The following is a 55947-nucleotide window of genomic DNA, read 5'->3' as shown; positions in this document are numbered from 1 at the left end:
GCACGGTGGAATCGGTGAGGTCACGCTGCCAGCGGGAGATCGGCAGCTTGCCGGCCAGGTGGTCCATGATCGCGTTGGCGATGCCCAAGTTACCCTCGGAGTTCTCGAAGTCGATGGGATTGACCTTGTGCGGCATGGTGGAGGAGCCCACTTCGCCCTCCACGGCGCGCTGCTTGAAATAGCCCAGGGAGATGTAGCCCCACAGGTCCCGGTCGAAATCCAGCAGGATGGTGTTGAAACGCATCAGGGCGTGGAAGTATTCGGCGATCCAGTCGTGCGGCTCGATCTGGGTGGTGAAGGGGTTGAAGCTCAGCCCCAGGCCTTCCACGAAGCGGCGGGCGAACGCCGGCCAGTCCACCTCCGGGTAGGCGGCCAGGTGGGCGTTGTAGTTGCCCACCGCGCCGTTGATCTTGCCGAGGATCTCCACCGCCGCGAACTGGTCGCGCTGGCGTTTCAGGCGCGCCACCACGTTGGCCATTTCCTTGCCCACGGTGGTGGGCGAGGCGGACTGGCCGTGGGTGCGCGACAGCATGGGGGTGTCGGCCAGGCCGTGGGCCAGCTTGCGGATGCCGCCGATCACCTGGTCCAGTGTGGGCAGCAGCTGCTCGCGGGCTTCGCGCATCATCAGCGCGTAGGACAGGTTGTTGATGTCCTCGCTGGTGCAGGCGAAGTGCACGAATTCGCTCATGGCGTCCAGCTCTTCGTGCTCGGCCATGCGCTCCTTGATGAAGTATTCCACCGCCTTGACGTCGTGGTTGGTGGTGGCTTCGATTTCCTTGATCCGCTCGGCGTCCTTCTCTTCGAAGTCGCGGGTCACGCCGCGCAGGTGCCAGGCGGCCTTGCCGCTCATCAGCGGCACTTCCGGGATCGCCTTGTCATGGGCCAGTTGTTCCAGCCAGCTCACTTCCACATGGACCCGATAGCGAATCAGGCCGTATTCGCTGGTGATCGCGCGGAGGGATTCACACTTGCCGGCGTAGCGGCCGTCCACCGGGGAAATGGCGGTAAGGGAAGTAAAGCTGGACATGGGGCAACTCCTGAAGGGAATCCGATAGCGGCGCAATCATACAGCAAAATGGCGCCGCTCGCGTAGCGCCGGCGCGCGCCGGGAAGGCGCCCGGGAAAGGCGCGGATTTTAGTTAAAGTCGATTATCAGGTTATAGCTATAACTTACTGAATTTTATGCTTTCCAGGATTTCCAGTTGCTGCTTGCGCTGGAACAGCAAGCGCCATCGGCGTCCGCCCAGCTGGTGCCACAGAAAGGCGGCCCGCACGCCGGCCAGGAACAGGGCGCGAATACGGGCGGCGTTGTCCTCGTCCTGAAGGCGCGCCGGCTCGCCCTGCACGCGGATGCGAAACCGGAAGGTGCCCAGGGTATCCAGGTAGATGCCCGCCAGGCGATGACAAAAAGTGACATTGGTGGTGCCGCCCTGGAAATGCTGGCGCTGGCCCTCCAGGGCGATCAGCCGGTGGCGCAGGATACTGATCACGTCGCTGTTCTTGCGCAGCTTGGAGGACAAATGCAGCAACGCCAGCGAGTAGCTGAGCGGCCGCGCCGCCTGGCGGGTCTGCTCCCGGTTGAGGCTCTGGCGCAGCAGGCGCAGGCCGTTTCGGAACAGGGCGGGGCGCGGGTAGATGGTGTCGAAGTCGGTGGCCTCCATGGTCATCACCCCGTCGAGCAGGGCCTCCATGGCGGCGTGGTCGCAGTCGCCGCTGGTGGCGATCTGGTCGGCCAGGGTGGCGGCCTCGAACACCGCGGCCAGAGCCAGGGCTTGTTGCTGCTGCGAATTCATCGCGTCTCCTCGATGACGGCGCCGCCCAGACAGGCGTCGGCGTCGTAGAACACCACGGACTGGCCCGGCGTGACGGCCCGCTGGGGCTGGTCGAACACCACCCGCACGCGGCCCGCGCCGGCGTCTTCCACCCGGCAGGCCTGGTCCGGCTGCCGGTAGCGGGTCTTGGCGGTGAGCCGGGCGGGCAGCGCCGGCGGCGCGCCGGCGATCCAGTCCACCGGCCCGCTGGTCAGCTCGTCGCGGTAGAGCAGCGGGTGGTCCTGGCCCTGCACGGCGATCAGCACGTTGCGGTCCAGGTCCTTGCCGGCCACGTACCAGGGCGCGTCGCCGGCGTCGGCCAGGCCGCCGATGCCGAGGCCCTGGCGCTGGCCCAGGGTGTAGTACATCAGCCCGTCGTGGCGACCGATACGGTGGCCGGCGTCGTCCTCGATGTCGCCGGGCTGGGCGGGCAGGTAGGTTTCCAGGAAATCCTTGAAGCGCCGCTCGCCGATAAAGCAGATGCCGGTGGAGTCTTTCTTTTTATGGTTGGCGAAGCCGCGCTCGCCGGCCAGACGGCGTACCTCCGGTTTCTCCAGGTCGCCGAGCGGAAACAGGGTGCGGGCGAACTTGTCGCCGCCGACGGCGTGCAGGAAATAGGTCTGGTCCTTGTTGTCGTCCACCGCGCGCAGCAGCCGGGCGTGCTCACCGCTGTGATCCACTTGGGCATAGTGGCCGGTGGCGATGTAGTCCGCGCCCAGGGTCAGGGCGTGATCCAGAAAGGCGCGGAACTTGATCTCCTTATTACAGAGGATGTCCGGGTTGGGGGTGCGCCCGGCGCGGTATTCGGCCAGAAAGTGCTCGAACACCCGGTCCCAATATTCGGTGGCGAAATTGGCGGTGTGCAGCTCGATACCCAGTACGCCGGCCACCTGCATGGCGTCGAGCAGGTCGTCCCGGGCGGTGCAGTACTCGGTGCCGTCGTCCTCGTCCCAGTTCTTCATGAACAGGCCTTCCACCTGGTAGCCGGCGTCCAGCAGGCGGGCGGCGGCCACGGAGGAATCGACACCGCCGGACATGCCGACAATGACGCGGGTGCTTTCGGGCGCTTGTGTGTTCATGGGGCTCTCTATATGGGCGCTTTGACGCGAATCAACCGCGCTGCAGCGGCCAGGGGTGCTGGTAAATGGCGTCCAGCGGCAGGCGCCGGCCGCTTTGATAGTCTTCCACGCAGCGCGCCACCAGCGGGCTGCGGTGCTCGGCGCGGCGCTGCGCCAGCTCTTCGGGGGTCAGCCAGAGCGCTTCCAGAATGCCGGTGTCCAGTTTCTGGTGCGGGTCGTGCCCCCGGGGCTCGGCGATGAAACAGGTGCGGTAGTATACCCCGGCGCCTTTATAAGGCTGAAAAATGTACCAGCCGAGCAGGCCGGTGATCTCCACCCGCCAGGCGGTTTCCTCCAGGGTTTCCCGGTAGGCGGCCTGCATCAGGTCCTCGCCGAATTCGGCGTGGCCGGCGGGCTGGTTGATCACCGCTTCGCCGTTCTGGGTTTCGCGCACGAACAACAGGCGGCCTTCATGTTCCACCACGGTGGCGACTGTAATATGCGCTTGGAAGCTGTTCATCCGGTTCCTGATCCGTCTGTGGTTTGCTGCGGGCGCCGATGGTAGCGCACCCGGGCGCGCCGCGACAGCCGCGGGCGGTGCCTCAGCCACGAGGCCCGCGCGTACCCCGGGCCGGAGCCCGGCGCCGGCCTTTGCGCGCGGCCGGGCGGGGTGGCTTTTTGGGGGCGTGGATTTGCAGTTCACGCCATTCGCCGGGGGCCAGGCCGCTCAGGTCCCAGTCACCGATGCGCCAGCGTACCAGCCGCAGGGTGGGGTGGCCGATGGCGGCGGTCATGCGCCGGACCTGGCGGTTGCGACCTTCGTCTAGGGTGAGTTCCAGCCACTGGTCGGCTACCGTGAGCCGCGTGCGCACCGGCGGGTGCCGTGGCCACAGGGCCGGCGGCGGCACCGCTTCCACCGGTGCCGGACGGCAGGGACCGTCCTTCAGGGTGATGCCCTGACGCAGGCGCTGGAGGGCGTCTTCCGACGGCTCCCCCTCCACCTGCACCAGGTAGGTCTTGGCCTGGTGGAAGCGGGGGCTGGCGATGTGCGCCTGCAGGGCGCCGTCATCGGTCAGTAACAGCAGGCCCTCAGAGTCCCAGTCCAGCCGGCCGGCGGGGTAGACCCCCGGCACCGGAATGAAATCCTTCAGCGTGCGCCGTCCCCTTGGATCGGTGAACTGGGAGAGCACCTGAAAGGGTTTGTTAAACAAAATCAGTCTGGCCATGTCAAAAAACGCCTTAGTAGGCCCGTCAAGGCCAAGCAAGAATAACGGCTGAGTGCTATACTCGCCAGGCAACCGAATCCGACGGTTTTTTTCAGAGGGAGTAGTGTAGATGGGATACCAAAAGATCACGGTTCCGGCGGACGGTGACAAAATCACCGTTAATGCGGACCTATCCCTGAATGTCCCCAACCACCCGGTTATTCCGTACATTGAAGGGGACGGCATCGGCGTCGATATCACGCCGGTGATGATGAAAGTGGTTACCGCCGCTGTAGAAAAAGCCTACGGCACCAAACGTGGCATCACCTGGATGGAAGTCTACGCCGGTGAAAAAGCCACCAAGGTTTACGGCCCGGACACCTGGATGCCGGAAGAAACCCTGGAGGCCCTGCGGGAATACACCGTGGGCATCAAGGGCCCGCTGACCACCCCGGTGAGCGGCGGCATCCGGTCGTTGAACGTGGCCCTGCGCCAGGAGCTGGACCTGTACACCTGCATGCGTCCGGTGCGCTGGTTCGAGGGCGTGCCCAGCCCGGTACGTCACCCGGAGCTCACCGACATGGTGATCTTCCGCGAGAACTCCGAGGACATTTACGCCGGCATCGAGTGGGCGGCCGACAGCCCCGAAGCCACCAAGCTGATCCGCTTCCTGCGCGAGGAGATGGGTGTCACCCAGATCCGCTTCCCGGAAGGCTGCGGCATCGGCATCAAGCCGGTTTCCCGCGAGGGCAGCCAGCGCCTGGTGCGCAAGGCGATCCAGTTCGCCATCGACAATGACAAGGATTCGGTCACCCTGGTGCACAAAGGCAACATCATGAAGTACACCGAGGGTTCGTTTAAGAACTGGGGTTATGAGCTGGCGGTGGAGCGCTACGGCGCCGAGCCCCTGGACGGCGGCCCCTGGCACGTGATGAAGAACCCGCGTACCGGCAAGGACATCGTCATCAAGGACGTGATCGCCGACGCCTTCCTGCAGCAGATTCTGATGCGTCCCGCGGATTACAGCGTGATCGCCACTCTGAACCTGAACGGCGACTACATTTCCGACGCCCTGGCGGCGGAAGTGGGCGGCATCGGCATCGCGCCGGGCGCCAACATCGGCGGCTCGGTGGCCCTGTTCGAGGCCACCCACGGCACCGCGCCGAAGTACGCCGGCCAGGACAAGGTGAACCCGGGCTCGCTGATTCTCTCCGCGGAGATGATGCTGCGTCACATGGGCTGGAACGATGCCGCCGATCTGGTGATCACCGGCATGGAAGGCGCGATCGCCGCGAAGACCGTGACCTACGACTTCGAGCGTTTGATGCCCGACGCGACCCTGCTCAAGTGTTCTCAGTTCGGCGACGCCGTGATCGAGCACATGGGGGTCTGATCGGCCCCGGCCTTCGCGCGGTCTCGGCGTCAGCCGGAGACGGCGCTGTTTTCCCGGTCCCGTCGTCGTGGTTTCTGGCGGCGGGAAGTCGGGGACTCTCCGTCCTTGCCGTCTTGCCCGTTTTTGACCTCACCCGGTTTAAGATTGACCGCGTGGTAGCCTTTGCTGGCCTCGCGCAGCTCGTACTCCACGTTCTGGCCCGCGTACAGGGTTTTGTACCCTTCCTCCTGAATGTAGGAGTAATGCACGAAAAGGTCGTCACCGCCTTCATCGGGCCGCACGAAGCCGTAGCCCTTGGCGTTGTTAAACCATTTCACTGTTCCCGTTGCCATGGTCCTTCCCTCTGGCCGCTGGCTGTGATTGTTCTTATTTATCGCGGCTGCGATAGAATAGGCTGGTTTTTGATCAACTGTTCCCTAAGGCCGCGAGGGTGTCAACCCCCGGTGGGGATTGAAAAATACCCGGACACCCCTCATTTGTTCATTGCCCGCTGACGCCGGTGGGTATACAACCGTTAGAGATGGTTATGAAGAGGCAGCAACACCCGATATTTGTTCACATGAGCGACAGGCGCTCTACCGGCCACATCTGGGGCCCGGCGTCGGACCCTGGCAAGCCGGATGAGCCCGATCGTCATGGCGAGGCCACCGTTGAGGAAGCCAAGCCTCGACTCAAGCGCCCGCCGATGTACAAAGTATTGATGTTGAACGACGACTACACCCCCATGGATTTCGTCGTCGAGGTGCTGGAAGCCTTCTTTCGCATGGACCGCGAGCAAGCCACCCGGGTTATGCTGACGGTGCATACCCGGGGGAAGGCGGTGTGCGGGGTGTTTCCCCAGGACATCGCCGAAACCAAGGCCGCGCAAGTGGTCGACTACGCCCGTGAAAATCAGCATCCGCTGATGTGCCAGGTCGAAAAGGCCTGATAGTCTCCGGCAACGGAGCGGGCAACAAGCAGTGAGGTAGCCTATGCTCAGCAAAGAACTGGAACTGACTCTCAACGAGGCTTTCCACCACGCACGCAGCCACCGGCATGAATTCATGACCGTGGAACACCTGTTGCTGGCGCTGCTCGATAACGAGGCGGCGGTGGAAGTGTTGCGCGCCTGCGGCGCCGATATGGAAGAGCTGCGCGAGGCCCTGACTCAGTTCATCGATGACTCCACCCCGTTACTGCCGGAAGACGGTGAACGCGATACGCAGCCGACGCTGGGGTTCCAGCGCGTGCTGCAGCGCGCCGTGTTCAGCGTGCAGTCCTCGGGTAATAAGGAAGTCACCGGCGCCAACGTGCTGGTGGCGATCTTCAACGAACAGGAGAGCCAGGCGGTTTACCTGCTCAACAGCCAGGACGTGCACCGTCTGGACGTGGTCAATTTCATCGCCCACGGCATTTCCCAGGTGGAAGACAGTGACCCGGCCGCGGAACAGCGCGAGGAAATGGACGGCGGCGCCGAAGGCGCTCCGGCCAGCGCGCTGGAATCCTACGCCAGCAACCTCAACGAGCTGGCCCGCGCGGACCGTATCGACCCGCTGGTGGGCCGCGCGTTCGAGATTGAGCGGGCCGCGCAGATTCTTTGCCGGCGCCGCAAGAACAACCCCTTGCTGGTGGGCGAGCCCGGCGTTGGTAAGACCGCCATCGCCGAGGGTCTGGCGCGGATGATCGTGGAAGAGAAGGTGCCCGAGCCGCTGCTCGACGCCACCGTCTACTCCCTGGACCTGGGCGCGCTGCTGGCGGGCACCAAGTACCGGGGTGATTTCGAGAAGCGCTTGAAGAATCTGCTCTCGGAACTGCGCAAGCAGGACAACGCCATTCTGTTCATCGATGAGATCCACACCATCATCGGTGCCGGCGCGGCGTCCGGCGGCGTCATGGACGCTTCCAACCTGCTCAAGCCGATGCTGGCTTCCGGCGAGCTCAAGTGCATGGGCTCCACCACCTTCACCGAGTACCGCACCATCTTCGAGAAGGACCGGGCGCTGTCCCGCCGCTTCCAGAAGATCGACGTGGTGGAACCCTCGGTGGAAGACACCGTGGGCATCCTTAAAGGGCTCAAGAGCCGTTTCGAGGCGCACCACAACGTGGTCTACACCGACGCGGCCCTGAAGACGGCGGCGGAGCTGAGCGCGCGTTACATCAACGACCGCTTCCTGCCGGACAAGGCCATCGACGTGATCGACGAGGTCGGTGCCTGGCAGCGTTTGCGCCCGGAAGGCGAGCGCAAGGAAACCATCGATCAGGCGGACGTGGAAGCCATCGTGGCGAAAATCGCGCGGATTCCGCCCAAGCAGGTGTCCTCTTCCGATAAGGAAGTGCTGCAGAACCTGGAGCGGGATCTGAAGATGACCGTGTTCGGTCAGGAAGACGCCATCGACACCATTTCGGCGGCGATCAAACTGTCCCGTGCCGGTCTCAAGGCCGACCACAAGCCGATCGGCTCCTTTATGTTCGCCGGCCCCACCGGGGTGGGCAAAACCGAGGTCAGCCGTCAGCTGGCCCGCGCCCTGGGCGTGGAGCTGGTGCGCTTCGACATGTCCGAGTACATGGAGCGGCACACCGTCAGCCGGTTGATCGGCGCGCCCCCGGGCTACGTCGGCTTCGACCAGGGCGGTCTGCTCACCGAGGCGGTCACCAAGACGCCACACTGCGTGCTGCTGCTGGATGAAATCGAGAAGGCGCACCCGGAGGTGTTCAACATCCTGCTGCAGGTGATGGACAACGCCAGCCTGACCGATAACAACGGCCGCAAGGCGGACTTCCGCAACGTGATCGTGATCATGACCACCAACGCCGGCGCCGAAGTGCTCAATAAGCGCACCATCGGCTTCACCGAGCAGGACCAGTCCACGGACGGCATGGAAATGCTCAAGAAGGTGTTCTCGCCGGAGTTCCGCAACCGCCTGGACGGCATCATCCAGTTCAGCGCGCTCACCCCGGAAGTGATCCTGGGCGTGGTCGACAAGTTCCTGGTGGAGCTGCAGGCGCAGCTGGACGAGAAAGCGGTGGTGCTGGACGTGGACGACGGCGCGCGCCGCTGGCTCGCGGACAAGGGCTACGACAAGGACATGGGCGCCCGGCCCATGGCCCGCTTGATCCAGGAGCAGATCAAGAAGCCCCTGGCGGAGAAGCTGCTGTTCGGCGAATTGGCGGACCGCGGCGGCCAGGTACGCATTACCGCCGGCGACGATGGACTGGTGCTGACGGTGGATGCGTCCGAAGCGGAGGCGACCTGCTGAGGTCGCCCCTGAACGTAAAAAACCCGGCTTCGGCCGGGTTTTTTTTGCGGGCGCGTCGCTGGCGCCGGCGGCGGATTATTTCATCCGGAACGTGATGCGGCCCTTGCTCAGGTCATAGGGCGACATCTCCACCTTGACCCGGTCACCGGTCAGGATGCGGATATAGAATTTGCGCATCTTCCCGGAAATATGGGCGGTGATAATGTGGTCATTGTCCAGCTTCACGCGGAACATGGTGTTCGGAAGGGTTTCCAGAACCACCCCTTCCAATTCAATCTGCTCTTCTTTCGCCATCCAGTAAAATTCCGATCTTCGGCTTCAGAGGGAGCGCAATTGTGCCGTAAATGGACTTATCGTGCAAAGGCTATTGACGGTTATCCACCGTCCGAGGTGTGCAGCCGCCAGCGTCCGTCACGCAGCAGCTCCAGCGGCTGGTACTGGCTCTTGTAGCTCATCTTCTGGCACTGGCGGATCCAGTAGCCCAGATAGAGATAGGGCAGCCCCAGACGGTGGCTGGCCTGAATCTGCCAGAGCAGGGCGTTGACACCCAGGCCGCGGGCTTCCTGGTCCGGATCGAAAAAGGTGTAGACCGCCGACAGACCGTCGTCCAGGTGGTCGGTGACCGCCACCGCCAGCAGCGTGTCGTCCGCGTCACGGAAACAGTGGAAGCGGGTGTCGGCCCAGTCGCAGGTGAGAAAGCCGGTGAACTGCTCCTCGGAGGGCGGAAACATGTCGCCGTCACCGTGGCGCTGGTCGATATAGCGGGCGTAGAGGCGGTAGATTTCCCGGGTGTAGCGCGCCGGTTCCTCGCTGACGGTAAGGTCGCTGTTGCGCTTGATCAGCCGGCGGTGGCGGCGGCGGGGCCGGAAATCCGCCACCCGTACCCGGGCCGGAATGCAGGCCTGGCAGCCCTCGCAGTGGGGCCGGTAGAGATAGTCGCCGCTGCGGCGGAATCCGAGGCGCGACAATTCGCTGTAGAGCCTGGCATCCAGGGGCGTCTGCGGATCGACGAAAAGCGTGGCCGCCTGCCGGCCCTCCAGGTAACTACAGGGGTGGGCGGGGGTGCGGAAAAAACGCAGTTCGGACAAATCGCTCATGGCGTCATTCTAGCCCAGCGGCGGCCTCCGGGAATACCGCTTCGGCGCTTTCCTCGCGGCCGCGCCTTGGCTAGTCTGTAGCCGGTTTGTATCCACATAATGACAATCAAAACAACGTCGGTGGCGGTTTGGGGGCTGTGTTGGCCTCCGCCGGGCACCGGCACGGGAGAGCCCATGAACAGCAACAACAACCCGCCGGCGCCGCTCTGGACGCCGGACGCCGACCGCGTGGCCAACAGCCGCCTGACCCACTACATGGACTGGCTGAAGGCCGAGAAAGGGCTGAGCTTCAGCGATTACCCGCAACTCTGGGACTGGTCGGTGGACCAGTTGGAGAGCTTCTACGCGTCGCTCTGGGAATACTTCGATATTCGCCATTCGCAGCCCTATACCCGGGTGCTGGACGGCCACGCCATGCCCGGCGCCAAATGGTTCGAGGGTGCCCGCCTGAATCTCGCCGAGCAGGTGTTCCGCTTTCATATCGGCGACCCGGGGCGCCCGGCCATTGAATCCCGTTCCGAGCTGCGCGGCCGCCAGACCCTCACCTGGGGCGAGCTGCACCGGCAGATCGCCGCCACCGCCGCCAGCCTGCGCGGCCTGGGCGTGGGCCCCGGCGACCGGGTGGTGGCCTACCTGCCCAATATTCCGGAAACGGTGGTGGCGTTCCTGGCCTGCGCCAGCATCGGCGCGGTCTGGTCCAGCTGTTCGCCGGACATGGGCACCCGCAGCGTGCTCGACCGCTTTCAGCAAATCGATCCGAAGGTGATGATCGCGGTGGACGGCTACCGCTACGGCGGCAAGGATTTCGACCGCCTGGATGTGGTCGCCGGCCTGCGCGACGACCTGCCCACCCTGGAGCATCTGGTGCTGCTGCCGTACCTGGATAACGGCGCGGCATTGCCGGGTGCCCGTTCCTGGGCCTCGATGATCCAGCGCGACGCGCCCATGGCGTTCGAGCAGCTGCCGTTCGATCACCCGATCTGGGTGGTCTATTCCTCCGGCACCACCGGCATGCCCAAGCCGATCGTGCACGGCCACGGCGGCGCGCTGATCAACGGGCTGCTCAATCACGCCCTGCATCTGGACCTGGGCCCGGATGACCGCTTCATGTGGTTCACCACCACCGGCTGGATCATGTGGAATTCGCAGATGTCCGGGCTGCTCACCGGCGCCACCATCTGTCTGTACGACGGCAACCCGGGCTATCCGGATCTCGGCACCCTGTGGCGTTTCGCCGAGGAGACCGGCATCACCGTGTTCGGCGCCGGCGCCGCCTACTTCCTGAACTGCAAGAAGGCGGAGATCGAGCCGTCGCAATGGGTGGACACCGGACGCATCCGCACCGTGGGTTCCACCGGGTCACCGCTGCCGGAGGAGGGCTACCGCTGGATCATGGATCAGCTGGGTGACGTGCTGATCGCCGCCATCAGCGGCGGCACCGATGTGGCCGCCTCCTACGTGGGCGCCTGTCCGATCCAGCCGGTGTACGCCGGTGAAATGCAGTGCCGCTATCTGGGCACGGCGGTTTACGCCATGGACGACGACGGCCGCATTCTCGACGACGAAGTGGGCGAGCTGGTGGTCACCAAACCGATGCCCTCCATGCCGCTGTATTTCTGGAACGACGAGGGCGGCCACCGCTACCACGACAGCTACTTCGACGTGTTCCCCGGCATCTGGCGCCACGGCGACTGGATCCGCATCACGCCACGCGGCGGGGCGGTGATCTACGGCCGTTCCGACACCACCATCAACCGCCACGGCATTCGCATGGGCACCAGCGAGATCTACCGCGTGGTGGAGGAACTGCCGGAGGTGCTCGACAGCCTGGTGGTGGACCTGGAATACCTGGGGCGGGAGTCGTTCATGCCGCTGTTCGTGGTGCTGCGTGAGGGCGTGTCCCTGGACGAGGACCTGAAAGGGCGGATCAAGGCCGGCATTCGCGACAACCTCTCCGCCCGCCATGTGCCCAACGACATCGTCGCCGTGCCGGACGTGCCGCGCACCCTGACCGGCAAGAAAATGGAGCTGCCGATCAAGAAGCTGCTGCTCGGTCAGAGCCTGGAGAAGGTCGCCAACCCGGACGCCATGGCCAACCCGGAGAGTATCCGGACCTACCAGGATTACGCGGAGCAGCGCGGCACCGCCGGGTAACCGGTTCAGGGCGTGGCGTCGTTCCAGCGGATCGGCGCCTTCGGCCAGGGCAGGGGCGTGGTGTCGGTGATCAGGGCGTCCAGTTGCCGCTGGAAATCCACCCGCGGCATCAGGAAGGCGCCCAGGCGCATCAGATGATCGCTCTCCACCTGGGCGTCCAGCAGGCGGATGCCGAGCCGTGGCGCCAGCCGCCACAGCAGCGCCAGCACGCTTTTCGAGCCGTTGGTGCGGGTCGAGAACATGGATTCGCCGAACAGCACGCCGCCCAGCTGCACGCCGTACAGCCCGCCGGCCAGCTCGCCGTCCTCGAACACGGTGACGCAGTGGGCGTGGCCGAGTGCGTGCAGCCGCAGGTAGGCGGCGCGCATTTCCGGTGTGATCCAGGTGCCGCCGTCGTCATCGCGGGGCGCCGCGCAGACGTCGATCACCCGCTCGAAATCACGGTCCAGGTAGAAGGTCAGGTCGGCATTGCGAAGGTGGCGGCCGAGCCGGCGGCTGATATGAAAATCCCCGGGGCGAAAAACGCACCGGGGATTGGGGGTCCACCACAGGACCGGCTGGCTGGGGTCGTACCAGGGGAAGATACCCCTGGTGTACGCGCTGATCAGCGTGTCCGGCGCCAGATCATTGCCGGCGGCGAGCAGGCCGTTGGGGTCGTCCAGGGCCTCCTCGAGCGGCGGGAAGTCACTTCCCGGCGGCAGCCAGGGAATCACTCTCCGGTCACTCTTCCAGGCTTTCCAGGTACTTCTCCGCGTCCAGGGCCGACATACAGCCGGCGCCCGCGGAGGTGACCGCCTGACGGTAGACGTGGTCTGCCACGTCGCCGGCGGCGAACACACCGGGCACGCTGGTGGCGGTGGCGTTGCCTTCCAGGCCGCTCTTGATCTTGATGTAGCCGTTGTTCATGTCCAGCTGGCCCTGGAAGATGTCCGTGTTGGGTTTATGGCCGATGGCGATGAACACGCCCTGCAGCTCCACGTTCTCGGTGGTGTCGTCCTTGGTGGACTTGACCCGCATGCCGGTGACGCCGGAGTCGTCGCCCAGCACTTCGTCCAGGGTGTGGTCCCACATCACCTTGATGTTGTCCTTGGCGAGCAGCTTGTCCTGCAAAATCTTCTCGGCGCGCAGCTTGTCGCGGCGGTGCACCAGCACCACTTCCTCGGCGATGTTGGACAGATACAGCGCTTCTTCCACGGCGGTGTTGCCGCCGCCGATCACCGCCACTTTCTGGCCGCGATAGAAAAAGCCGTCGCAGGTGGCGCAGGCGGACACGCCCTTGCCCATGAACGCCTGCTCGGACTCCAGGCCCAGATACATGGCGGAGGCACCGGTGGCGATGATAAGCGCGTCACAGGTGTAGGTGCCGGAGTCGCCTTCCAGCACGAAGGGGCGGTCCTTGATGTTTACGGTGTGGATGTGGTCGTAGACAATCTCGGTCTCGAACCGCTCGGCGTGCTGCTGCATGCGCACCATCAGGTCCGGACCCTGGAGACCCTCCACGTCACCGGGCCAGTTATCCACCTCGGTGGTGGTGGTGAGCTGGCCGCCAGGCTCGATGCCGGTGATCACCACGGGTTTCAGGTTGGCGCGGGCGGCGTACACCGCCGCGGTGTAGCCCGCCGGGCCGGAACCCAGGATGATCAGTCGATGGTGCTGCGCGTCGCTCATTGATTCCTCCACCACGAATTCAGAATTGTTGCCGCGGGCCGCGTGACCCGTCCGGCTGATTGGGCAATAGTTGTGGCATGCACGCCACCTTTCAAGGCGCAAGCAAACTACAATAAATCCTATCGGCCGTGAAGGGCGTACACTCTATGACTTCGATAGGGAACGCCAAGGCCGGACCGCGGGCCGCGCGAAGCGTGGCGCCGCCGCTGGTTCATGGCGCCCGGATTGACTACAATCCTTGTAATTTCAGCTCTTTAGGAAGGATTCCTAAGAAATGGGTTTGACCAACGTAAGAGGCCTCGAGTGACCAAGGCAGCCGCCGGCGCGAAACCGTCCGGGTTTTCCCGCCATCTCAAGAAAGGCCTGATGGAAGGCATGGTGATCGCCCTGATCGCCCTGTCGCTGTATCTGCTGCTGGCTCTGATCACCTACGACAGCGGTGATCCGGGCTGGTCCTACGTGGGCGACGCCGGCCAGGTGAGCAACGCCGGCGGACGCGCCGGCGCCTTCTGCGCCGATCTGCTGCTCGGCCTGTTCGGCTACATGGCCTACGTATTCCCGGTGCTGGTGGCGTTCTGGGCCTTCAAGGTGCTGCGCGAGCGCCACGCCGGGCTGGCCGGCAGCTGGCCGCTGTTCAGCCTGCGGCTGGTGGGCTTCGTGCTGACCATGATGAGCGGCACCGCGCTGGCCTACATGCATTTCTCCGGCGCCGGCCTGTCGCTGCCCGAGGACGCCGGCGGCATTCTCGGCCAGGTGGTCGGGCAGGCGTCGCTGGCGGCGTTCAACGCCCTGGGCGGCACCCTGGTGATGGTGGCGCTGTTCCTGATCGGCGTCACCGTGTTCACCGACCTGTCCTGGATCGTCCTCGCCGAACGCCTGGGCGCGCTGGTGCTGGGCATCGGCCAGAAAGTGCCGGCCTGGTTCGCCCAGCGCCGCGAGCAGCGCGCCGAGCGCCAGGCCGCCCGCGAGGCGCGCCACAAGCGCGCCCAGGTGGTCACCGAAGCGAAGAAAAAACAGGAAAACCGCACCCCGCCCAAGATCGCCCAGCCCGCCAAGCCGGTGGAAAAGAGCGAGCGCGTCCAGAAAGAGAAGCAGCGCGCCCTGTTCACCGCCCAGGTGAGCGGCGACCTGCCGCCGCTGGAGCTGCTCGACGCGGTGGACGACCACAGCAAGGGCGGTTACTCCGAGGAAGCGCTGGACGCCATGTCCCGGCTGCTGGAGATCAAGCTCAAGGACTTCAACGTCGACGCCGAAGTGGTGGCGGTGCAGCCCGGCCCGGTGATCACCCGCTTCGAGATTCAGCCGGCGGCGGGCATCAAGGTGTCCAAGATCAGCAACCTGGCCAAGGATCTGGCCCGCTCCCTGGCGGTGATCAGTGTGCGGGTGGTGGAAGTGATCCCCGGCAAGACCACGGTGGGCATCGAGATTCCCAACGAGCAGCGCGAGATGATCCGCCTCACCGAGGTGGTCGGCTCGCGCATGTTCGACGATGCCGCTTCGCCGCTGACCCTGGCGCTGGGCAAGGACATTTCCGGCAACCCGGTGATGGCGGATCTCGGCAAGATGCCGCACCTGCTGGTGGCCGGCACCACCGGTTCCGGTAAATCCGTGGGCCTGAACGCGATGCTGCTGTCGCTGATGTTCAAGGCCAATCCGGAAGACGTGCGGATGATCCTGATCGACCCCAAGATGCTGGAACTGGCGGTCTATGACGGCATCCCCCATCTGCTCACGCCGGTGGTCACCGACATGAAGGAGGCGGCCAGCGCGCTGCGCTGGGGCGTGGGTGAAATGGAGCGCCGCTACCGGCTGATGGCCTCGGTGGGCGTGCGTAATATCGCCGGCTACAACCGCAAGCTGGCCGAGGCGGAGAAGAAGGGCGAGCCGCTCAAGGACCCGCTGTGGAAGCCCAACGACCCCATGGACCTGAACGAAGAGGCGCCGCTGGCGGTGAAGCTGCCGTACATCGTGATCGTGATCGACGAGTTCGCCGACATGATGATGATCGTCGGCAAGAAGGTGGAAGAGCTGATCGCCCGTATCGCCCAGAAGGCCCGGGCCGCCGGCATCCACCTGATTCTCGCCACCCAGCGCCCGTCGGTGGATGTGATCACCGGCCTGATCAAGGCCAACGTGCCGTCGCGGATCGGTTTCCAGGTGTCGTCCAAGATCGACTCGCGCACGGTGCTCGACCAGGGCGGGGCGGAGCAGCTGCTCGGCCACGGCGACATGCTTTATTTGCCCGCCGGCACCAGCATGCCGGAACGGGTGCACGGCGCCTTTGTCTCAGATGAAGAGGTGCACCGGGTTTGCGACGACTGGCGCAAGCGCGGCGAGCCGGATTATCTCGAGGAGATTCTCGAAGGGGGCTCGGATTTGTCGGCGCCCCTGCCGGGTATGGAAAGCGCCGACGGCGGCGAGGAAGACGACCCGCTCTACGACGAGGCGGTGGCCTATGTCACCCAGTCCCGCCGCGCCTCCATCTCTTCGGTGCAACGTAAACTCAAGATCGGCTACAACCGGGCGGCCCGCCTGGTGGAAGCCATGGAAATGGCCGGCGTGGTGTCCGAAGCCGGACACAATGGCCAGCGCGAAGTGATCGCGCCGCCGCCGGTCTGACAAGGAACCCCTATGTACAAGCTTTTAATGTTGGTAACACTGCTGCCCTCCCTGGCCCTGGCGAACGCCGCCGAGGATCTGGTCGCCAAGCTGCAGGGGCTGGAGAGCCTGCGCGGCGGCTTCGAGCAGACCGTGCTCGACCAGGACGGGCGCCGCGCCCAGGAAGCCTCCGGCACCATGGAAGTGGCGCGCGGCAACCGTTTTTACTGGCACACCGAGCGGCCCTACGAGCAGCTGGCGGTGTCCGACGGCGAAACCGTCTGGGTCTACGACGCCGATCTTGAGCAGGTGGTGGTGCGGCCGCTCAACGAAAACCTCAGCGAGACCCCGGCGCTGCTGTTCGGCGGCGACCCGTCGGCGGTGGGCAAGGCGTTCCGCGTTGAAGAGCAGGACCGCAACGGCGACAACATCACCTACCGCCTGAAGCCGCGCGGCAGCGACCCGCTGTTTGAAACCCTGGACGTGACCTTCGACGGGCAGCGCCCGGTATCCATGCGCCTGGAAGACGCCCTGGGCCAGAAAACGGTGATCGATTTCCGCGATCTCACCCTCAACAAGGCGCCCGCCGCGGACCGCTTCGACTTCCAGCCGCCGGAAGGCACCGACATCATCAACCAGCAATGAACGATCTGTTCGAAACCGACAACCGCGCCGCCGCCCAGCCGCTGGCGGCGCGGTTGCGTCCCGCCGATCTGGACGAATACGTCGGCCAGAAACACCTGGTGGGCCCCGGCAAACCCCTGCGCCAGGCCAGCGAGCGCGGTCAGCTGCACTCGATGATCCTGTGGGGCCCGCCGGGCACCGGCAAGACCACCCTGGCGTTGATTCTCGCCCGCTCCGTGGACGCCGAGTTCATCACGCTGTCGGCGGTGCTGTCCGGGGTCAAGGACATCCGCGCCGCCGTCGATCAGGCCAAGGCGCGGCTGGGGCAGGGCCGGCGCACGGTGCTGTTCGTCGACGAGGTGCACCGTTTCAACAAGGCCCAGCAGGACGCCTTCCTGCCGCACGTGGAGGAGGGCACGGTGATCTTCATCGGCGCCACCACGGAAAACCCCTCCTTCGAATTGAACAACGCGCTGCTGTCCCGGGCCCGGGTGTACCGGTTGCGCGGCCTGGAACGGGCCGACCTGGACGGCCTGCTCAACCGCGCCCTGGCGGAGCCGGAACTGGCGGACACGGTGATCGAGGACGACGCCCGCGACCTGCTGCTCGGCTACGCCGACGGTGACGCCCGCCGGCTGCTGAATATGCTGGAGATCGCCCTGGACCTCACCGACGGGGAGCAACCGCGCATCGATCGGCCGCTGATGGAAGAGGTGCTGCGCGACGCGGTGCGGCGCTTCGACAAGGGCGGCGACGTTTTCTACGACCAGATCAGCGCGCTGCACAAGGCGGTGCGCGGCTCCGACCCGGACGCCGCGCTGTACTGGTTCGCGCGCATGCTCGACGGCGGCTGCGACCCGCTCTACATCGCCCGGCGGGTGGTGCGCATGGCCAGCGAGGAGATCGGCAACGCCGACCCGCGCGCGCTCACCCTGTGCCTCAATGCCTGGGACGTTCAGGAGCGCCTCGGCAGCCCCGAAGGCGAGCTGGCGGTGGCCCAGGCGATCGCCTATGTGGCGGTGGCGCCGAAGAGCAACGCGGTCTACAACGCCTATAACGCGGCGCGCGCCCTGGTGGCCGCCAACCCCAGCAACGACGTGCCGCTGCATCTGCGTAACGCGCCCACCAAGCTGATGAAGAACGAAGGCTACGGCGCCGAATACCACTACGCCCACGATTTTCCCGACGCCTTCGTCGACGGCGAGAACTATTTTCCCGTGGAGCTGCGCGACACCCGCCTCTACGAGCCGGTGGAGCGGGGGCTGGAAATCCGGATTGCCGACAAGCTGCGCACCCTGCGCCGCAAGAACGCGGAAAGTAATTGGAAGCGCTACGACGATTAAGGGAAGGCGCGCTCCCTACAAGCTTGCGGCTTTGGATTTTGCTAAACTTCGCGGCCCTGGCCACGGGCCAGCGAGACGAACGACGATTTACTCCCAAGGGGATCGACCATGCTTGATATCCGCGCGCTGCGCCAGGACGGCGACGCCATCCGTGAAGCGCTGAAAAAACGGGGCTATGACCTGGACCTGGCCGGCTTCGAAAGCCTCGACGCCCGGCGCAAAGAGGCGGACATGCGCTCCCAGGACCTTCAGGCGCAGCGCAAGAAAGCCTCCAAGGAAGTGGGCGAGCTGATCAAGTCCGGCATGGACGTGGACGCCGCCAAGGCCAAGGTGGCGGAAACCCTGAAAACCCTGGACGCGGAACTGGACCAGGAAGTGGCCCGCGCCAAGGCGGTCCAGGAAGAGATTCGTGAGTTTCTCATGGGCGTGCCCAACGTGCCGGTGGACGAAGTGCCCGCCGGCAACGACGAAGACGACAACGTGGAAGTGCGGCAGTGGGGCACCCCCACCGAGCTGTCGTTCACCGCCAAGGACCATGTGGATCTGGGCGAGGCGTTCAGCCAGGGCCACCTGGATTTCGAGCGCGCCAGCAAGCTGTCCGGCGCCCGGTTCGCGGTGATGAGCGGCCAGCTCGCGCGCCTGCACCGGGCGTTGATCGATTTCATGCTCGACACCCACGCCGTGGAGCACGGCTACCAGGAACTGTACGTGCCGTATCTGGTGGGCCCGGAGGCGCTGCGCGGCACCGGCCAGCTGCCCAAATTCGAGGAAGACCTGTTCAAGATGGAAAGCGAGCGGGAGCTCTATCTGATCCCCACCGCCGAGGTGCCGGTCACCAATCTGGCCGCTGATGAGATTCTCGAGGCGGACAGCATGCCGCGCCGCTATGTCTGCCACACCCCCTGTTTCCGTTCCGAGGCGGGCAGCCACGGCAAGGACACCCGCGGCATGATTCGCCAGCATCAGTTCGAGAAAGTGGAGCTGGTGCAGCTGGTGCCCGCCGACCAGTCCGACCAGGCGCTGGAAGACCTCACCGGCCACGCCGAGGCGATTCTCCAGAAGCTGGGCCTGCCTTATCGGGTGGTGATCCTGTGCGGCGGCGACCTGGGCTTCTCCGCCGCCAAGACCTACGATATCGAAGTGTGGTTGCCCAGCCAGGGCCGCTACCGGGAAATCTCCTCGTGCTCCAGCTTCCGGGATTACCAGGCCCGCCGCATGCAGGCGCGCTGGCGCAACCCGGAGACCGGCAAGCCGGAATTGGTACATACCTTGAATGGTTCCGGTCTGGCCGTGGGCCGCACCCTGGTGGCGATCCTGGAGAACTACCAGAACGAGGACGGTTCCGTGACCGTTCCGGAGGCTCTGCGGCCCTACATGAGAGGCCTGGAACGGCTGAGCTGAAGGCACGCCGGGAGGACGCAACGCCATGGATTTTCTGCCCCTGGGGCTCAAGCTCGCCGGCCACACCGTGGTTGTGGTGGGCGGCGGCGACACCGCGCTGCGCAAGGCGCGCTTGCTGCACCGCGCCGGGGCCCGCCTGCGTCTGGTGGCGCCGCAATGGCGCGCCGAACTGCAGGCCCTGGTGGAGCGGGAAGGGGCCGGCGGTGAGTGTCACCGCCGCGCCTTCCAGGACGACGACCTGGAAGGCGCCCGGCTGGTGGTGCTGGCCACCGACGACGGAGCGCTCAACGAGCGTGTCGCGGCCCTCTGCGCCGCCCGGGGCGTGCCGGTCAACGTGGTCGACCGGCCGGACATCAGCAGTTTCGTGTTCCCCGCGCTGATCGACCGCGATCCCTTGTTCATCACCATCAGTTCCTCCGGCGTGTCGCCGGTGCTGACCCGGCGGCTGCGGGCCCGGCTGGAAGCCTGGCTGCCCAGCCGTTGGGGGCGCCTGGCCGGCATTCTGGGCCGTTTCCGGGCGCCGCTGGCGCGGGCGCTGCCGGACCGCAAGGCCCGCGAAGCGTTCTGGGAGCGGCAGCTGGACGGCCCGCTGGTGGAGCAGGTGCTCTCCGGGCATGAATCCGAAGCGGAGGCGGCGCTGCACGCCGCCGTGGCCCACGCCGACCAGGAGCGTCCGCCGCCGGTGGACGGCGAGGTCTATCTGGTGGGCGCCGGCCCCGGCGACCCGGACCTGCTGACCTTCCGTGGCCTGCATCTGCTGCGCAAGGCGGATACGGTGCTGTACGACCGGCTGGTGGCACCGGAGATTCTCGCCCTGGCCCGCGAGGACGCGGAGCTGATCTACGTGGGCAAGGCCCGGGACCGGCACACCTTGCCGCAGGACAACATCAACGACCTGCTGGTGCATTACGCCCGCGAGGGCAAGAAGGTATGCCGGCTGAAAGGCGGCGACCCCTTTATTTTCGGCCGTGGCGGCGAGGAGCTGGAAGAGGTGGTGGCCGCCGGCATTCCGTTCCAGGTGGTGCCCGGCATCACCGCCGCCAGCGGCTGCGCCGCCTACGCCGGTATTCCGCTGACCCACCGGGACCACGCCCAGTCGGTGCGCTTCGTCACCGGCCACCGCAAGGACGGCAGCGTGGATCTGAACTGGGCCGGCCTGGTGGCGGAGCAGGAAACCCTGGTGTTCTACATGGGGCTGGTGGGGCTGCGCGAAATCTGCGCCCGGCTGATCGAGCACGGGCGCGCGGCGGATACCCCGGTGGCGCTGGTGTCACGCGGCACCACCGACGCCCAGGAAGTGATCACCGGCACCCTGGATGACCTGGCCGACCGCATCGAAGGCCGTGAAATCCACGCGCCCACCCTGATCATCGTCGGCAGCGTGGTCAGCCTGCACCCGCGCTACCGCTGGTTCGGCGCTGCTGATACCGGCGGCGCTTAGAGCCGGTCCCGGCGCCGCGCTTCCCACAGGGCGGCGGCCGCCTTTTCGCCTTCCTCCAGGCTGGCGACCTTTTCCAGCCCCCACAGCACCGCCGCCACGGTCTTGATCACCGCGGCCTCGCCGTAGGCATCGTCCGCCTGGCCGCGCCACAGCGCCTGCAGGGGCGCCACGGACACTTCGCCCGGCGGCGTCTGGCGGCCCATGGCGGCGCTCAGCACGCCCTCCGCCGGCTCGCCGTGGCGCAGCCCGGTGAGGGCGGTGCGCGCGTCCGGGCGGATCTCCAGCTCGCCGCCTTCGCCCTTGAACAGCAGCAGGTTGCGGTCGCCGCAGGCGCTCGCCGCGCCCAGATGCAGCTCCAGATAGGCGGGGTGGAACACGCTCTGCATGCTCAGCGGCGCGGCCGCCGGGTTGAGGCTGCGCGCCAGCGTATTGATCGGCGAGCGCAGGCCCAGTTGGAAGCGCATCATCAGCAGCTCGGGCAGGGCCGGGCAGAAGTGGCCCAGATCCAGATAGGTCAGGCCGTCGCTGTCCAGCTGCTCGCCGGCCTCGGCCACCGAGGCCGGCAACGCCAGGCCCAGCTCCGCCAGCATGTCGTCGCTGTAGCGGCGGTTGGGGGTATGCGCCGGGCCGCCGTGCATCAGAATGCGCAGGCCGTTGTCGGCCAGCAGGCGGGCGGCCAGCAGGTACCAGGGGTGGTGTTTCTTCTTGCCCGCGTAGCTGGGCCAGTCCACGTCGACGGCGGGCAGGGCGGCGAGATGCTCCCGGCACACCGGCCGGCAGGCGTCCAGGAAGCCGGCCAGCTCTTCGGTGGTCTCCTCCTTGACGCGCAGCAGCATCAGGAAGGCGCCGACCTGGGCCGGTTCCGCCTCGCCGCGCAGGATCATCGCCATGGCGTCGGCGGCTTCTTCCCGGGTGAGGCTGCGCCGCGCCCGTTTGCCACGGCCCAGGGTGCGCACATAGGGCGCGAAAGGATGTTCGCTCATGAGCTCTCGGTGTCGTACCAGCCGGTGACCGGACCCTGTTCGGCGATCAGGGCCACCAGCCGGTCGTAGTCAATGGTTTCCAGATCCGCCGGGCGTGCCGCCGGCGGGCCCTCGGCGAGCAGAAAGCCCGGCCCTTGCAGTGGAAAGTCGGCGGCCACCAGATGGCCCTGGTCGACGAACACGCACAGATCGCCGCTTTCGTAGACCGCCAGGCAGTCGCGGCCGGTTTCGCTGTCCAGGTCGTCAAAGCCGATCAGGTGCAACATTATAAGATGACCAGTTGCGCGGCGCTGTGCCGCAGCCCGTGAAGCGCGCTGTCGTCCAGGCCCTCGATGCCGTCCAGCCCGGCGGGCAGATCGTCGCGCCGGGCCACGCAGCGCACGCCGAAGCCGGTGAGCTCGGCCAGCAGGTCCCCATGGTCGGCGCGCCGCGCCAGCACTTTCAAGGGCGCCGCCTCGAACCAGACCAGGGTGGTGACGCCGAAGGCGGCGCCGGTAAGTGCCATGTCCACGCTTTCGCGCCAACCGCCGCCGCGGCCCGGCGCGTGGCCCACCAGATAAAGCACTGAATCAGCCAAAATGCACCACCCGGTCGCTTTGTGTGAGGGCGTCCACCCAGTCGCCCAGCCCCACCAGCGTGAAGCCGTCCGCCAGGGTGCCGCTGACGTCGTTCAGACCGGCGCGGCGGGCCTCCTCGCTGTCACTGATACCGCGCTTGAGCGCGGCGCCCACGCACACCGACGCCGGCCAGCCGTGCTCGGCCACCAGCGTCTGCCAGCCGCGCTGGGCGTCACAGGCCAGATCGCCACGGCAGGCCAGACGGTTGGCCAGATGGACACCGTCGCCGTAGAAGAAGATGCGATAGAGCTGGTGGGAGGAACGGGCCACCGCCTGGGCGGTGTGAAGGGCGGTGAGGGCGCCGGGCCGTTGCGGCCCGGCGGTCACGAGCAGACTGACTTTAATCATTCCCGCTAAGGGCGGTGAGAATATGCAGCAGGGACAGGAACAGGTTGTAGATCGACACGAACAGCGTGACCGTGGCCATGATGTAGTTGGTCTCGCCGCCGTGAATGATGGCGCTGGTCTGCCACAGAATCAGCAGGGACGAGAGCAGCACGAAGGCGGCGGACACGGCCAGTGACAGCGCCGGGATGTTGAAGAACACCGCCGCCAGGCCGGCCAGGAAGGCCACCAGAATGCCAACCATGATGAAGTTGGTCATGAAGCTGAAGTCCTTGCGGGTCACCAGCGCGATACCCGACATGGCCACGAAGATACTGGCGGTGCCGCCCAGGGCCAGGGACACGATTTCCATGCCGCCGTTGATCTGGGCGTACATGTTGATGATCGGTCCGGTGGTGAAACCCAGCCAGCCGGTCAGGCCGAACACGGCGAGAATGCCCCAGGAACTGTTGCGCAGCTTATTGGTGGCGAACAGCAGGCCGAAGTAGACGCCCAGTGTCACGAACACATTGACGTAGCCGATGCCCATTGCCATGGCGAACACCGCGGCGCCGGTGGCGACCATCAGGGAAAGCCCCAGCAGCATATAGGTGTTTTTCAGGACCTGAGCGGCGCGCTCGCCGGTGACCGCCGTCGCCGCATGCTGACGGTGGGGGGCGGTGTACGGGTTCGGGTGGTTGCTCATACTCGGACTCATTGCTTGAGGGTGTTCCATGGATAATAGGGACACTCGCGCCAAAATCAAGATTTCCCTCTTGAATCACACGGTTATGGCAGCCTTATTGACCCGGGACCGTTGACTGCGAAAGCGTCTCAGGTATGATTGGCGCCCATCGGAGAGGTGGCAGAGTGGTCGAATGCAGCGGTCTTGAAAACCGCCGAGGATTTGCGTCCTCCGTGGGTTCGAATCCCACCCTCTCCGCCAGACGCGGACAAAAGCGCCCCAAGGGGCGCTTTTTTTATGTCCGCGTCTGGCGGAGAGGGTGGTTTCATTCGAACCCACCGGTTCGACCGAGCGGCGCAAAGCGCCGCGAAGGACCGCCGCCAAAGGCGGCGGCCCCGAAGGGGTGAGCCGGCGTAGCCGGCGAATAATCCCACCCTCTCGGCGCGCAAAGCGCGCCCAAACCTCTCAGCCACCACCAAATCCCTCGACTACGCTCCCAAAACCCGCTCACTCGAGTTGTTCCCAAGTCCTTTCCACCCCAATCCACGACGCAAAACCCCATGGCCGCGTCCACACCGCTGTGCCAGCATGCTTGCTCCATTTTCGGAATCTCATTCCAAAAGAGTTATTCCACAAACAAAAAAGGAATCACCATGCTCGGTATCGTAGCTATCCTCACCGCCCAACCCGGCAAGGGCGACGCGCTCGCCGCTGAGATGAGCCGCATCGCCGTGGAAGTCCGCAAGGAAGAGGGCAATCACGGTTACACCGTCCACCAGTCCGTGGACGACGGCGACACCGTGATGATTTATGAGCAGTACAACGATCAGGCGGCGCTGGACGCCCACCGCGAGAACATGAAAGGCCTGGGTGGTGGTTTGAAAGACCTGCTGGCCGGCCGGCCCGACGTGAAATTGTTCAACGTGGCTGGCTGAAGCGCCCGGCGAACGCCTCCAGCGCGTCGCCCCCCTGAATATCGTCGGCCAGCAGCGGCAGAGTGAGGCGGGGCAGGGCGCCCAGGCGCTGGTCGATGTCCGCCATCAGCCGTTGCTCCCGCTCCCGGCGGGCGCGGAAGAAGGCGCCCTCCGCCTCGTCCGGCAACACCCGGTTGATGATCATTCCGGCCACCGGGATCCGGGCCTCGCCGAGGCTGGCCACGGCCCGTTCGGTTTCCAGGATCGGCAGCCGCTCCGGGGTGAGCACGAACACAAAGCCGGTGTCGGTGGCGTCCTGCAGCCGGCGCCGCGCCCGATGAAAGCGCCGCTGCCGTTCGAGCAGCGGGGCCGCCAGGGCCCGGGCGCGCTGGTCCAGCCCTTCCAGTTCCCGGTCCTCCGGTTCACCCAGCGGGCTCTCCAGGTCCCGCCCCGGCGTCAGATGGCCCAGCACCTTGCCCAGCTGTTCGGTGCGCCGGTTCTGCTTTAACAGGCCTTCGCTCCAGGCCGCCATCAGTTCCGGCAGGCTGAGCAGCCGCAGGGTGTGGCCGGTGGGGGCGGTGTCGAACACAATCAGATCGAAGCGGTCCTGCTGATCAATGATCGTCGTAGTGCGCTCCAGCAGGGCCGCTTCCTGGGCCCCCGGTGATTGGCGGCTGAGGCGCAGCTGGCGCTCCAGTTCCGGGCGCTGGTCGGCGCCGGCGAAGCGGGCCATCTGCGCCCGCACGCGTTCCAGATGGGCGTCCACCTCGCTGTCCGGATCGATTTCCAGGCCGGTGAGGTTGGCCGCCAGGTCGGTTTCCCGGTCGCCGATCTCCCGGTCGAAGGCGTCCGCCAGGCTGTGCGCCGGGTCGGTGGACACCAGCAGAACGCGGCGTTCCAGGCTGGCGGCGCGCAATGCCAGGGCCGAGGCCACCGTGGTTTTCCCCACGCCGCCCTTGCCGCCCACCATTAACAGGCGGCGCCGGCGCAGCAGGGTATCGATATCCAGAGCGGTGTGGCGGTTCGGGTCGGGCATGAATCAGCAGCAGCGGAAGTGGTCTAGGGGCGAGTGGGGCATGCCCATGCGTTTGTGCCAGTCGTGAAAGCGGTCCAGCAGCAATGGCTGCAGTTCCAGCGTGTACCAGGTGGCCGGGTTGGGGATGCCCAGGGTTTCGGAGAACACCATCAGCATGAACAGATCCTCCTCGTCCCGCCGGGCGCGGGCGATGGCGGCCCGGTAGGGGGCGTTGTAGTAGCTCGCCCCCAGGTCGCCGGCGCGCCGGTACCAGCGGCGCAGCCGGCCGATCAGACGCGCCGCCGGTTGGGCGCCGCTCAAGAGACGCTCTCGTCGTTGGCGGCGCCCTTGGCGCGGCGCAGCGCGGCCACGCACTCCAGGGTTACCAGCACCGCCGCCACCAGCACCACCAGGTCCAGACCCAGCAGGAACCAGTTCTCCTTCTGGAAGAAGTCACGCAATTGCATCAGCAGCGCGGCCAGGGTCATCACCAGCAGGAACACCAGCGGGCCCAGGGTGTAGAAGGTGGGCCGGCCGCGGCGCACCAGCATCACGGTAATCACCAGCAGGGTCAGGCCGGCCAGCAACTGGTTGGTGGTGCCGAACAGCGGCCAGATCAGCAGCCCGCCGGAGCCGTCCGCGCCGCCGGCGCCGAACGCCAGAATCAGGCAGCTGGCCACGGAGAGCAGGGTGGCGGGCAGCGCCTTGCGCATCCAGCCGATGTTATAGATCTCGCCCCATTCCTGGAAAATGTAGCGCTGCAGGCGCAGGCCGGTGTCCATGGTGGTGCCGGCGAACAGCGCCGCCATCACCGTGAGCAGGGTGGCCGCCACGGTCATCTCCATGCCGGTGCCGGCGGCAAGAATGAAGGCGCCGCCGTCGACGAAGGCGGTCAGGCTGCCTTCGCCGAACTTGTAGTAAATTTCTTGCCAGTCCGCCAGCGAGGCGAAGCCGGCGGTGGCGGCGATGATCGCGGCCAGCGCCAGAGCCCCTTCACCCACGGCGCCGAAGTAGCCGACGAAGCGGGCGTCGGTTTCCTTATCCAGCTGCTTGGAGGTGGTGCCCGAGGCCACCAGCCCGTGGAAGCCGGAAATCGCGCCGCAGGCGATGGTCACGAACAGCAGCGGCAGCATCGAGGGGGTGCCCTCGGGGACGCCGAAGTTGATCATCGGCGCCACCACGGTGGGGCTGGCGATGATCACCGCGCCGTACAGCAGAATCAGACCGACGAACAATTGCAGGCCGTTGATGTAGTCGCGGGGCTGCAGCAGCACCCACACCGGCAGCAGCGAGGCGATCGCCGCGTAACCGAACAGAATCAGAATCCACATGGCGTTGGGCGACAGGCCGGCGGTGCTTTCCGGCAGGGTCACCGGCACCGAGGGGCCGATGTAGATCAGCGCGTACAGAGCCACCACGCCGACCACCGAGACCAGGCCCAGGCCGATCTTGCGGCGGTAGATCAGTTGGCCGATCACCAGGGCAACGGCGATCGCGCCCCACACCGGCACCACGGCACCGGGGTTGTTGATCAGCAGCTTGGCGATCACCACCCCGAACACCGCGTTGACCATCAGCAGCACCAGGAAGATGACGATCATGAACACGCTGCGCGCGCGCCCGCCGACCACTTCGCCGGTGAGCGAGCCCACCGACTTGGCCCGGTTGCGCACGCTCGCCCAGATCGCGCCGCTGTCGTGCACGCCGGCGAAGAAGATGGTCCCCAGCACCACCCAGAGAAAGGCGGGCAGCCAGCCCCAGATCACCGCGATGGCGGGCCCGACGATGGGCGCCGCGCCGGCCACCGAGGTGAAATGGTGGCCCCAGAGCACAAAGCGATTGGTGGGCACGAAGTCGACCCCGTCCTCGAACTCGTGGGCCGGGGTGCGGAAATCCGGATCAAGCTTGTAAATCTTCTCCGCGATAAAGCGGGAGTAGACAAAGTAGCCGGCGGCCATGCCGCCGAGGCCCAGAACCAAAAGCAGAATCGCGCTCATCGGTCTTGTCCTTGTTGTGAGATTGGCCGGGTTTCAGAATTACCCGCCACACCCTGGCGCGTCAATGCGACCCTGGTCGAATCGTGACGCCGGCCACTAGGCATCCAGGCCCCGGCGCGCTAGGCTTGATGGGTTCAAAACACATCCACTATCAAGGACGCTAAGTGGGGAGGATAAAATGATAAAAGTACTGGTGGTCGACGACCACGATCTGGTTAGAACCGGCATCACCCGCATGCTCGGCGATCAGGAAGGGATTCGTGTGGTCGGCCAGGCCGACTGTGGGGAAGAAGCGGTACGCCTGGCCCGCGAGCTGAGCCCGGACGTGGTGCTGATGGACATTAAAATGCCCGGCATAGGTGGCCTCGAAGCGACCCGGCGGATGCTGCGCCAGGACGACGGCCTGCGCGTGATCGCCGTGACCGTCTGCGAGGACGAGCCGTTCCCGTCGCGGCTGCTGCACGCCGGCGCCGCCGGCTACCTGAGCAAGGGCGCCGACCTGGAAGAGATGGTGCGGGCGATCAAGGTGGTGAGCACCGGGCAGCGCTACATCAGCCCGGAAATCGCCCAGGCGATGGCGCTGCGGCCCTTCGTGCCAACCCCGGACGCGCCGCTGGACATGCTCTCCGAGCGCGAGCTGCAGATCATGATTCTGATCGTCAACTGCCATAAGGTGCAGGACGTGGCTGATCAGCTGTGCCTGTCGCCCAAGACGGTGAACACCTACCGCTACCGCATTTTCGACAAGCTGGGCATCAGCAGCGATGTGGAAATGGCCCTGGTGGCGGTGCGCCACGGCATGGTGGACGCCGACGAAGCCAACCCCGCCTGAGGGTCCGGTCGGCGGGCGGAAAAGACCGGCCGGGCTTGACAGTATCGCGCCAGTGCCGATCCTATGCAGCCTGTCGTTCGCCGACCTCGGAGTGGCTTTGCCGCAATTCGACGCCAAGCAGTTTCTCGCCCATTGCGCCCGCAAGCCCGGTGTCTACCGGATGCTGGACGACGATGGCGGGGTGCTCTATGTGGGTAAAGCCCGGGACCTTCGCGCCCGGCTGAACTCCTATTTCCAGAAAAACGTCACCGGCGCCAAGACCCGCGCGCTGGTGAGCCGTATCGCGGGCGTGGAGACCACCGTCACCGCCAGCGAGGCGGAGGCGCTGCTGCTCGAGCAGTCGCTGATCAAGTCGCTGCGCCCGCCGTACAATATTCTGCTGCGCGACGATAAATCCTACCCCTATATCAAGATCACCACCTCGGACGAGTACCCGCGCATCACCTTTCATCGCGGCAAGCGCGGGCCGGGCAGCCGCTATTTCGGGCCCTATCCGAGTGCCGGCAGCGTCCGCGAAACCCTGGCGCTGGTGGAGAAGGTGTTCCGCGTGCGCAACTGCCGGGACAGCTTCTTCCGCAACCGCACACGGCCGTGCCTGCAGTACCAGATCGAGCGCTGCACCGCGCCCTGCGTGGATTTCGTCAGCCGTGAGGCGTACGCCGAGCAGGTGCGCATGGCGATGGATTTTCTCTCCGGGCGCAGCCGCCAGGTCAGCGACCACCTCACCGAGCAGATGGAGAAAGCCGCCGAGCAGCTGGATTTCGAACGGGCGGCGGAACTGCGCGACCAGCTCGCCGCCATCCAGGCGGTGCAGCAAAAGCAGAACGTGGAAACCGACCGTGGCGGCGACGTGGACGCGGTGGCGATCGCGGTGCGCCACGGGCTGGCGGTGGTGGAAGTGCTGATGGTGCGCCAGGGCAGGGTGCTCGGCCACCGCAGCTTCCGGCCGGACACCCGCGGCGAGGAAGACAGCGATGAAATCCTGGAAGCCTTCCTGGCCCAGTACTACCTGGGGGAACGCGACGACCAGTCGATCCCCAGGGAGATCGTGCTGCCCGGCGCGCTGCCCGGGCAGGCGGCCCTGCAGGAAGCCATGGAAACCCATCTCGGCCGCCGCATCCGGCTGGCCGCCCGGGTGCGCGGCCAGCGCCAGGCCTGGCTGAACATGGCGCGGACCAACGCGGACCAGTCCCTGCACGCGGATCTGGCCGCCCGGGAGCATCTCGAACAGCGCTTCCATGCACTGGAAACGCTGCTCGAGGCGGACACCCCGATTCGCCGCATCGAGTGTTTCGATATCAGCCACACCCAGGGCGAGCGGGCGGTGGCGTCCTGCGTGGTGTTCGACCAGCAGGGCGCGCGCAAGGCGGACTACCGCCGTTTCAACGTCAGCCCGGAGCACGGCGGTGACGATTACGAAGCCCTGGAGGAAGCGGTACGGCGCCGCTACCAGCGGGTGGTCAAGGAAGAAGCCAAGCTGCCGGACCTGTTGCTGATCGACGGTGGCAAGGGGCAGATGCAGCGCAGTTTCGAGGTGATCCAGAGCCTGCACCTGGACAACCAGGTGCTGGTGATGGGCATCGGCAAGGGGCCCAGCCGGCGCCCGGGCCTGGAAGTGCTGTACCTGCCCGACGGCCGCGAGCTGGTGCCCGGCGGTGCCCACGCGGCGCTGCACTTATTGCAGCAGGTGCGTGACGAGGCGCACCGCTTCGCGATCACCGGCCACCGCGCCCGGCGCGGCAAGGCCCGCCGTTCCGGATTGGAAGACATTCCGGGCGTCGGCCCCAAGCGGCGCAAGGCGCTGCTGAACCATTTCGGCGGCTTGAAGCAGCTGCGTAACGCGTCGCGGGAAGAACTGGCGCGGGTGGAGGGCATCAACGCCCAGACCGCCGAGACGCTGTACAACTGGTTTCACGAATAATCAGCGGCGATGCCTTCGCCCCGGCCGTTTCAACAATGAGGCCGGCGTCGCTTTCCGTTATACTCACGTTTTCCGCCGACGGCATAGAAGTTATCCATGTCCAAGCACGCTCCCATTCTCAACCTGCCCAACATTCTCACGCTTATCCGGGTGGCTGCCATTCCGGTGCTGGTGGCGGTGTTCTACCTGCCTTTCTGGTGGAGCGATCTGCTGGCCGCGGCGCTGTTTCTGGCCGCCGGCCTGACCGACTGGTTGGACGGCTACCTGGCCCGGCGTCTCGGCCAGACCAGCCCGTTCGGTGCGTTTCTCGACCCGGTGGCGGACAAATTGATCGTGGCGGTGGCCCTGGTGATGCTGGTGCAGACCCACGCCAGCGTCTGGTTCGCGGTGCCGGCGATGGTGATCGTATCCCGGGAAATCACCGTGTCCGCGTTGCGTGAGTGGATGGCGGAGCTGGGCGAGCGCGCCAAGGTGGCCGTCAGTTCGATCGGCAAGATCAAAACGGTTACCCAGATGGTGGCGATCACGTTGTTGCTGGCGCTCAAGCCGGAGCACAGCGCGGACAACCTCACCATTGTCATGACGCCGGGGCTGTGGCTGGCTTACGGCTGTTTGTACCTGGCCACCGCGCTGACGCTGTGGTCCATGTTCTCCTATCTGCGCGCGGCGGTGCCGCAATTCACTAACCCGGGCGGCGACCGCGACGGCTCGTGAACGGGGCGGGTTGAAGGCCCGGCACGACTGCGCAAAGTTTGTCCAAGATATTGAATCGGCAGCAAAAACAGTCTTGACAGAGACCCGCGCTCGGGTAGAATGCGGCTTCGCGTTCGGGGCAACCCGGCGCTGGAAAAAAGCGGGAATAGCTCAGCTGGTAGAGCACAACCTTGCCAAGGTTGGGGTCGCGAGTTCGAATCTCGTTTCCCGCTCCAGATTTCCAACCTCGGCCCAAGCCGGGGTTTTTTGTTCGTACAGGTTTAACGGCGCGGTGGCAGAGTGGTTATGCAGCGGACTGCAACTCCGTATACGCCGGTTCGATTCCGACCCGCGCCTCCATTCCCAGGCCTGCATCTGTTGTGTAAAGTTCGGCATGACCTGCGGGTATGGTGAAATTGGTAGACACAAGAGACTTAAAATCTCTCGGCCTTATGGCTGTGCCGGTTCGAGTCCGGCTACCCGCACCAACTTCTCCCTTCCGGCTCCTCCCTTCGCCTTTTATTGCCGCCTTGAATCGCTTTCTGGTACTTTAATGCTTTAGTCTTATTCCTGCGGGAAAGCACGAATACCGGGGCAATAGCATAACGCCATAACAAACCTCGGATTCAGGGGGAAACGGTTAATGACTGGGTTTCAGCATCTGTCCGTGCGGCTGAAGATTTTGTCCGTGGCGGGCTTGGGGATCTTCCTGTTCCTCGCTTACTTCTTGTACAGCTACTACATCGCGGAAACCAATATTGATCATCTGCGCCAGGTGGAGAGCCACGACTTTCCGGTGCTGGAACTGGTCAACGCCAACAATGTGGAATTCCTGGCGATCAGCGATGCCTTCGACGACGCCATCAGCCAGGCGGACGCCGGGCTGCTGGACGAGGCCCGGGAACGCTCCGACCGTTTCCTGGAACGCCTCGGCGATATCGAGCGTCTCGACCCCACCCTGAGCGCGCCGGTGGACGATTTGCGCTCCGCCTTTATCACCTACATCACCGTCGCCAACGACACCGCCACCGGGCTGGTTGAAAATCCCGGCGCGCGGGTCGATAGCTACGAAGCGCTCACCGAGATGCAGCGCCTGGAGCAGCAGTACACCGACGAGCACGGCGCCTTCGAGCAACAGCGATACCAGAGCTTCCGCGATAACCTCAACGCCAGCCGCGAAGACAATAAAAGCACTCAGTTGATCGGCCTGGCCCTGGGCAGCGTGGCGTTCACGCTGCTCGGTTTGATCGCCCTGCGCGTCACCCGTTCCATTACGCGCCCCCTGGAAGACGCCATGGGCGCCGCGGACAGCATCGCCAGCGGCAACTGGGACACCGAGATCCGCAGCGACAGCCGTGACGAAACCGGCCACCTGATCCGCGCCATCCGCAAAATGCGCGACACCCTGAAAGCGCGCACCGACGAGGACCGGCGCCAGGAGCAGCTGAAAAACCAGCTGTCCGAACTCAACGCCCTGATGCGCGGTGATCTGAGCATCGAACAGCTGGGCAACAATCTTCTCTCCTATGTGGTGCCCACCCTGGAAGCCCAGGTCGGCGCCTTCTATACCTTCGACACCGACAGCGAAACACTGCGCCTTTCCAGCGCCTACGCCATGCAGCGGCGCAAGCAGCTGGCCAACGAATTCCGTCTGGGCGAATCCCTGGTCGGGCAGAGCGCGCTGGAAAAGAAAACCATTATTCTTGAGCAGGTGCCCGAGGAGTACATGCTGGTGGGCTCCGGCACCGGCAACGCGGCACCGCGCAACGTCATGGTGCTGCCGATTCTTCACGACGATGAATTGAAAGGCGTGCTGGAAGTGGGCGCCTTTCAGTCGTTTTCCGAGTCCGACACCGCCTTCCTGGAGCAGGGTGCCGCCCTGATCGGCGTGGCCCTGCACAGCGCCCAGAACCGGCTGCGGCTGGCCGGCATGCTGGAGCAGACCCAGCAGCAGGCGCGCGCGCTGGAAGCGCAGAAAGAGGAGATGGCCCAGGTCAATCAGGACCTGGAAGAGCAGGCCATGGAACTGTCCGCCTCCGAATCGCGTCTTCAGCAGCAGCAGGAAGAACTGAAAGCGATCAACGAAGAGCTGGAATCCCAGACCCAGGCCCTGCGTGCCTCGGAGGAGTCCCTGCAGGCCCAGCAGGAAGAGCTGCGCGTCACCAACGAGGAACTGGAAGCCCAGGCCAAGGTGCTCGGCGAACAGAAAGCGGAAATGGGGCAGAAGAACAAGGAACTGGAGCTGCTGCACCAGGAGCTGGAGGACAAGATCAAGGAGCTGGAGCTGTCCTCGAAGTACAAGTCCGAATTCCTCTCCACCATGTCCCACGAGCTGCGCACGCCGCTGAACTCGATTCTGATTCTGTCCAACGCCCTGGGGCAGAACAAAAAGGGCAACCTGGACGACAAGCAGGTGGAGCACGCCCAGGTGATCCACTCCGCCGGCGCCGACCTGCTGTCACTGATCAACGACATCCTGGATATTTCCAAGATCGAGGAGGGCAAGATGGACGTGATGGTGGACGCCATCGCGCCGTCGGAGCTGTGCGATCACTTCCAGCGCCACTTCAGCCACATCGCCGAGAACCGCAACGTGGCCTTCCACGTGGCCCGGGGCGAGGGGCTGCCGGCCAGTTTCTATACCGACCGTCAGCGGCTCGAGCAGATTCTTAAGAACCTGCTCTCCAACGCGCTCAAATTCACCGACGACGGCTCGGTGACCTTGAGCATCGAGCGCCCCGGCGAGGACGAGCGCATTCCCGGCCGCATGGACCGTGCCAGCACGCTTAAATTCGCGGTCACCGACACCGGCGTGGGCATCCCCGAGGACAAGCAGAAGCTGATCTTCGAGGCCTTCCAGCAGGCCGACGGCACCACCAGCCGCAAATACGGCGGCACCGGCCTGGGGCTGACCATCTCGCGGGAGCTGGCGCGTCTGCTGGGCGGCGAAATCAGCCTGCACAGCGACGGCCCCGGCACCGGCGCCACCTTCATGCTCTACCTGCCCAAAGGCCATGCCGGGCAGGGCGAGCAAGCGGATGACGGGGCGGCGCCGGCGGAACCAGTGGACATCGGCGCCAACGCCGAGGCACACACCGCCGCCAATCTGCCGCTGGAAGGTCAGGACGACGACGGTTTCGTGGTCCGCGAAAAGACCGTGCTGGTGGTCGAGGACGACGGCGAGTTCGCCAACGTACTGGTGGATCTGGCGGCGGATTACGGCCTGGAAAGCCACATCTGCCATGACGGTGAAACCGGTCTCGAGTACGCACGCCGCTACCGGCCCAGCGCCATTATTCTCGATATCGGACTGCCCGGCATCGACGGCTGGGAGGTGATGGAGAAGCTCAAGGCGGACGCCCGCACCCAGGATATTCCGGTGCACTTTCTGTCCGGCAAGGACGAGCGCAAGAAGGCGCTCGATCTGGGCGCCATCGACTTCCTCGCCAAGCCGGTCAGCCAGGAGCAGATGCTCAGCGCCTTCGCCAAGATCGAAACCGCCATCGAGACCAATGTGCGGCGCCTGCTGGTGGTGGAGGACAGCGCCATCCAGCACGAAAGCATCCGCGAGCTGTTCGACCAGAAGGGCGTGCAGATCACCGCCGTCACCAGCGGCGAGGCGGCGCTGAAAGCCCTCGGCGAAACCGTCTACGACTGCATGATTCTGGATCTGACGCTGCCGGACATGAGCGGCTTCGAACTGCTCGAACGGCTGCACGGCAACGACGCCTACGAGGCGGTGCCGGTGGTGATCTACACCGGCAAGGACCTGACTCGCGACGAGGAAGCGCGGCTGCGCAAGTACGCCGACCGCATCATCCTCAAGACCGAACGCTCCCACGAACGGCTGCTCAACGAGGCGTCGCTGTTCCTGCACTGGCTGGAGTCCACCTTGCCCGCCCACCGGCGCGGCAACCCGGAGCTGATCGAACACCGCGACGACATTTTCGAGGGCAAGAAGCTGCTGCTGGTGGACGACGACATGCGCAATATCTATGCGCTGTCCGCCCAGCTGGAAGAGCTGGGCTTCGATATCCACCTCGCCAACAACGGCCGCGAAGCCCTGGAAGCGCTGGACGAAAGCCCGGACTTCGACATTGTCCTGATGGACATCATGATGCCGGAGATGGACGGCTACGAAGCGATGGCGCATATCCGCAGCCAGCCGCGCTTCGCGGCGCTGCCGGTGCTGGCGCTCACCGCCAAGGCGATGAAGGACGACCGCGCCAAGTGCCTGGACGCCGGCGCCAACGATTACTGCTCCAAACCCATCGACATGAGCAAGCTGACCTCGCTGATGCGGGTCTGGCTGCATAAATAGGAGTGCCCGCAGTGGAACCGCAGCCGGCGATCAGCGATGAACAGGTGCAAGTGGAGGATATCGAGATCCGGCTGCTGCTGGAGGCGATCTATCAGCTCTACGGCTATGATTTCCGCTCCTACAGCCCGGCGTCCATGCGCCGGCGCATCATGCACCGGCTCACCATGTCCGGCTTTTCCACGGTGTTGGAGATGACCGACCGGGTGCTGCGCGACCGGCAGTTCTTCGTCACGCTGCTCAACGACCTCACCGTCAACGTCACCGAGATGTTCCGCGACCCGGAATTCTACAAGGCGTTCCGCGAGGAAGTGGTGCCGGTGCTGAAGACCTTTCCGTTCATCAAGATCTGGCACGCGGGTTGCTCCACCGGCGAGGAAATCTACTCGATGGCCATTCTTCTCGAGGAAGAGGGGCTCTACGAGCGCGCCATGCTGTACGCCACGGACATCGACAAAAACGTCCTGGCGGCGGCCAAGAAAGGCATCTATCCGATCCATGCGTTCAAGCAGTACACGGACAATTACCGCCGCGCCGGCGGCCGTCAGTCGCTCAGCGACTACGCCACCGCTCGCTACGACAGCGTCATCATGGAGCAACGCCTGAAACGCAATATCGTGTTCGCCGACCACGATCTGGCCACCGATCAGGTGTTCGGTGAAATGCATGTGATACTCTGCCGCAACGTTCTGATTTACTTTGACCGGCCCCTGCAACAGCGCGTGTTCAAGCTGTTCGGAGAAAGCCTGGATATGGGCGGCTTTCTGTGCCTGGGCACCAAGGAAAGTCTGCGTTTCAGCGGCAATGAAGAGTCGTTCGACGTGGTCAATCGATCACTGCGGATTTTCCGCAAAAGACAAATGCGTCCCAACGCATAACAGACACGCTTAATCGAGAATAATGATGATCGAGCAGAAACTGCTGTTGGTTGATGATCAACCCGCCAACCTGGTCTCCCTGGAAGCGATTCTGGAGGATGAGGGGCGTACGCTGTTGAAGGCCGAGTCCGGCCAGGAAGCGCTCAAAATTCTGCTCAAGGAAGACGTCTCCCTGGTACTTCTGGACGTCCAGATGCCCGGCATGGACGGCTTCGAGGTGGCGGAATTGATGCGTCAGCGCAAAGACACCCAGACCATCCCCATTATCTTCGTCACGGCGATCAGCAAAGAGAAAAAATACGTGTTCAAGGGCTATCAGGCGGGCGCCGTGGACTACCTGTTCAAACCGCTGGACCCGCTGATCCTCAAGAGCAAGGTGAATTTTTTCCTGGAGCTGGACCGGCAGCGCCGCGAGCTGCAGGTGAAACTCAAGGAGGCCCAGGCGCACCGGGCCGCCTATGAGGCGGAGAAGCGCAATCGCGGCCAGGGGGAGTAAGTGCCCGGCGCGACGCCCGTTAAAGCGGTCGTTATGGGGGCATCCTGGGGTGGCTTGAACGCCTATTCCTCGGTGCTCGCCAGCTTGCCTGAAGGCTTTCCCGCGGCCATCATGTTGGTCCAGCACCAGAACGCCAGCACCGAGAACAGGCTGGCCTGGCTGCTGGCCCGCTACAGCCGGCTGCCGGTGGTGGCACCGGAAGACAAAGAGCGCATCCGGCCCGGGCACGTCTATGTGGCGCCGCCCGGCTACCATATGCTGGTGGACGCGGATGAAACCATTGCGTTGTCCATGTACCGGGCGGTGCATTTCTCCCGGCCGTCGATTGACGAGTTGTTCTTTTCGGCGGGCCACGTGTATGGCAAAAAGGTGATCGGGGTGATCCTCACCGGCGCCAACGAAGACGGCTCCGAGGGTCTGGACTATATACGCCGCCGCGGCGGGCTGACCCTGGCTCAGTCGCCGCAGAGCAGCGAGGCGCCGGCCATGCCGGAAGCCGCGATAACAAAGGGATCGGTGCGGGAAGTGCTGGATCTGGAACGCATCGGCCCGTATCTGGCGGAATTCTTGATTGGGTTGCAAGATGAAAAAACAGAACATCCTGGTCGTCGATGATCACCGGGAGAACCTGATCGCCATGGAGGCGTTGCTGGAGGCCGAGGACCGCAACCTGGTCATGGCCGGCTCCGGCAACGAGGCCCTGGCGTTGGCGCTCAAGCACGATTTCGCGCTGGTCCTGCTCGACGTACAGATGCCGGAGATGGACGGCTTCGAGGTGGCGCAGCTGATGCGCCAGAACCGCAAGACCCGGCACATCCCGATTATCTTCGTCACCGCCATCTCCAAGGAACAGAAGTACGTGTTCGAGGGCTACCGGCACGGCGCCGTGGACTATTTGTTCAAGCCCGTCGATGAACAGATTCTCGATGCCAAGGTCAATGTGTTTATGGAGCTGGACCGCCAGCGGCGTAAGCTGCAGCAGGCGGTGGTGCAGATGAAGCGCCTCAAGGACGAGAACGAGCGCCTTCTGCACGCCCTCGGCGAGTCGGTGGTGGGCGCCGACGCCGACGGCCAGGTGACCTTTTGCAATGAATCCGCCTGCGCGCTGCTGAACGTGGAGCGCGACACCCTGCTGGGCACACCGGTGACGCCGCTGCTGTTCGGCCAGGGGGAATGGCGGGATTCGCCGGTTCTGGCCCGCTGCGCCGAGGGGCGGCACTGGGAAGACGACCTGGATGTGTACCCGTCCGGCGACGATGAGCCGGTGCCGCTGCGGGTGCACGCCAACCCGGTGCTGCGCGAGGGCGGCGAGTTCACCGGGGTGGTGTTCATGCTGCGGCCGCGGGAAGCGGAGGCCGGCGACGACCGCCGCGAGCGCCGCCGCCACCCGCGCAAGCGCATGTTTCATGAACTGGTGGTGTTCGACCGCAGCACCGGTGGTAACGTGGGCCGGCTGACCAACTTAAGCGTCGGCGGCTTCAAGCTGTCGTTGCGGCGGGACGTGGCGCCCAGCGAGCAGCTTCAATTGGGGATGGTGCTTCCGGACCAGATCGGTGGCGTCAACACGATGAGCTTCAACGCCAGGGTGGTGTGGAGCGAGGCACTGGACGAGCCGGGGGAATACCACGCCGGTTTTCAGTTCCTGGATCTCTCCGACAGCAACGGCGAGATCGTGGAAATACTTATGGAAAGGTATTGATGTATGAGTGAAGCAGTCATGGAGCAGTCCGAGCTGCCGGAAGTGGGCGACGGCCCGCTGCTGTTGCCCTACGGCTACGCCCGCCGGTTCGGTGTGCTGCTGCGGGAAAAAGACGGCCGGCGTGAACTCTGTTGTCGCGACGACGTGTCGCTGTCGGCGGTGGCCGAGGTGCAGCGCTGGCTGGGTGGGCTGCCCGCCATCGTGCGGCTGGACGACGGCGCCTTCAGCGCCGCCATGGCGATCACCTACGAGCAGCAGCGCGGCGCCGCCGCCGAGGCCGCCGACAACCTGGAAGGCCTGGACCTGGCCAGCCTGGCGGACTCGCTGCCGGAGACCTCGGACCTGCTGGAGCAGGAAGACGACGCCCCCATCATCCGGCTGATCAACGCCCTGTTCCAGGAAGCGATCCGCGAGGACGCCTCCGACATTCACATCGAAACCTTCGAACGCCGCCTGGTGGTACGCATGCGGGTGGACGGGGTGCTGCGCGAGGTGCTCACCCCCAAACGCGAGCTGGCGCCGCTGCTGGTGTCGCGCATCAAGGTCATGGCGCGCCTGGACATCGCCGAGAAGCGGATCCCCCAGGACGGCCGCATCTCCCTGCGCCTGGGCGGCCGGGACGTGGACGTGCGGGTCTCCACCATGCCTTCCAGCAACGGCGAGCGGGTGGTGCTGCGTCTGCTCGACAAGCAGGCCGGCCGCCTGCAGGTCTCCCACCTGGGCATGGGCGACGTCTGCGACCAGCACATGCGCGAGCTGATCCACAAGCCGCACGGCATCATCCTGGTCACCGGCCCCACCGGTTCCGGTAAGACCACCACGTTGTATGCCTCGCTGACCGAGCTCAACGACAGCACCCGCAACATCCTCACCGTGGAAGACCCGATCGAATACCAGCTGGAGGGCATCGGCCAGACCCAGGTGAACACCAAGGTGGACATGACCTTCGCCCGCGGTCTGCGCGCCATTCTTCGCCAGGACCCGGACGTGGTGATGGTGGGCGAGATTCGCGACCTGGAAACCGCCGAGATCGCGGTGCAGGCGTCCCTCACCGGTCACCTGGTACTGTCCACCCTGCACACCAACACCGCGGTGGGCGCGGTGACCCGTCTGCAGGACATGGGCATCGAGTCGTTCCTGCTTTCAAGCTCGCTGCTCGGGGCCCTGGCCCAGCGCCTGGTGCGGGTGCTGTGTCCGGACTGCAAACGCCCCTACCAGCCCAGTGAAAGCGAACGCCGCATGCTCGGCCTGGCCCCGGACCAGGACGTGACCCTGTACCACCCGGAGGGCTGCGAGACCTGTAACAACCAGGGCTACCGGGGCCGTACCGGCATCTACGAGCTGGTGATCATCGACGACGCCATGCGCGAACTGATCCACGAACGCGCCGGCGAGCTGGAGATCACGCGGCACGCCCGCAAGCTGACCCCCAGCATCCGCGAGGACGGCTGGCGCAAGGTGCTGGCCGGCGACACCAGCATCGAAGAAGTACTGCGCGTCACCAAGGAAGACTGATGCCCGCTTTTGAATTCCGCTCCCTGGATCACCGGGGCAAAGTAAAACGGGGCACGCTGGAGGCGGACAGCGCCCGCCATGTGCGCCAACAGCTGCGTGGCAAGGGCTGGGTGCCGCTGGAGGTGTCCGAGGCCAAGGACCACCATTCCGGGGGCGGTCTGTCGGCGCGCCTCTCCGGCACCGGCAAGCTCAAGGGCGGCGAACAAGCGCTGATCACCCGGCAGATGGCGACCCTGCTGAAATCCGGCCTGCCGGTGGAGCAGGCCCTGGGCGCGGTGGCCAAGCAGGCCGGCAACCCGCGCGTGGAAAAAATCGTCATGGCGGTGCGTGGCAAGGTGCTGGAAGGCTTCAGCCTGGCGCGGGCCCTGGCGGAATACCCGCGTGCCTTCCCCGAAATGTACCGCGCCACCGTGGCGGCCGGGGAGCAGAGCGGCCACCTGGAGCAGGTGCTGGAGCAGCTCGCCGACTACCTGGAAACCCGTGACGACACCGGCCGATCCGTCAGTCAGGCGATGATCTATCCCGCCTTCATTATGACATTTTCGGTTCTTATCATCGGCTTCCTGATGGCGTTTGTGGTGCCCAAGATGGTGGCCGTGTTCGACAACCGGGAACAGGCCATGCCCTTTATCACCGTGGCGGTGATCGCGCTCAGCGATTTCGTGCGCGCCTGGGGCTGGCTGCTGGCGCTGGTGGTGGTGGGCGCCGTGGTGGCGTTTTCCCGCGCCATGCGCGAGCCGGCGTTCAAAATGCGCGTTCACCGCCGGTTGGCGGCGCTGCCGCTGATCGGCACCATGATGCGGGCCTCCGACAGCGCCCGGCTGGCCAGCACCCTGGGTATCCTGGGGCGCTCCGGCGTGCCGCTGGTGGACGCCCTGTTCATCGCCGCCCAGGTGGTCGGCAACCTGGCGATCCGCGAGGCGGTGGTGATCGCCGCCGCCCGGGTCCGCGAGGGCGGCAGCCTGAGCCGGGCCCTGGAAACCAGCGGCTATTTCCCGCCCATGCTGGTGCAGATGATCGCCAGCGGCGAAACCAGCGGCGAGCTCGACAACATGCTCACCCGGGCGGCGGATTACCAGGAACGGGAACTCACCAGCACGGTCCAAACCATGGTGGGGTTGCTGGGCCCGCTGATGCTGTTGACCATGGCCGGGTTCGTGATTCTCATTGTTCTGGCGGTAATGCTGCCTATCATGCAGATGAACAATTTCATGGCCGGCTGACCGCCGGCAAAAAGAAAAAGCGCAATCCCCAAAAACAAGGAAGTGACTTCCAGACAACACGAAAAGGTGTCTCATGAAAAAGATGCAACGCACCCAGAGCGGTTTCACGCTGCTGGAAATCATGGTGGTGGTGGCCATTATCGGTCTGCTCGCCGCAATGATCGTGCCCAATGTGATCGGGCAGGGGGAACAGGCCAAGGTGGACATCGCCAAGACCAATATGTCGCGGGTGGTCCAGCAGCTTGATATGTACAAGTTCAACAACGGCACTTACCCGTCCACCGAAGAGGGCCTCAACGCCCTGGTGGAGCGCTCCGCATCGGCCCGCAAATGGCCCGAAGGCGGCTACCTGCCGAGCGTGCCGGAAGACCCCTGGGGCAACGAGTACGTCTACATCAGCCCCGGCGTGGACGGCCCGTTCGACCTCTACTCGCTGGGCGCCGACGGCGCGGAAGGCGGCGAGGGCACCGACGCGGACATCAGCTGGCGCGATAGCGACAACTGATGTGGCGGGCAGGGCCTGACGCCAAGCCACGCGCACACCGCCAAAGCGGCTTCACCCTGCTGGAAATCCTGGTGGTGGTGGGGCTGGTGGCCATGCTGTCCCTGGCGGTGCTGGTGGTGCCGGTGTGGGTCGACGACCAGCGCCAGCTGGACAGCGAGAGCGCCAGCCTGGCGGATACCCTCACCATGCTCAACGAGCAGAGTCTGTTTTCCGGGCGGCTGATGGCGCTGAGGGTCACGGAGCAGGGATGGACGCCGCTGACCTATGACGTGGGCGAGCGCGCCTTCGTGCCCGCCCAGGGCAACGGCCTGCAGGCCAACCGCCTGCCCGAGAGCCTGGAGCTCACCTGGCAGTATGACGACCTGCCCGACAACGAGGACGAGGAGCGGGTGTCCCTGCAGGACGCCGCCGAGCAGCTGGTCAGCGACGACCCGTTCGGCGGCGATGACCAGGGCCTGCTCGGCGACGACCGTGACGAACCGGAAGACGGACGGGACGAGGAGGAAGAGGACCAAGAGCCGCTGCCCCAGGTGTTCTTTTTCCCCAGCGGCGAGACCACGCCGATCACCTTCACGGTGCGCTCCCGGCAGGACCTGGACCTGGAAGCCCGCCGACAGATGACCGCCCTGGGCAAGGTACGCGACCCGGACCGGGACGAGGAAGAAGAGGCCCTGACCGCGCCGGATGAAAAGCCGGACGACAGCCTGATCGACGACGACTTTCTGGAGGATTGACCATGACCTCGCGCGGCCGGCAACACAGCCAGGCGGGCTTCACATTGGTGGAGGTGGTGCTCGCGGTAGCGGTGCTGGCGCTGGCCATGGTCACCCTGGGCCAGACGCTGGGCGCCAGCGCCGTGGCCTACCGCAATATCGACGACACCCGCCAGGCCTATCTGGTCGCCGCCGACAAGCTGGTGGAAATGCAGGTCTACCAGCAATGGCCCAACACCGGCACCAACGACGACCAGGTGACCCGCGGCGACCGCGAGTGGTGGGTGCGCACCACCATCAGTTCCGGGCCCTATCCGGACACCCGCCGGGTCGACATCGAAGTGGGCGAAATGCGCGACGATGACGAAGGCGATCTGGTCTACGAGCTGGCCAGCCTGATCGGCAAACCGGCCCAGGAGGGGCAGTCCCTCACCGGTGGCGAGCAGGGCGGCGGTGGTCAGCAGGGCGGCGGCGGCCAGGATATGACGGGGGGCTGATGCGCGATTCCAGGGCACGGCAGCCGGGGTTCACCCTGCTGGAAATGTTGATCACCATCGCCATCTTCGCGCTGATGTATGTGGTGGCGGTGGAATTTCTCAGCAGCGCCATGAACAACCGCGACACCCTCAGTGAGGGCGCCACCGAGCTGGAGGACGCCCAGCGCGCGGTCACCTACCTGACCCTGGATTTCGAACAGATGATCGCCCGGCCGGTGCGCGACCCCTACGGTGATCCGCAACCGGCCCTGATCGGCAACGACAACTACGTGGAATTCACCCGCCTGGGCTGGGCCAATCCCTTCGCGCTGCGCCGCCGCAGCGAAATGCAGCGCGTGGTCTACGCCTTCGAGGACGAAAAGCTCTACCGCCGCTACTGGCCGGTGCTGGACACCAACGTGGCCACCGAATTCCAGGAAGACGTGCTGCTCGACGGCGTCGCCGACTTTAAGGTCCGTTATCTCGACCAGGCGCAGACCGGCGAAGTGGGCTGGCTGGAATTCTGGCCCGAGCCGGCCCTCGCCAACACGCCGGTGTGGCAGCAGCGGCTGCCGAAAAGCGTGGAAATCGACATCGAAATGGAAGACGGGCAAACCCTGCACCGCTACTTCCGCACGGTGGTGAACCCATGGGCGTCCTGATCGTACACCCGCGCAGGGGCGGGCGGCGCCGCCAGCAGGGCATGGCGCTGATCATCGTATTGATGCTGTTCGCGATCCTGGCGGCGGTGACCACCGAGGTGATGTTCCGTCAGGACCGCTTCCGGGTGCGCACCGAGAACCTGCTCGAATGGGACAAGCGCTACCAGTACGCCATGGCCGCCGAAGTGGTGGCGGTGCAGGGGCTGATCGACGACCTGGACGAAGACCGCCGCACCAACCAGCAACTGGACGAATGCATTGAAGAGCAGTGGGCCGTGCAGCTGACGCCCACGCCCTACGAGGACGCCATCCTCAGCGCCAGCGTTCAGGACCTGCAGGGGCGCTTTAACCTGAACTGGCTGGTGGAGGCCAACGGCGCCGGCTTCACCCGCGACGACGAGGCCCGGGATATGTTGCAACGGCTGTTGCAGCAGACCCTGCCGGACCCGGGCAAGGCGAGCATCCTCGCCAACGAGATGACCGACTGGATCGACAGCAACAATATCGTCGACGCCGTGGAAGGCGCGGAAGACGCGGAATACCGCCTCAGCCGCACGCCCAACATGCCGGTGGCCCATGAAAGCGAAATGCGGGCGCTGCGCAGCTTCGAGGTGGAGGACCTGTTTCCGGACCCCACCGCCTGGGGGCTGTTCACCGCCTTGCCCAGCGACACGGCGCTGAACGTGAACACCGCGCCGTTGCCGGTGCTGGACGCGGTGCTCGGGCCGCTGGCCGGCTCCGACGCCGCCGAAGCGGTGGTGTCGCTGCGCCAGGAAGAGCCCATCGAGGACATCGGCACCCTGATGCAGCAGGAGCCGTTCAGCAGCCTGGACGCGGATCAAAAGCAGGCCCTGAGCGACCGTCTCGGGGTCGCCAGCGAGTACTTCCAGGTGATGGTGGACGTGGAAGTGGCCGGTAACCTCAGCCGTCTGGTCAGCCGGGTGCGGCGCTCCGCCGGCGGCGGCGCGGACGGCACCCGGGTGTACAGCCGCCAGGTGAAGCCGCTGCTGTCGCCGCTCGAACCCGCCTGCAATCCCTTTTACAATGCGGGCGATGACAACAACAATGTGATAGACAGTATTCCAGGGACGTAAAGGATTCTTATTGTGGCCGATTCAGCATTGATCTATCTGGCCCCGGGGGCATTTCAGGACGCACTGGCCGACGCCAGGGTGTTGTTCCAGGAAAGCCGCGCGGACAGCCCGCGCCAGGGCAGCCTGGGCGAGGCGCTGGAAGCGCTCTCCGGGCGGGCGGTGAACCTGGTGGTGACCAGCGCCGAAGCGCTGCTCACCGGCGTCACCCTGTCGCGCAAGCAGGCCCGCCATTTGCAGCGGGTGCTGCCCTATCTGCTTGAGGAGCAGTTGCTGGAAGCGCCGGAGCAGCTCTGGTTCGCGTCCGGCAAGGCCGAGCACGGCCGCTACCCGGTGGCGGTGATCAACCGGCCCAATCTGGAAGCGCTGATCGACCTGTGCCGCGAGCACCGGGTGCGCCCGCAGAGCCTGAAAGCCGACGCCGACCTGCTGGCCGCCCAGACCCCGGTGCTGATCACCGTGGAAGGGTGGGGCACGCTGATTCTGGAGCGCGACCAGGCGCTGGTGGCCGACGAAGCCCAGCGCGAAGCGGTGCTGGCGCTGCACGGCGACGACGAACTGCATTTCACCCGCCTGGAAGACCCGGCCACGCTGTGCGATCAACTGCAGGCCGCGCTGGCCGCCGATCACGGCGTGGAGATGCTGCAGGGGGCCTTTTCACAACGGCAGAACCAGGCCAGCGGCCCGTCCCCCTGGCAGCCCTGGAAACCGGTCATGGGGCTGGCCGCGGCGGTGTTCTTTATTGCCCTGGCGGCGGTCTGGGCCCAGCAGTGGCGCTACCAGAAAGCGGCCGACGAGACCTTCGCCCAGGCCGCCGAGCTGTACCAGTCACTGTTCCCCGGCGACCGCGCCACCTCCGGCCTGCGCCGCCAGTTCCAGGCGCGCCTGGCCCGTTTGGGCGGTGACGAGGACGGCGGCGGCGGGACCCTGTTCCGCGTCCTGCCGGCGGTGGCCTCGACGCTGTCGCAAAGCGAAGTGGAACCCAAGCGGCTGCAGTTCGACCAGCGCGACGGCAGCCTGCTGCTGGATCTGGGCGCCAAGGAATACAACCAGGTTGAGAAGCTGCAGGGCGCCCTCAACGAGAAAGGCGTACGCGCCACGATTGCCAACTACCGGAACGGCGCCACCGGCGTCACCGCCCGGGTGAAAGTGGAGCAGGCGGGATGAATAAGAATCTGCAACAGGCACGGGAAAAACTGGATGCCAAACTGGCGCCGGCCCGGGCCTGGTACGAGCAACGGGAACCCCGCGAACAGCGCATTCTGCAGGTCCTGGCGCTGCTGGTGGCGGCGGCGCTGGTGTACTGGCTGATCTGGCAGCCGGCCTGGGACGCCCGCGACGCGGCCCGCCAGCGCTATCTGGCCAACCAGGAAACCCTGGCGTGGATTGAAAGCAACGCGGACGCGGTGCGCGCGGCCCGTGGTGGCGGCGGCAATACCGGTGCCGACCTGGGCCCCAACTGGACCAGCAATATCAGCCGTTCGGTGCAGTCCTACGGGCTGACCCTGCGTGGCTTCACGCCGGACGGTAACCGTTCGGTGCGCATCCAGATGGAAAATCAGCCCGCCAGCGAGATGCTGCTCTGGCTGCAGGCCATGGAGGAAAAGGGCCTGACCCTGGCGACCATGGAAATGAGCGCCGGCGACAAACCGGGCACCGCCTCCCTGCGTGCCACCCTGGCGCGCTGATCCGTGGCGAAAAAAGCCACCCGCAAAAAAGCCCCGCGACGGCCCGCCGGCGCCCCAGGCGCCACCGGCGCGGCCGCGCTCACCGCCTGGTTCTGCTACGCGCTGACCACGGTGGTGCTGGCCCTGGGGGTCACCTGGGCCCTCTACGCCCAGGCCGATTACGGCTACGCCTTCTGGTATAAAACGCTGGATATCGACCGGCACATCGAGCAGTACGGCCCCCTGAACCGGTTCCAGCGGGCGGATTTCGAGGCGCTGGACGCCGACCAGCACATGGAGCTGTTTCACCGCATCCGGGTGGCGGTACACGACGGTGGCGAGGGGCTGGCGTCGATCCGCTATCCGGACCGCCAGGGCACGCCGGTGACCCTGCTGCGGCCCGCCGAAGTGCAACACCTGCGCGACGTCGCCCATCTTATCGACAGCGGTCGCTGGGCCCTGGCGGTGGCCTTCCTGGTCTGGCTGCCGCTGGCCGCCGGGGTGGCCCGCCGGCCTGCGCCGGATTGGCGGCGGCGGGCGCTGGTCGCTGTGACCCCGTTGCTGGCTATGGTAGTTTGGCTGCTCGTTTCCGGGCCTGAAGCGGTGTTCTACCAGTTCCATATCTGGCTGTTTCCCGCCGACCATGAGTGGTTCTTCTACTGGCAGGACTCATTGATGAGCACGCTGATGAAGGCGCCGGTGCTGTTTGGCGGCATTGCCGTGGTGCTCGTGGGGGGCACCCTGGTTCTCACGCCGTTGTTCTACCGTGGCGGTCTCTGGCTGATCGGGCGCCTGCGCCGCGGCCCACTCTGATAATTAGATATTCATGAGCATAGATGTATTGGCCGCCGACGAGCGCGGCGACGAGAACGTGCAACGCTGGCTGGCTTCCGGCTTGCCGGTGCCGCCGAGCTGGCGTATTTCCCGCCAGGCCGTGCTGGAGCAGGACACCGACGGCCTGGTGCGCCGGCTGCGCGCCTTGCCGCGCATGTTCAACGGCGAGCGTTACTGGGTGCTGCACCAGGGGGCCATGAACGCGGAGTCCCAGCGCGAGAGCCTGCTCAACCTGGATTCCGACGAAGCCCTGGCGGCGGCCCTGACCACGGTGTTCGACCGCGACCCGGCCCCCGAGCAGGTGGTGGTGCAGGCGCTGCCCCGCCAGCGTGCCGCCGGGGTGCTGTTCACCCGCCACCCGCTGCGTCAGGATCTGCCGCACATGGTGGTGGAAGGCGTGGCCGAAGGCGGCGCCGAACGGCAGCGCCTGATTTTCGATGAGGACGGGCGCCTGGTGTATCGCGCCGACAGCGACGCGGTGGCCCTGGATCAGGCGGTGCCCGCGTCCCAGTTGCTGGCGCTTGGCGAGCAACTCAAACGGGGCTTCGAACGGCCCCAGGCCGGCGAATGGATCCACGACGGCGAGCGGCTGTGGTTGCTGCAGACCCTGCCGGTGGGCTCGCTGCCGGTGCCCAAGGAAGTCTGGACCCGCCGCGCCACCCCGGCCCTGTTCAACCAGGCGCTGACCCCGCTCTGGTACACCCTGGCCGGGCGCTGGCTGAAGACCCATTTCTGGCGACGCCTGGTTGAGAAGCACGGCTGGGACGATCTCGCGCGGATCGAACCCTACCGCCGCCAGCAAAGCCACCTCTACACCAACAGCGAATTTTTCCGCCGCCTGCGCGAGCACCATCCCGGCGCGGCGGCCAAGGTGCCGCCCGCCTGGCAACCGCTGGAAAGCGTGGCCGGCTACCCCGGCGCCGGCAAACCGGCCGGGCGGCTGCAGCATTGGCGGCAGAGCGGCGAACTGGCGGTGATCGGCCGGCGGCTCAAGGGCTGGCGGGCGCAGCACCGGGACCGCGAACGCCTTTGGCGCAGCCTGATGGAACTGGACCGTATCGGCGAGCGTCTCGCCGCCCAGGAGGGTGCGCTGGCCTATCTGTCGCTGCCCGACCGCCTGCTCGCCGAGCGCGACCCGGTTCCTCTGGCGCTGCTGCTCAGCGAGGTGGAAATGGCCGCCCTGCGGGCGGTGCTGGCCGGCGACCGGAGCGCGCTCGAGGCCAGCCGCCTGCGCACCGGGGCGGACCCGGTGCACGCCCCGCTGTGCGACCAGCCGGCGCAGTTCCAGAGCCTGCGCACGCCGGCGCGGCCGCCGACACTGCACGAAGAGATTCCGCCGCACCTGGATCAAAGCCTGTTGCGGCTGGCGCGGCGCGCCCGCGGGCTGCGCTTCGCCGTCGGTAACCGGCTGCGCACCCTGTTGGTGGACGTGGCCGCGCTGCTGGTGCGCGACAAGTTGCTCGCCCACCCGGACGACGTCTTCTTTCTCTACTTCGACGAGCTCTGGGAACTGTGGATGCAGGGCAGGGTGCCGGCGTCCGCCTCCGGCGACGTGATCGGGCAACGCAAGGTGCGCTACCTGGAAGACGCCCACGCCGGCGCCCCGGACTGGAAGATGGACCGCATCGGCTTCGGCTTCGGCGGCGGTGGCCGGCTCAGCCCGGTACTGCGCGGCGCCACCCTGGTGCCCGGCACCGCCAGCGGCCCGGTGCGCCGCCTGTGCAGCGCCTGGGCCCTGAACCGGCTGCAACCCGGCGACATCGTCGTGGTGGACCAGGTCGACCCCAGCTGGGCCCCCTGGCTGGTCCAGGCCGCCGGCCTGGTGATCACCGGCCGCGACCCCGCCAACGTCGCCGCCAGCCTCGCGGTCGCCTGCGCCATCCCCGCGGTCTGGGACGTCAGCGACGTTATGCACAGCGTCGTTGACGGAACGTGCGCCACGCTCGATGAGCGTGGCGAGTTAATAGTTAACAGCGAGAGCAGTTAACAGTTAACAGTGAAAAGTTAATAGTGGCGCGGGTGGGGCCGAGGGAACGTAAAGGCCGTGCCCGCGCTGCTTTTGTAAGCGGCAAGACTTCCCGCCACCCCAGAAGCGCGGGCACGGCCCAGGAATCAGCCCGCGATCCCACCCGCGAACTGTTCACTGTTAACTCTTAACTATTAACTGTCTTCAATGTATCCGAGGAGGTGCGGCACCATCTTCTCGATGTCCTTGCGTGACATGCCTTTACGCGCCGCGTAGTCGTCCATCTGGTCCTTGCCGAGCTTGCCGGTGCCGAAGTATTTGGATTCCGGGTGGGAGAAGTACCAGCCGGACACCGCCGCCGCCGGGAACATGGCGTAGTGTTCGGTGAGCGTCATGCCGGCGTTTTTCTCCGGCTCCAGCAGTTCCCACAGCAGGCTTTTCTCGGTGTGGTCCGGGCAGGCGGGGTAGCCCGGCGCCGGGCGGATGCCGCGATACTTTTCGGAAATAATGTCCTGGTTGCTGAGCGTTTCGTCGCTGTCGTAGCCCCAGAATTCCTTGCGCACCCGTTCGTGCAGGCGTTCCGCGAAGGCTTCGGCGAGACGGTCCGCCAACGCCTTGATCATGATCGAGGAGTAGTCGTCGTGGTCGGCTTCGAAGCGCTGCACGTGCTCGTCGATGCCGATGCCGGCGGTGACCGCGAAGCCGCCCAGCCAGTCGGTCTTGCCGCTTTCCTTCGGGGCGATGAAATCGCTCAGGCAGTAGTCCGGTTTCTGGTTCTTGCTGCGGTCCAGCTGCTGGCGCAGATGGTGCAGCGTCATGAACGGCTGATCGTCGCCGGGCTGTCGGTACAGATGGATGTCGTCCATGTCGGAATGGGCGGGCCAGAAGCCGATCACGCCGCGGGCGGTGAGCCACTTTTCGTTGACGATTTTATCCAGCATCTCGCGGGCGTCGTTGTAGAGCTTGGTGGCTTCCACGCCGACCACTTCGTCTTCCAGGATGCGCGGGAACTTGCCGGCCAGCTCCCAGGAACGGAAGAAGGGCGTCCAGTCGATGCGCTCCACCAGCTCGTCGAGGGGGTACTCCTCGAACACCTTGAGGCCTTTAACCTTCGGCTCCGGCGGCGTGTAGTTGTCCCAGTCCGGCTGGAAACGGTGCTCGCGGGCCTGCTCGATGCTGATCAGCGAGCGGTCCACCTGCTGCTGCTTGCGGCGTACGCGCAGGTCCTCGTAGGTCTGTTTGATCTCCGCCACATAGTCCGCTTTCTGGGTTTTCGACAGCAGGCGTGAGGCGACGCCCACGGCCCGGGAGGCGTCCGCCACGTGGATCACCGGGTTGTGGTAATTGGGGTCGATCTTCACCGCGGTATGAATCCGGCTGGTGGTGGCGCCGCCGATCATCAGCGGCTGCTCCATGCCCAGGCGCTCCATCTCACTGGCCACGTGCACCATCTCGTCCAGCGACGGGGTGATCAGGCCGGACAGGCCGACGATGTCCACCTTCTCCTGGCGGGCGGTTTCCAGAATCTTGTCGCAGGGCACCATCACGCCCAGGTCGACCACGTCGTAGCCGTTGCACTGCAGCACCACGCCGACGATGTTCTTGCCGATGTCGTGCACATCGCCTTTCACCGTGGCCATCAGAATCTTGCCGTTGGCCTCATCCTGGGTGCCGAGCTCTTCCTTCTCTTTTTCCATGTAGGGCAGCAGGTAGGCCACCGCCTTTTTCATCACGCGGGCGGACTTCACCACCTGGGGCAGGAACATCTTGCCTTCGCCGAACAGGTCGCCGACCACGTTCATGCCGTCCATCAGCGGGCCTTCGATCACGTGCAGCGGGCGCTCCGCGTTCTGGCGTGCCAGCTCGGTGTCCTCTTCCACGTAATCGGCGATGCCTTTCACCAGGGCGTGCTCCAGGCGTTGCTCCACCGGCCAGGAACGCCACTCCTGGTCTTCCTTCTTGGCTTCTTTTTCGCCGGAGCCTTTGTACTTCTCGGCCAGGTCGAGCAGCCGCTCGGTGCCGTCGTCGCGGCGGTTGAGCACCACGTCTTCCACCGCGTCGCGCAGTTCGTCGGGGATGTCCGCGTAGATCGCCAGCTGCGACGGATTGACGATGCCCATGTCCATGCCGTTTTTGATGGCGTAGTACAGGAACACCGCGTGGATCGCTTCGCGCACCGGGTTGTTGCCCCGGAACGAGAAGCTGACGTTGGACACGCCGCCGGAGATCATCGCGTGGGGCAGGGTGCGCTTGATTTCCGCCACCGCCTCGATGAAATCCACCGCGTAGTTGTTGTGTTCCTCGATGCCGGTGGCGATGGCGAAGATGTTGGGGTCGAAAATAATGTCTTCCGGCGGGAAGCCCACTTCCTCGGTGAGCAACTTATAGGCGCGCGTACAGATGCGGACTTTTTCGTCGCGGCTTTCCGCCTGGCCGTCCTCGTCGAACGCCATCACCACGGTGGCGGCGCCGTAGCGGCGGATCAGCCGGGCCTGGTCGAGGAAGGCTTTCTCGCCTTCCTTCAGCGAGATGGAGTTGACCACGCCCTTGCCCTGGATGCATTTCAGGCCCGCTTCGATCACCTCCCACTTGGAGGAGTCGATCATGATCGGCACCTTGGAGATTTCCGGCTCCGCGGCCACCAGGTTGAGGAAGCGCACCATGCACTCCTTCGACTCCAACATGCCTTCGTCCATGTTGATGTCGATGATCTGGGCGCCGTTCTCCACCTGGTCGCGGGCCACGTCCAGGGCGGTGTCGTAATCCTCTTCCTTGATCAGACGCAGGAAGCGCTTCGAGCCGGTCACGTTGGTGCGCTCACCGACATTCACGAACAGGTCGCCCGGGGCAATGTTGCAGGGCTCCAGGCCGGAGAGGCGGCAGTGCACCGGTATTTCGGGCAGCCGGCGGGGCGCCTTGCCGCGCACCGCCTCGGCGATCGCCGCGATGTGTTCCGGGGTGGTGCCACAGCAGCCGCCGATGATGTTCAGAAAGCCCGAGTCCGCCCACTCGCCGATCTCGCGGGCCATGGTGTCGGCGTCCAGGTCGTACTCGCCCATCTCGTTGGGCAGGCCGGCGTTGGGGTGGGCGGAGACGTGGAACTCGCTGATCCGCGACAGTTCTTCCACATAGGTGCGCAGTTCCATCGGCCCCAGGGCACAGTTCAGCCCCATGGAAATCGGCCGGGCGTGGCGCAGCGAGTTGTAGAACGCCTCGGTGGTCTGGCCGGTCAGCGTCCGTCCGGAGGCGTCGGTGATGGTCCCGGAGATCATCACCGGCAGATCCAGGCCTTTCTCGTAGCAGTACTGATCCACGGCGAACACCGCCGCCTTGGCATTGAGGGTATCGAAGATGGTTTCGATCAGGATCAGATCGACGCCGCCTTCCACCAGGCCGTCGACGGCGTCCAGATAGGACGCCACCAGCCGGTCGAAATCGGTGTTGCGGTAACCCGGGTCATTCACGTCCGGGCTGATGCTGGCCGTGCGGTTGGTGGGGCCGAGCACGCCGGCGACGAAACGCGGCCGCTCCGGGGTGGCGACGGCATCCGCGGCGCGGCGCGCCACCCGGGCGGCGGCCACATTGATGTCCCTTGCCAGATCTTGCATATCATAGTCCGCCATGGCGATGGCGGTACTGTTGAAGGAGTTGGTCTCGATGATATCGGCGCCGGCGTTCAGATAATCACGGTGCAGTTGTTCGATCATCTCCGGCTGGGTGATGCTCAGCAGGTCGTTGTTGCCCTTCAGGTCGGAAGGCCAGTCCGCGTACTGGCTGCCGCGATACTGCGCTTCGGAGAGCTCCAGGCGCTGGATCATCGTGCCCATGCCGCCGTCGAGAATGACGATTCGCTCCCGGAGGAGGGCGGTGAGTTGTTCGCGGCGGTTCGAGGACATGCAAGGCTCCGTCATTGTGTGGCCCGTGGAAAACCGGGGCGCGCATTATACCGGCTGTGGCCGGGTTACCCAACGTGGCAGGTGCGTTATACTCCCGCCCATCGAACAGCGCCGCTCTCCCGCGGCGGTTTAGGACAGTGTAAGGGGAGTTTGATGCGTCGTACCGTGATCGTAGTGCTGGCTTTGGCCGGCTTCGCTTTTCTGTGGCGCGTGGTGCCGCACGATTTCAATATGACGCCGATGGGGGCGCTGGCGTTGTTCGCCGGGGCCTATTTGCGCCAACCCCTGGCCCGGGTACTGGTGCCGCTCGCCACCCTGGTGGCGTCCGATCTGATTCTCGGCTTCCATGATACCGCGTTGTACGTCTACGGCGCCTTCGCCGTGATCGCCCTGGGCGGGGTGCTGCTGCGCCGACGGGGCCTGCTGGCCCACACCGGCGGCGCGGTGGCGGCGGCACTGCTGTTCTACGCTGTCACCAACTTCGGTGTCTGGGCCGCCGGCGTGCTGTATCCGGCGGACGCTTCCGGCCTGCTGGCCAGCTACGCCGCCGGTCTGCCGTTCCTGTGGAAGACCCTGGCCGGCAATGTGTTTTTCACCGTGCTCTTTTTCGCTGTTTTCCAGCTGGTGGAGCGCTACCAGCCGCACACACAGAGCACCGAATCCCGTTGATCGAGGCCCGCGGCAAGCTCTGTTCGCGTTGGCTTGCCGTGGCCACCCGTACGTTCAAAGCGATATCCCCGGGTACCGGATCGACAATCACTTCGAGGAGGAATAATGCGTAAAAATTGGTTGGCCCTGGCGTGCGGCGTGGCGGTAATGCCGGCGATGGTTCACGCCCAGGAAGCGGAGCAGGAGAGTGCTCAGGAGCGCGCCTGGGACATCGAAACGGAGGCGTCCTACCTCCTCTCGCGGGGCAACAGCGAATCCGAGTCGATTGTCGGCAAGGTCAACGCCGCCCATGACGGCGTCAACTGGCGCCAGACCGCCAAGGCGGAAGCCGTCAACACCATGAGCGATAACGATGACGGCGAGGAAGAGCGCACCGCGGAACGCTACTACGCCTCCTACAAGCTCGACCGCAAACTGACCGACAACAACTATCTGTTCAACGTGCTGACCTACGACAAAGACAACTTCTCGGGGTTCCAGTATCAGGCCAGCTACGCGCTCGGTCTCGGTCGCCGCTTCCTGGAAACGCCGGCGCACACCCTGGACCTTGAAGCCGGTCCCGGTTACCGCGTGGAGTGTCTGGAGCCGGAGGATTCCTATACCGGCTGTGACAACAAGGATGAAAGCGTGATCGCCCGTTTCGCCGGCAACTACAAATGGACGATCAGCGAAAACGCTTCCTTCCGTCAGGCGGTTTCCACGGAAGTGGGCGAGGACAATACCTCGGTGCGTTCCGAAACGTCCCTGACCTCGAAGATCAACGATCACTTCGCCATGCGCCTGAGCCACCTGGTGACCCGTGATTCCGAAGTGCCTGACGGCACCCACAACACCGATCAGGAAACCAGTGTGTCGCTGGTCTACACCTTCTGATTGCCGATCGCCAGGCAATAAAAAAGCCGACCCGAGGGTCGGCTTTTTTAATTTGGTCGGAGTAGCAGGATTCGAACCTGCGACCCCTACGTCCCGAACGTAGTGCTCTACCAGGCTGAGCTATACTCCGAATGTGCGGCGTATTCTAGCAGCGAAATTTGAGAATGCCACCGTTTTAACCCGGCGGATGTACCGGTTGCGCATATTCTGGCCAAAGCCGGGTGCCACGGGCACAATGCGCGCTTCCTGAGCTTGCTCCCACACTGATTATGGCCGAAGCCAACCTGGGCCCGCTGGCCCTGAAACGCTGGCCGCACCGACGCGGCGACCCCTTGCTGCCGTTCGACGCGGCGGACCGCTATCTGCTCAAACAACTCGACGAGCACCGGCGCGGGCCGGCCACGCTGGTCCTCAACGACCAGTGCGGCGCCCTCTGGCTCACCGCCGCCGCGTCCGGCCCGGCCTGGAGCGCCGGCGACGACTGGCTGTGCTGGCGCGCCGCCGTCGCCAACGCCGAAGATAACGGCCGCGCGGACCCCGGCGACGCCTGGCTGTGGCCCTGGCAAGCGCCGCCCCGGGCGCCGGATCAGGTGCTGTTGAGATTGCCCAAGGCGGTCTCCCTGCTGGAAGCGCAGCTCGCCTGGCTGGCGGACGGCCTGCCGGCGGGCACCCCGGTATGGCTGGCGGGCATGGACAAGCATCTGCCGGCGCAACTGGTGCCGCTGCTGGAACACTGGCTCGGCAACGGCCGCGCCGGGCTCGGCTGGAAAAAGGCGCGGCTGTTCACCGTCGAAGCGCCCGGCGCCGCCCGGCGCGATGCGCCGGAACCGGCCCGCGTGGCCGTTCCCGAGCGCGGCTGGACCCTGCAGGCCGGCCCCGGCGTATTCGGCCGCCGTCATCTGGATATCGGCGCCCGCTTCCTGCTCGACCACCTGCCCACCGGCGTCAGCGGCGAGGTGGCCGACCTGGGCTGCGGCAACGGCGTACTCGGGCTGAGCCTGGCGGCGGACAACCCGGCGGCGCGGGTCACCTTCTGCGACGTCTCCTTCCTGGCGGTGGAAAGCGCCCGCACCAACGTGGTCGACCACGACCCGCAACCGGAGCGCCACCACTTCCACCTGGGCAACGGCCTGGAAGGCATCGACAAGCAGTTCGATCTGATTCTGCTCAACCCGCCGTTCCACCGCGGCCACGCGGTGGACGACCGGGTCGCCCGCGGCCTGTTCCGCCAGGCCGCCCGTCGGCTCGCCCCCGGCGGCGAACTCCGGGTGGTCGCCAACCAGCACCTCGGCTACCAGCGGCCGCTCGGCAAGCTGTTCCCACGCGTGGACACCGTGGCCCGCAACGCCAAGTTCGTCATCTTTCGGTGCATTAAAGGCAGCCCTTAGTGGGAGTGCACTGTCCATCAGGGGCGAGGTACCGGGCAGGGTTGTAGGAGCGGGCCCAGCCCGCGAAA

Annotated in this window: 51 protein-coding genes and 5 tRNA genes (1 of these 56 only partly in view); 36 read left to right on the top strand and 20 right to left on the bottom strand. The window is 65.4% G+C overall.

The genetic code is table 11. From position 1 onward, the window contains the following. The 5 genes from purB to ISO4_RS09495 form a co-directional block, all read right to left on the bottom strand. A protein-coding gene (purB, locus tag ISO4_RS09515; protein WP_142948798.1) for an adenylosuccinate lyase crosses the window boundary here: on the bottom strand, positions 1-1027 show its 5' portion. 344 nt of this gene lie to the left of the window's left edge; the window shows 1027 of its 1371 coding nt (coding positions 1-1027); its start codon is at positions 1025-1027; its stop codon lies beyond the left edge, outside the window. Positions 1028-1163: 136 nt separating this feature from the next. Beyond that, positions 1164-1793 (bottom strand): high frequency lysogenization protein HflD, encoded by a 630-nt coding sequence (hflD, locus tag ISO4_RS09510; protein WP_194856037.1) that lies wholly within the window; start codon positions 1791-1793, stop codon positions 1164-1166. Then, on the bottom strand, positions 1790-2890 hold the full coding sequence (gene mnmA / locus ISO4_RS09505; protein WP_194856036.1) for a tRNA 2-thiouridine(34) synthase MnmA: 1101 nt from the start codon (positions 2888-2890) through the stop codon (positions 1790-1792). Before mnmA ends, hflD begins: the two co-directional genes overlap by 4 nt. A 31-nt stretch (positions 2891-2921) precedes the next feature. Continuing rightward, entirely contained in the window at positions 2922-3389 is a 468-nt protein-coding gene (locus ISO4_RS09500) for an NUDIX hydrolase (RefSeq protein WP_067607485.1), read from the bottom strand. Between the two features lie 82 nt (positions 3390-3471). Further along, positions 3472-4095 (bottom strand): pseudouridine synthase, encoded by a 624-nt coding sequence (locus ISO4_RS09495; RefSeq protein ID WP_194856035.1) that lies wholly within the window; start codon positions 4093-4095, stop codon positions 3472-3474. A 109-nt stretch (positions 4096-4204) separates the two neighbouring features. On the opposite strand from ISO4_RS09495, the gene icd reads away from it, so the two are divergent. Next, positions 4205-5467, top strand: coding sequence for an NADP-dependent isocitrate dehydrogenase (icd, locus tag ISO4_RS09490; RefSeq protein WP_142948794.1), 1263 nt, complete (start codon positions 4205-4207; stop codon positions 5465-5467). Positions 5468-5496: 29 nt separating this feature from the next. Here the strand turns inward: icd and ISO4_RS17245 are convergent, their stop codons facing one another. Beyond that, positions 5497-5799 (bottom strand): cold-shock protein, encoded by a 303-nt coding sequence (locus ISO4_RS17245; RefSeq protein WP_142948793.1) that lies wholly within the window; start codon positions 5797-5799, stop codon positions 5497-5499. Positions 5800-6026: 227 nt separating this feature from the next. Here ISO4_RS17245 and clpS point away from each other — a divergent pair, with 227 nt between their 5' ends. Beyond that, on the top strand, positions 6027-6395 hold the full coding sequence (clpS, locus tag ISO4_RS09480; RefSeq protein ID WP_407647923.1) for an ATP-dependent Clp protease adapter ClpS: 369 nt from the start codon (positions 6027-6029) through the stop codon (positions 6393-6395). A gap of 43 nt (positions 6396-6438) precedes the next feature. Further along, entirely contained in the window at positions 6439-8703 is a 2265-nt protein-coding gene (gene clpA, locus ISO4_RS09475) for an ATP-dependent Clp protease ATP-binding subunit ClpA (RefSeq protein ID WP_194856033.1), read from the top strand. 75 nt (positions 8704-8778) lie between these two features. Here clpA and infA read toward each other — a convergent pair whose 3' ends face one another. Both infA and ISO4_RS09465 read right to left on the bottom strand, forming a co-directional pair. Then, positions 8779-8997 (bottom strand): translation initiation factor IF-1, encoded by a 219-nt coding sequence (gene infA / locus ISO4_RS09470; protein WP_067606353.1) that lies wholly within the window; start codon positions 8995-8997, stop codon positions 8779-8781. Between the two features lie 80 nt (positions 8998-9077). After that, positions 9078-9800: an arginyltransferase gene (locus ISO4_RS09465; protein ID WP_142948790.1), complete on the bottom strand. Its 723-nt coding sequence runs from the start codon at positions 9798-9800 to the stop codon at positions 9078-9080. 174 nt (positions 9801-9974) lie between these two features. Here ISO4_RS09465 and ISO4_RS09460 point away from each other — a divergent pair, with 174 nt between their 5' ends. Beyond that, the gene (locus ISO4_RS09460) at positions 9975-11954 is read left to right on the top strand and encodes an acetoacetate--CoA ligase (protein ID WP_194856032.1); all 1980 of its coding nucleotides are present in this window, start codon (positions 9975-9977) and stop codon (positions 11952-11954) included. Between the two features lie 5 nt (positions 11955-11959). On the opposite strand, the gene aat is transcribed toward ISO4_RS09460, so the two are convergent. Next, a complete protein-coding gene (aat, locus tag ISO4_RS09455; protein WP_194856031.1) occupies positions 11960-12667 on the bottom strand; it encodes a leucyl/phenylalanyl-tRNA--protein transferase in 708 nt (235 codons plus the stop codon). Between the two features lie 7 nt (positions 12668-12674). Further along, positions 12675-13622: a thioredoxin-disulfide reductase gene (gene trxB, locus ISO4_RS09450; protein WP_142948787.1), complete on the bottom strand. Its 948-nt coding sequence runs from the start codon at positions 13620-13622 to the stop codon at positions 12675-12677. Positions 13623-13925: 303 nt separating this feature from the next. Between trxB and ISO4_RS09445 the strand changes: the two genes are divergently transcribed. The 5 genes from ISO4_RS09445 to cysG all read left to right on the top strand — a co-directional run bounded on the left by ISO4_RS09445 (position 13926) and on the right by cysG (position 21029). Further along, on the top strand, positions 13926-16241 hold the full coding sequence (locus ISO4_RS09445) for a DNA translocase FtsK (protein ID WP_142948786.1): 2316 nt from the start codon (positions 13926-13928) through the stop codon (positions 16239-16241). Between the two features lie 12 nt (positions 16242-16253). Continuing rightward, on the top strand, positions 16254-16865 hold the full coding sequence (gene lolA / locus ISO4_RS09440; RefSeq protein ID WP_142948785.1) for an outer membrane lipoprotein chaperone LolA: 612 nt from the start codon (positions 16254-16256) through the stop codon (positions 16863-16865). Further along, entirely contained in the window at positions 16862-18187 is a 1326-nt protein-coding gene (locus tag ISO4_RS09435; RefSeq protein ID WP_194856030.1) for a replication-associated recombination protein A, read from the top strand. The genes lolA and ISO4_RS09435 overlap by 4 nt, the downstream gene beginning before the upstream one ends. A gap of 108 nt (positions 18188-18295) precedes the next feature. Then, complete coding sequence (gene serS / locus ISO4_RS09430) at positions 18296-19588, top strand: serine--tRNA ligase (RefSeq protein ID WP_194856029.1); 1293 nt, start codon at positions 18296-18298, stop codon at positions 19586-19588. 25 nt (positions 19589-19613) lie between these two features. After that, complete coding sequence (gene cysG, locus ISO4_RS09425; protein ID WP_194856028.1) at positions 19614-21029, top strand: siroheme synthase CysG; 1416 nt, start codon at positions 19614-19616, stop codon at positions 21027-21029. Here cysG and ISO4_RS09420 read toward each other — a convergent pair. From ISO4_RS09420 to ISO4_RS09400, 5 genes are read right to left on the bottom strand one after another with little or no spacing between them, the layout of a single operon-like run. After that, positions 21026-22012 carry a glycosyl transferase family protein gene (locus ISO4_RS09420; RefSeq protein WP_194856027.1) on the bottom strand — a complete coding sequence of 329 codons (987 nt, stop codon included), beginning with the start codon at positions 22010-22012 and terminating at the stop codon, positions 21026-21028. The genes cysG and ISO4_RS09420 overlap by 4 nt on opposite strands. After that, positions 22009-22278 carry a hypothetical protein gene (locus ISO4_RS09415; protein ID WP_142948780.1) on the bottom strand — a complete coding sequence of 90 codons (270 nt, stop codon included), beginning with the start codon at positions 22276-22278 and terminating at the stop codon, positions 22009-22011. Before ISO4_RS09415 ends, ISO4_RS09420 begins: the two co-directional genes overlap by 4 nt. Next, on the bottom strand, positions 22278-22589 hold the full coding sequence (locus ISO4_RS09410; protein WP_194856026.1) for a hypothetical protein: 312 nt from the start codon (positions 22587-22589) through the stop codon (positions 22278-22280). Before ISO4_RS09410 ends, ISO4_RS09415 begins: the two co-directional genes overlap by 1 nt. Continuing rightward, a complete protein-coding gene (gene tusD, locus ISO4_RS09405) occupies positions 22582-22977 on the bottom strand; it encodes a sulfurtransferase complex subunit TusD (RefSeq protein WP_228548031.1) in 396 nt (131 codons plus the stop codon). Before tusD ends, ISO4_RS09410 begins: the two co-directional genes overlap by 8 nt. After that, a complete protein-coding gene (locus ISO4_RS09400; protein WP_228548030.1) occupies positions 22970-23659 on the bottom strand; it encodes a Bax inhibitor-1/YccA family protein in 690 nt (229 codons plus the stop codon). Before ISO4_RS09400 ends, tusD begins: the two co-directional genes overlap by 8 nt. 150 nt (positions 23660-23809) lie before the next feature. Here ISO4_RS09400 and ISO4_RS09395 point away from each other — a divergent pair. Then, a tRNA-Ser gene (locus ISO4_RS09395) sits at positions 23810-23899 on the top strand. A gap of 392 nt (positions 23900-24291) precedes the next feature. After that, positions 24292-24573 carry a putative quinol monooxygenase gene (locus ISO4_RS09390; protein WP_067612904.1) on the top strand — a complete coding sequence of 94 codons (282 nt, stop codon included), beginning with the start codon at positions 24292-24294 and terminating at the stop codon, positions 24571-24573. Here ISO4_RS09390 and ISO4_RS09385 read toward each other — a convergent pair. The 3 genes from ISO4_RS09385 to ISO4_RS09375 are packed head-to-tail and all read right to left on the bottom strand — an operon-like array spanning position 24557 to position 27564. Then, the gene (locus tag ISO4_RS09385) at positions 24557-25588 is read right to left on the bottom strand and encodes an ArsA family ATPase (RefSeq protein ID WP_194856024.1); all 1032 of its coding nucleotides are present in this window, start codon (positions 25586-25588) and stop codon (positions 24557-24559) included. The two genes, ISO4_RS09390 and ISO4_RS09385, sit on opposite strands and share 17 nt — an antisense overlap. A gap of 3 nt (positions 25589-25591) precedes the next feature. Then, positions 25592-25858 (bottom strand): cory-CC-star protein, encoded by a 267-nt coding sequence (locus ISO4_RS09380; protein WP_185956919.1) that lies wholly within the window; start codon positions 25856-25858, stop codon positions 25592-25594. A 26-nt stretch (positions 25859-25884) separates the two neighbouring features. Continuing rightward, the gene (locus ISO4_RS09375) at positions 25885-27564 is read right to left on the bottom strand and encodes a carbon starvation CstA family protein (protein WP_194856023.1); all 1680 of its coding nucleotides are present in this window, start codon (positions 27562-27564) and stop codon (positions 25885-25887) included. A 178-nt stretch (positions 27565-27742) separates the two neighbouring features. Between ISO4_RS09375 and uvrY the strand changes: the two genes are divergently transcribed. The 22 genes from uvrY (at position 27743) to ISO4_RS09265 (ending at position 49074) form a co-directional block, all read left to right on the top strand. Beyond that, complete coding sequence (gene uvrY / locus ISO4_RS09370; RefSeq protein ID WP_067607693.1) at positions 27743-28396, top strand: UvrY/SirA/GacA family response regulator transcription factor; 654 nt, start codon at positions 27743-27745, stop codon at positions 28394-28396. A gap of 97 nt (positions 28397-28493) precedes the next feature. Then, positions 28494-30317 (top strand): excinuclease ABC subunit UvrC, encoded by a 1824-nt coding sequence (gene uvrC / locus ISO4_RS09365; RefSeq protein ID WP_194856022.1) that lies wholly within the window; start codon positions 28494-28496, stop codon positions 30315-30317. Positions 30318-30413: 96 nt separating this feature from the next. Beyond that, a complete protein-coding gene (pgsA, locus tag ISO4_RS09360) occupies positions 30414-31031 on the top strand; it encodes a CDP-diacylglycerol--glycerol-3-phosphate 3-phosphatidyltransferase (RefSeq protein ID WP_142948774.1) in 618 nt (205 codons plus the stop codon). Positions 31032-31170: 139 nt separating this feature from the next. Continuing rightward, a tRNA-Gly gene (locus ISO4_RS09355) sits at positions 31171-31246 on the top strand. A gap of 50 nt (positions 31247-31296) precedes the next feature. Continuing rightward, positions 31297-31370, top strand: a tRNA-Cys gene (locus ISO4_RS09350). 41 nt (positions 31371-31411) lie between these two features. Further along, a tRNA-Leu gene (locus tag ISO4_RS09345) sits at positions 31412-31498 on the top strand. A 155-nt stretch (positions 31499-31653) separates the two neighbouring features. Beyond that, positions 31654-35331: a response regulator gene (locus ISO4_RS09340; protein ID WP_194856021.1), complete on the top strand. Its 3678-nt coding sequence runs from the start codon at positions 31654-31656 to the stop codon at positions 35329-35331. Between the two features lie 11 nt (positions 35332-35342). Then, positions 35343-36206: a CheR family methyltransferase gene (locus ISO4_RS09335; RefSeq protein ID WP_142948772.1), complete on the top strand. Its 864-nt coding sequence runs from the start codon at positions 35343-35345 to the stop codon at positions 36204-36206. Positions 36207-36231: 25 nt separating this feature from the next. Beyond that, on the top strand, positions 36232-36702 hold the full coding sequence (locus ISO4_RS09330; protein ID WP_067612917.1) for a response regulator: 471 nt from the start codon (positions 36232-36234) through the stop codon (positions 36700-36702). Beyond that, positions 36703-37317: a chemotaxis protein CheB gene (locus ISO4_RS09325; protein ID WP_255442432.1), complete on the top strand. Its 615-nt coding sequence runs from the start codon at positions 36703-36705 to the stop codon at positions 37315-37317. Next, positions 37286-38401 carry a response regulator gene (locus ISO4_RS09320; protein ID WP_142948771.1) on the top strand — a complete coding sequence of 372 codons (1116 nt, stop codon included), beginning with the start codon at positions 37286-37288 and terminating at the stop codon, positions 38399-38401. The genes ISO4_RS09325 and ISO4_RS09320 overlap by 32 nt, the downstream gene beginning before the upstream one ends. Before the next feature lie 3 nt (positions 38402-38404). Next, complete coding sequence (gspE, locus tag ISO4_RS09315) at positions 38405-39916, top strand: type II secretion system ATPase GspE (RefSeq protein ID WP_142948770.1); 1512 nt, start codon at positions 38405-38407, stop codon at positions 39914-39916. After that, a complete protein-coding gene (gspF, locus tag ISO4_RS09310; RefSeq protein WP_194856020.1) occupies positions 39916-41139 on the top strand; it encodes a type II secretion system inner membrane protein GspF in 1224 nt (407 codons plus the stop codon). The genes gspE and gspF overlap by 1 nt, the downstream gene beginning before the upstream one ends. A 73-nt stretch (positions 41140-41212) precedes the next feature. Beyond that, positions 41213-41644 carry a type II secretion system major pseudopilin GspG gene (gene gspG, locus ISO4_RS09305; protein WP_194856019.1) on the top strand — a complete coding sequence of 144 codons (432 nt, stop codon included), beginning with the start codon at positions 41213-41215 and terminating at the stop codon, positions 41642-41644. Further along, the gene (locus ISO4_RS09300; RefSeq protein ID WP_194856018.1) at positions 41644-42378 is read left to right on the top strand and encodes a type II secretion system protein; all 735 of its coding nucleotides are present in this window, start codon (positions 41644-41646) and stop codon (positions 42376-42378) included. The genes gspG and ISO4_RS09300 overlap by 1 nt, the downstream gene beginning before the upstream one ends. Before the next feature lie 2 nt (positions 42379-42380). After that, positions 42381-42854, top strand: a complete 474-nt coding sequence (gene gspI, locus ISO4_RS09295) for a type II secretion system minor pseudopilin GspI (protein WP_142948766.1) — start codon at positions 42381-42383, stop codon at positions 42852-42854. After that, on the top strand, positions 42854-43495 hold the full coding sequence (gene gspJ / locus ISO4_RS09290; RefSeq protein ID WP_142948765.1) for a type II secretion system minor pseudopilin GspJ: 642 nt from the start codon (positions 42854-42856) through the stop codon (positions 43493-43495). The genes gspI and gspJ overlap by 1 nt, the downstream gene beginning before the upstream one ends. Then, positions 43483-44589 (top strand): type II secretion system minor pseudopilin GspK, encoded by a 1107-nt coding sequence (gspK, locus tag ISO4_RS09285; RefSeq protein WP_194856017.1) that lies wholly within the window; start codon positions 43483-43485, stop codon positions 44587-44589. Before gspJ ends, gspK begins: the two co-directional genes overlap by 13 nt. 12 nt (positions 44590-44601) lie before the next feature. Next, positions 44602-45753, top strand: a complete 1152-nt coding sequence (gene gspL, locus ISO4_RS09280; protein WP_142948764.1) for a type II secretion system protein GspL — start codon at positions 44602-44604, stop codon at positions 45751-45753. Continuing rightward, entirely contained in the window at positions 45750-46274 is a 525-nt protein-coding gene (gene gspM, locus ISO4_RS09275) for a type II secretion system protein GspM (RefSeq protein ID WP_142948763.1), read from the top strand. The genes gspL and gspM overlap by 4 nt, the downstream gene beginning before the upstream one ends. A gap of 3 nt (positions 46275-46277) precedes the next feature. Then, complete coding sequence (locus ISO4_RS09270) at positions 46278-47066, top strand: lipoprotein intramolecular transacylase Lit (protein WP_194856016.1); 789 nt, start codon at positions 46278-46280, stop codon at positions 47064-47066. 13 nt (positions 47067-47079) lie between these two features. Next, positions 47080-49074 carry a PEP-utilizing enzyme gene (locus ISO4_RS09265; RefSeq protein ID WP_194856015.1) on the top strand — a complete coding sequence of 665 codons (1995 nt, stop codon included), beginning with the start codon at positions 47080-47082 and terminating at the stop codon, positions 49072-49074. A 173-nt stretch (positions 49075-49247) separates the two neighbouring features. Here ISO4_RS09265 and metH read toward each other — a convergent pair whose 3' ends face one another. Next, positions 49248-52949, bottom strand: coding sequence for a methionine synthase (gene metH, locus ISO4_RS09260; RefSeq protein WP_194856014.1), 3702 nt, complete (start codon positions 52947-52949; stop codon positions 49248-49250). Positions 52950-53102: 153 nt separating this feature from the next. On the opposite strand from metH, the gene ISO4_RS09255 reads away from it, so the two are divergent. Together ISO4_RS09255 and ISO4_RS09250 are read left to right on the top strand one after the other, a co-directional pair. Continuing rightward, positions 53103-53618, top strand: a complete 516-nt coding sequence (locus tag ISO4_RS09255) for a DUF6580 family putative transport protein (protein WP_194856013.1) — start codon at positions 53103-53105, stop codon at positions 53616-53618. Between the two features lie 105 nt (positions 53619-53723). After that, the gene (locus ISO4_RS09250; protein WP_142948758.1) at positions 53724-54491 is read left to right on the top strand and encodes a DUF481 domain-containing protein; all 768 of its coding nucleotides are present in this window, start codon (positions 53724-53726) and stop codon (positions 54489-54491) included. Between the two features lie 53 nt (positions 54492-54544). On the opposite strand, the gene ISO4_RS09245 is transcribed toward ISO4_RS09250, so the two are convergent. Continuing rightward, positions 54545-54621 (bottom strand) — tRNA-Pro (locus tag ISO4_RS09245). A gap of 139 nt (positions 54622-54760) precedes the next feature. On the opposite strand from ISO4_RS09245, the gene ISO4_RS09240 reads away from it, so the two are divergent. Continuing rightward, positions 54761-55879, top strand: a complete 1119-nt coding sequence (locus ISO4_RS09240) for a methyltransferase (protein ID WP_194856012.1) — start codon at positions 54761-54763, stop codon at positions 55877-55879. Positions 55880-55947 lie beyond the last annotated feature (68 nt).

The organism is Alloalcanivorax venustensis ISO4, from assembly GCF_015356855.1.
In the GTDB taxonomy this organism is placed as follows: domain Bacteria; phylum Pseudomonadota; class Gammaproteobacteria; order Pseudomonadales; family Alcanivoracaceae; genus Alloalcanivorax; species Alloalcanivorax venustensis.
This window is presented reverse-complemented; position numbering and strand designations above follow the sequence as displayed.

What these genes read in the sequence shown, in the direction of transcription:
- hflD (WP_194856037.1), bottom strand. Translation starts at nt 1,793, where the DNA reads ATGAATTCGCAGCAGCAACAAGCCCTGGCTCTGGCCGCGGTGTTCGAG.
- mnmA (WP_194856036.1), bottom strand. Translation starts at nt 2,890, where the DNA reads ATGAACACACAAGCGCCCGAAAGCACCCGCGTCATTGTCGGCATGTCC.
- ISO4_RS09500 (WP_067607485.1), bottom strand. Translation starts at nt 3,389, where the DNA reads ATGAACAGCTTCCAAGCGCATATTACAGTCGCCACCGTGGTGGAACAT.
- ISO4_RS09495 (WP_194856035.1), bottom strand. Translation starts at nt 4,095, where the DNA reads ATGGCCAGACTGATTTTGTTTAACAAACCCTTTCAGGTGCTCTCCCAG.
- icd (WP_142948794.1), top strand. Translation starts at nt 4,205, where the DNA reads ATGGGATACCAAAAGATCACGGTTCCGGCGGACGGTGACAAAATCACC.
- ISO4_RS17245 (WP_142948793.1), bottom strand. Translation starts at nt 5,799, where the DNA reads ATGGCAACGGGAACAGTGAAATGGTTTAACAACGCCAAGGGCTACGGC.
- clpS (WP_407647923.1), top strand. Translation starts at nt 6,027, where the DNA reads ATGAGCGACAGGCGCTCTACCGGCCACATCTGGGGCCCGGCGTCGGAC.
- clpA (WP_194856033.1), top strand. Translation starts at nt 6,439, where the DNA reads ATGCTCAGCAAAGAACTGGAACTGACTCTCAACGAGGCTTTCCACCAC.
- infA (WP_067606353.1), bottom strand. Translation starts at nt 8,997, where the DNA reads ATGGCGAAAGAAGAGCAGATTGAATTGGAAGGGGTGGTTCTGGAAACC.
- ISO4_RS09465 (WP_142948790.1), bottom strand. Translation starts at nt 9,800, where the DNA reads ATGAGCGATTTGTCCGAACTGCGTTTTTTCCGCACCCCCGCCCACCCC.
- ISO4_RS09460 (WP_194856032.1), top strand. Translation starts at nt 9,975, where the DNA reads ATGAACAGCAACAACAACCCGCCGGCGCCGCTCTGGACGCCGGACGCC.
- trxB (WP_142948787.1), bottom strand. Translation starts at nt 13,622, where the DNA reads ATGAGCGACGCGCAGCACCATCGACTGATCATCCTGGGTTCCGGCCCG.
- lolA (WP_142948785.1), top strand. Translation starts at nt 16,254, where the DNA reads ATGTACAAGCTTTTAATGTTGGTAACACTGCTGCCCTCCCTGGCCCTG.
- ISO4_RS09435 (WP_194856030.1), top strand. Translation starts at nt 16,862, where the DNA reads ATGAACGATCTGTTCGAAACCGACAACCGCGCCGCCGCCCAGCCGCTG.
- serS (WP_194856029.1), top strand. Translation starts at nt 18,296, where the DNA reads ATGCTTGATATCCGCGCGCTGCGCCAGGACGGCGACGCCATCCGTGAA.
- cysG (WP_194856028.1), top strand. Translation starts at nt 19,614, where the DNA reads ATGGATTTTCTGCCCCTGGGGCTCAAGCTCGCCGGCCACACCGTGGTT.
- ISO4_RS09420 (WP_194856027.1), bottom strand. Translation starts at nt 22,012, where the DNA reads ATGAGCGAACATCCTTTCGCGCCCTATGTGCGCACCCTGGGCCGTGGC.
- ISO4_RS09415 (WP_142948780.1), bottom strand. Translation starts at nt 22,278, where the DNA reads ATGTTGCACCTGATCGGCTTTGACGACCTGGACAGCGAAACCGGCCGC.
- tusD (WP_228548031.1), bottom strand. Translation starts at nt 22,977, where the DNA reads ATGATTAAAGTCAGTCTGCTCGTGACCGCCGGGCCGCAACGGCCCGGC.
- ISO4_RS09400 (WP_228548030.1), bottom strand. Translation starts at nt 23,659, where the DNA reads ATGAGCAACCACCCGAACCCGTACACCGCCCCCCACCGTCAGCATGCG.
- ISO4_RS09390 (WP_067612904.1), top strand. Translation starts at nt 24,292, where the DNA reads ATGCTCGGTATCGTAGCTATCCTCACCGCCCAACCCGGCAAGGGCGAC.
- ISO4_RS09385 (WP_194856024.1), bottom strand. Translation starts at nt 25,588, where the DNA reads ATGCCCGACCCGAACCGCCACACCGCTCTGGATATCGATACCCTGCTG.
- ISO4_RS09375 (WP_194856023.1), bottom strand. Translation starts at nt 27,564, where the DNA reads ATGAGCGCGATTCTGCTTTTGGTTCTGGGCCTCGGCGGCATGGCCGCC.
- uvrY (WP_067607693.1), top strand. Translation starts at nt 27,743, where the DNA reads ATGATAAAAGTACTGGTGGTCGACGACCACGATCTGGTTAGAACCGGC.
- pgsA (WP_142948774.1), top strand. Translation starts at nt 30,414, where the DNA reads ATGTCCAAGCACGCTCCCATTCTCAACCTGCCCAACATTCTCACGCTT.
- ISO4_RS09340 (WP_194856021.1), top strand. Translation starts at nt 31,654, where the DNA reads ATGACTGGGTTTCAGCATCTGTCCGTGCGGCTGAAGATTTTGTCCGTG.
- ISO4_RS09330 (WP_067612917.1), top strand. Translation starts at nt 36,232, where the DNA reads ATGATCGAGCAGAAACTGCTGTTGGTTGATGATCAACCCGCCAACCTG.
- ISO4_RS09320 (WP_142948771.1), top strand. Translation starts at nt 37,286, where the DNA reads ATGAAAAAACAGAACATCCTGGTCGTCGATGATCACCGGGAGAACCTG.
- gspE (WP_142948770.1), top strand. Translation starts at nt 38,405, where the DNA reads ATGAGTGAAGCAGTCATGGAGCAGTCCGAGCTGCCGGAAGTGGGCGAC.
- gspF (WP_194856020.1), top strand. Translation starts at nt 39,916, where the DNA reads ATGCCCGCTTTTGAATTCCGCTCCCTGGATCACCGGGGCAAAGTAAAA.
- gspG (WP_194856019.1), top strand. Translation starts at nt 41,213, where the DNA reads ATGAAAAAGATGCAACGCACCCAGAGCGGTTTCACGCTGCTGGAAATC.
- ISO4_RS09300 (WP_194856018.1), top strand. Translation starts at nt 41,644, where the DNA reads ATGTGGCGGGCAGGGCCTGACGCCAAGCCACGCGCACACCGCCAAAGC.
- gspI (WP_142948766.1), top strand. Translation starts at nt 42,381, where the DNA reads ATGACCTCGCGCGGCCGGCAACACAGCCAGGCGGGCTTCACATTGGTG.
- gspJ (WP_142948765.1), top strand. Translation starts at nt 42,854, where the DNA reads ATGCGCGATTCCAGGGCACGGCAGCCGGGGTTCACCCTGCTGGAAATG.
- gspK (WP_194856017.1), top strand. Translation starts at nt 43,483, where the DNA reads ATGGGCGTCCTGATCGTACACCCGCGCAGGGGCGGGCGGCGCCGCCAG.
- gspM (WP_142948763.1), top strand. Translation starts at nt 45,750, where the DNA reads ATGAATAAGAATCTGCAACAGGCACGGGAAAAACTGGATGCCAAACTG.
- ISO4_RS09265 (WP_194856015.1), top strand. Translation starts at nt 47,080, where the DNA reads ATGAGCATAGATGTATTGGCCGCCGACGAGCGCGGCGACGAGAACGTG.
- metH (WP_194856014.1), bottom strand. Translation starts at nt 52,949, where the DNA reads ATGTCCTCGAACCGCCGCGAACAACTCACCGCCCTCCTCCGGGAGCGA.
- ISO4_RS09255 (WP_194856013.1), top strand. Translation starts at nt 53,103, where the DNA reads ATGCGTCGTACCGTGATCGTAGTGCTGGCTTTGGCCGGCTTCGCTTTT.
- ISO4_RS09250 (WP_142948758.1), top strand. Translation starts at nt 53,724, where the DNA reads ATGCGTAAAAATTGGTTGGCCCTGGCGTGCGGCGTGGCGGTAATGCCG.
- ISO4_RS09240 (WP_194856012.1), top strand. Translation starts at nt 54,761, where the DNA reads ATGGCCGAAGCCAACCTGGGCCCGCTGGCCCTGAAACGCTGGCCGCAC.